The 55,590-nt window shown below is 63.8% G+C and carries 56 protein-coding genes, 1 tRNA gene and 1 other RNA gene (2 of these 58 only partly in view); 20 read left to right on the top strand and 38 right to left on the bottom strand.

What is annotated here, in order from left to right; translation table 11 throughout:
* The 13 genes from ACE3SL_RS11410 to ACE3SL_RS11350 form a co-directional block, all read right to left on the bottom strand.
* Positions 1-404 carry the beginning of a hypothetical protein gene (locus tag ACE3SL_RS11410; RefSeq protein WP_374525853.1) on the bottom strand. The gene continues 742 nt to the left of window position 1, outside the view, so the window shows 404 of its 1,146 coding nt (coding positions 1-404); it begins with the start codon at positions 402-404; the stop codon falls past the left edge of the window.
* A 230-nt stretch (positions 405-634) separates the two neighbouring features.
* A complete protein-coding gene (asnB, locus tag ACE3SL_RS11405) occupies positions 635-2,530 on the bottom strand; it encodes an asparagine synthase (glutamine-hydrolyzing) (protein ID WP_374525852.1) in 1,896 nt (631 codons plus the stop codon).
* Between the two features lies 1 nt (position 2,531).
* Positions 2,532-3,890 carry a lipopolysaccharide biosynthesis protein gene (locus ACE3SL_RS11400; protein WP_374525851.1) on the bottom strand — a complete coding sequence of 453 codons (1,359 nt, stop codon included), beginning with the start codon at positions 3,888-3,890 and terminating at the stop codon, positions 2,532-2,534.
* Between the two features lie 101 nt (positions 3,891-3,991).
* Complete coding sequence (locus tag ACE3SL_RS11395) at positions 3,992-5,110, bottom strand: DegT/DnrJ/EryC1/StrS family aminotransferase (protein ID WP_374525850.1); 1,119 nt, start codon at positions 5,108-5,110, stop codon at positions 3,992-3,994.
* A gap of 6 nt (positions 5,111-5,116) precedes the next feature.
* Positions 5,117-5,692: an acyltransferase gene (locus ACE3SL_RS11390; protein ID WP_374525849.1), complete on the bottom strand. Its 576-nt coding sequence runs from the start codon at positions 5,690-5,692 to the stop codon at positions 5,117-5,119.
* 12 nt (positions 5,693-5,704) lie between these two features.
* Positions 5,705-6,676, bottom strand: coding sequence for a Gfo/Idh/MocA family protein (locus tag ACE3SL_RS11385; RefSeq protein ID WP_374525848.1), 972 nt, complete (start codon positions 6,674-6,676; stop codon positions 5,705-5,707).
* Complete coding sequence (locus ACE3SL_RS11380; protein ID WP_374525847.1) at positions 6,673-7,974, bottom strand: nucleotide sugar dehydrogenase; 1,302 nt, start codon at positions 7,972-7,974, stop codon at positions 6,673-6,675. Before ACE3SL_RS11380 ends, ACE3SL_RS11385 begins: the two co-directional genes overlap by 4 nt.
* Before the next feature lie 234 nt (positions 7,975-8,208).
* Positions 8,209-9,276 carry a GDP-mannose 4,6-dehydratase gene (locus ACE3SL_RS11375; protein WP_374525911.1) on the bottom strand — a complete coding sequence of 356 codons (1,068 nt, stop codon included), beginning with the start codon at positions 9,274-9,276 and terminating at the stop codon, positions 8,209-8,211.
* A 101-nt stretch (positions 9,277-9,377) separates the two neighbouring features.
* On the bottom strand, positions 9,378-10,646 hold the full coding sequence (locus ACE3SL_RS11370) for a hypothetical protein (protein ID WP_374525846.1): 1,269 nt from the start codon (positions 10,644-10,646) through the stop codon (positions 9,378-9,380).
* Entirely contained in the window at positions 10,612-12,789 is a 2,178-nt protein-coding gene (locus ACE3SL_RS11365) for a GumC family protein (protein WP_374525845.1), read from the bottom strand. The genes ACE3SL_RS11370 and ACE3SL_RS11365 overlap by 35 nt, the downstream gene beginning before the upstream one ends.
* A gap of 37 nt (positions 12,790-12,826) precedes the next feature.
* Positions 12,827-13,573 carry a polysaccharide biosynthesis/export family protein gene (locus ACE3SL_RS11360; RefSeq protein WP_374525844.1) on the bottom strand — a complete coding sequence of 249 codons (747 nt, stop codon included), beginning with the start codon at positions 13,571-13,573 and terminating at the stop codon, positions 12,827-12,829.
* A 51-nt stretch (positions 13,574-13,624) separates the two neighbouring features.
* Complete coding sequence (locus ACE3SL_RS11355) at positions 13,625-14,998, bottom strand: O-antigen ligase family protein (protein ID WP_374525843.1); 1,374 nt, start codon at positions 14,996-14,998, stop codon at positions 13,625-13,627.
* Positions 14,999-15,207: 209 nt separating this feature from the next.
* Complete coding sequence (locus tag ACE3SL_RS11350) at positions 15,208-15,999, bottom strand: metallophosphoesterase family protein (protein ID WP_374525910.1); 792 nt, start codon at positions 15,997-15,999, stop codon at positions 15,208-15,210.
* 245 nt (positions 16,000-16,244) lie between these two features.
* Here ACE3SL_RS11350 and wecB point away from each other — a divergent pair, with 245 nt between their 5' ends.
* The 6 genes from wecB to hslU are packed head-to-tail and all read left to right on the top strand — an operon-like array spanning position 16,245 to position 22,475.
* Positions 16,245-17,363 (top strand): non-hydrolyzing UDP-N-acetylglucosamine 2-epimerase, encoded by a 1,119-nt coding sequence (wecB, locus tag ACE3SL_RS11345; protein ID WP_374525842.1) that lies wholly within the window; start codon positions 16,245-16,247, stop codon positions 17,361-17,363.
* Entirely contained in the window at positions 17,350-18,648 is a 1,299-nt protein-coding gene (gene wecC / locus ACE3SL_RS11340; protein WP_374525841.1) for a UDP-N-acetyl-D-mannosamine dehydrogenase, read from the top strand. Before wecB ends, wecC begins: the two co-directional genes overlap by 14 nt.
* Before the next feature lie 46 nt (positions 18,649-18,694).
* Entirely contained in the window at positions 18,695-19,501 is an 807-nt protein-coding gene (locus ACE3SL_RS11335) for a class I mannose-6-phosphate isomerase (protein ID WP_374525840.1), read from the top strand.
* A complete protein-coding gene (locus tag ACE3SL_RS11330; RefSeq protein WP_374525839.1) occupies positions 19,498-20,550 on the top strand; it encodes a mannose-1-phosphate guanylyltransferase in 1,053 nt (350 codons plus the stop codon). The genes ACE3SL_RS11335 and ACE3SL_RS11330 overlap by 4 nt, the downstream gene beginning before the upstream one ends.
* A gap of 54 nt (positions 20,551-20,604) precedes the next feature.
* The gene (gene hslV / locus ACE3SL_RS11325; protein ID WP_374525838.1) at positions 20,605-21,171 is read left to right on the top strand and encodes an ATP-dependent protease subunit HslV; all 567 of its coding nucleotides are present in this window, start codon (positions 20,605-20,607) and stop codon (positions 21,169-21,171) included.
* A gap of 2 nt (positions 21,172-21,173) precedes the next feature.
* The gene (gene hslU / locus ACE3SL_RS11320) at positions 21,174-22,475 is read left to right on the top strand and encodes an ATP-dependent protease ATPase subunit HslU (protein ID WP_374525837.1); all 1,302 of its coding nucleotides are present in this window, start codon (positions 21,174-21,176) and stop codon (positions 22,473-22,475) included.
* Between the two features lie 119 nt (positions 22,476-22,594).
* Here the strand turns inward: hslU and ACE3SL_RS11315 are convergent, their stop codons facing one another.
* Positions 22,595-23,968: an OprO/OprP family phosphate-selective porin gene (locus tag ACE3SL_RS11315; RefSeq protein WP_374525836.1), complete on the bottom strand. Its 1,374-nt coding sequence runs from the start codon at positions 23,966-23,968 to the stop codon at positions 22,595-22,597.
* 220 nt (positions 23,969-24,188) lie between these two features.
* Between ACE3SL_RS11315 and ACE3SL_RS11310 the strand changes: the two genes are divergently transcribed.
* Entirely contained in the window at positions 24,189-25,091 is a 903-nt protein-coding gene (locus tag ACE3SL_RS11310) for an SDR family oxidoreductase (protein WP_374525835.1), read from the top strand.
* Positions 25,092-25,320: 229 nt separating this feature from the next.
* Positions 25,321-26,394, top strand: coding sequence for a hypothetical protein (locus tag ACE3SL_RS11305; RefSeq protein WP_374525834.1), 1,074 nt, complete (start codon positions 25,321-25,323; stop codon positions 26,392-26,394).
* Here the strand turns inward: ACE3SL_RS11305 and ACE3SL_RS11300 are convergent.
* The 6 genes from ACE3SL_RS11300 to ACE3SL_RS11275 all read right to left on the bottom strand — a co-directional run bounded on the left by ACE3SL_RS11300 (position 26,372) and on the right by ACE3SL_RS11275 (position 31,176).
* Positions 26,372-26,719, bottom strand: a complete 348-nt coding sequence (locus tag ACE3SL_RS11300; RefSeq protein ID WP_374525833.1) for a DUF2794 domain-containing protein — start codon at positions 26,717-26,719, stop codon at positions 26,372-26,374. The genes ACE3SL_RS11305 and ACE3SL_RS11300 overlap by 23 nt on opposite strands.
* Positions 26,719-27,426 (bottom strand): serine O-acetyltransferase, encoded by a 708-nt coding sequence (gene cysE, locus ACE3SL_RS11295; RefSeq protein ID WP_374525832.1) that lies wholly within the window; start codon positions 27,424-27,426, stop codon positions 26,719-26,721. The genes ACE3SL_RS11300 and cysE overlap by 1 nt, the downstream gene beginning before the upstream one ends.
* Before the next feature lie 86 nt (positions 27,427-27,512).
* A complete protein-coding gene (locus tag ACE3SL_RS11290; protein ID WP_374525831.1) occupies positions 27,513-28,148 on the bottom strand; it encodes a hypothetical protein in 636 nt (211 codons plus the stop codon).
* Positions 28,149-28,273: 125 nt separating this feature from the next.
* Positions 28,274-29,677 (bottom strand): pyruvate dehydrogenase complex E1 component subunit beta, encoded by a 1,404-nt coding sequence (locus ACE3SL_RS11285; protein WP_374525830.1) that lies wholly within the window; start codon positions 29,675-29,677, stop codon positions 28,274-28,276.
* 1 nt (position 29,678) lies between these two features.
* Positions 29,679-30,749, bottom strand: coding sequence for a pyruvate dehydrogenase (acetyl-transferring) E1 component subunit alpha (gene pdhA, locus ACE3SL_RS11280; RefSeq protein ID WP_374525829.1), 1,071 nt, complete (start codon positions 30,747-30,749; stop codon positions 29,679-29,681).
* Positions 30,750-30,879: 130 nt separating this feature from the next.
* The gene (locus tag ACE3SL_RS11275) at positions 30,880-31,176 is read right to left on the bottom strand and encodes a septum formation initiator family protein (protein ID WP_374525828.1); all 297 of its coding nucleotides are present in this window, start codon (positions 31,174-31,176) and stop codon (positions 30,880-30,882) included.
* Between the two features lie 201 nt (positions 31,177-31,377).
* Between ACE3SL_RS11275 and ACE3SL_RS11270 the strand changes: the two genes are divergently transcribed.
* A complete protein-coding gene (locus tag ACE3SL_RS11270) occupies positions 31,378-33,309 on the top strand; it encodes a prolyl oligopeptidase family serine peptidase (protein ID WP_374525827.1) in 1,932 nt (643 codons plus the stop codon).
* Between the two features lie 54 nt (positions 33,310-33,363).
* Here the strand turns inward: ACE3SL_RS11270 and eno are convergent, their stop codons facing one another.
* Positions 33,364-34,638, bottom strand: a complete 1,275-nt coding sequence (gene eno / locus ACE3SL_RS11265; RefSeq protein WP_374525826.1) for a phosphopyruvate hydratase — start codon at positions 34,636-34,638, stop codon at positions 33,364-33,366.
* 225 nt (positions 34,639-34,863) lie between these two features.
* On the opposite strand from eno, the gene ACE3SL_RS11260 reads away from it, so the two are divergent.
* From ACE3SL_RS11260 to ACE3SL_RS11240, 5 genes are all read left to right on the top strand, one after another.
* Complete coding sequence (locus ACE3SL_RS11260; RefSeq protein ID WP_374525825.1) at positions 34,864-35,403, top strand: hypothetical protein; 540 nt, start codon at positions 34,864-34,866, stop codon at positions 35,401-35,403.
* 7 nt (positions 35,404-35,410) lie between these two features.
* On the top strand, positions 35,411-35,863 hold the full coding sequence (locus tag ACE3SL_RS11255; RefSeq protein ID WP_374525824.1) for a phage holin family protein: 453 nt from the start codon (positions 35,411-35,413) through the stop codon (positions 35,861-35,863).
* A complete protein-coding gene (locus ACE3SL_RS11250) occupies positions 35,863-36,234 on the top strand; it encodes a hypothetical protein (RefSeq protein WP_374525823.1) in 372 nt (123 codons plus the stop codon). Before ACE3SL_RS11255 ends, ACE3SL_RS11250 begins: the two co-directional genes overlap by 1 nt.
* Entirely contained in the window at positions 36,215-36,586 is a 372-nt protein-coding gene (locus tag ACE3SL_RS11245; RefSeq protein WP_374525822.1) for a hypothetical protein, read from the top strand. Before ACE3SL_RS11250 ends, ACE3SL_RS11245 begins: the two co-directional genes overlap by 20 nt.
* Positions 36,587-36,665: 79 nt before the next feature.
* Positions 36,666-36,881, top strand: a complete 216-nt coding sequence (locus ACE3SL_RS11240) for a DUF4170 domain-containing protein (protein WP_374525821.1) — start codon at positions 36,666-36,668, stop codon at positions 36,879-36,881.
* Positions 36,882-36,994: 113 nt separating this feature from the next.
* On the opposite strand, the gene ACE3SL_RS11235 is transcribed toward ACE3SL_RS11240, so the two are convergent.
* The 4 genes from ACE3SL_RS11235 to ACE3SL_RS11220 all read right to left on the bottom strand — a co-directional run bounded on the left by ACE3SL_RS11235 (position 36,995) and on the right by ACE3SL_RS11220 (position 41,277).
* The gene (locus ACE3SL_RS11235; protein WP_374525820.1) at positions 36,995-37,273 is read right to left on the bottom strand and encodes an ETC complex I subunit; all 279 of its coding nucleotides are present in this window, start codon (positions 37,271-37,273) and stop codon (positions 36,995-36,997) included.
* A gap of 131 nt (positions 37,274-37,404) precedes the next feature.
* Positions 37,405-39,870, bottom strand: a complete 2,466-nt coding sequence (gene hrpB / locus ACE3SL_RS11230) for an ATP-dependent helicase HrpB (RefSeq protein WP_374525819.1) — start codon at positions 39,868-39,870, stop codon at positions 37,405-37,407.
* Positions 39,867-40,253: a DUF1801 domain-containing protein gene (locus ACE3SL_RS11225; protein WP_374525818.1), complete on the bottom strand. Its 387-nt coding sequence runs from the start codon at positions 40,251-40,253 to the stop codon at positions 39,867-39,869. The genes hrpB and ACE3SL_RS11225 overlap by 4 nt, the downstream gene beginning before the upstream one ends.
* A gap of 10 nt (positions 40,254-40,263) precedes the next feature.
* A complete protein-coding gene (locus ACE3SL_RS11220; protein WP_374525817.1) occupies positions 40,264-41,277 on the bottom strand; it encodes a polyprenyl synthetase family protein in 1,014 nt (337 codons plus the stop codon).
* Between the two features lie 104 nt (positions 41,278-41,381).
* Between ACE3SL_RS11220 and ACE3SL_RS11215 the strand changes: the two genes are divergently transcribed.
* The 3 genes from ACE3SL_RS11215 to ACE3SL_RS11205 are packed head-to-tail and all read left to right on the top strand — an operon-like array spanning position 41,382 to position 43,441.
* Entirely contained in the window at positions 41,382-41,669 is a 288-nt protein-coding gene (locus ACE3SL_RS11215; RefSeq protein ID WP_374525816.1) for a chorismate mutase, read from the top strand.
* The gene (locus ACE3SL_RS11210) at positions 41,666-42,355 is read left to right on the top strand and encodes a glutathione S-transferase N-terminal domain-containing protein (protein WP_374525815.1); all 690 of its coding nucleotides are present in this window, start codon (positions 41,666-41,668) and stop codon (positions 42,353-42,355) included. Before ACE3SL_RS11215 ends, ACE3SL_RS11210 begins: the two co-directional genes overlap by 4 nt.
* 42 nt (positions 42,356-42,397) lie before the next feature.
* Positions 42,398-43,441, top strand: coding sequence for an alpha/beta hydrolase (locus ACE3SL_RS11205; RefSeq protein ID WP_374525814.1), 1,044 nt, complete (start codon positions 42,398-42,400; stop codon positions 43,439-43,441).
* Between the two features lie 30 nt (positions 43,442-43,471).
* Here ACE3SL_RS11205 and ACE3SL_RS11200 read toward each other — a convergent pair whose 3' ends face one another.
* The 12 genes from ACE3SL_RS11200 to ACE3SL_RS11145 form a co-directional block, all read right to left on the bottom strand.
* Positions 43,472-44,776, bottom strand: a complete 1,305-nt coding sequence (locus ACE3SL_RS11200) for a sensor histidine kinase (protein ID WP_374525909.1) — start codon at positions 44,774-44,776, stop codon at positions 43,472-43,474.
* 96 nt (positions 44,777-44,872) lie between these two features.
* Positions 44,873-45,535, bottom strand: coding sequence for a response regulator transcription factor (locus tag ACE3SL_RS11195; RefSeq protein WP_374525813.1), 663 nt, complete (start codon positions 45,533-45,535; stop codon positions 44,873-44,875).
* Positions 45,536-45,653: 118 nt separating this feature from the next.
* Positions 45,654-45,962 (bottom strand): hypothetical protein, encoded by a 309-nt coding sequence (locus tag ACE3SL_RS11190; RefSeq protein ID WP_374525812.1) that lies wholly within the window; start codon positions 45,960-45,962, stop codon positions 45,654-45,656.
* A 100-nt stretch (positions 45,963-46,062) separates the two neighbouring features.
* A tRNA-Val gene (locus ACE3SL_RS11185) sits at positions 46,063-46,137 on the bottom strand.
* Positions 46,138-46,303: 166 nt separating this feature from the next.
* On the bottom strand, positions 46,304-46,576 hold the full coding sequence (locus tag ACE3SL_RS11180; RefSeq protein ID WP_003044445.1) for an HU family DNA-binding protein: 273 nt from the start codon (positions 46,574-46,576) through the stop codon (positions 46,304-46,306).
* A 162-nt stretch (positions 46,577-46,738) separates the two neighbouring features.
* Positions 46,739-49,135: an endopeptidase La gene (lon, locus tag ACE3SL_RS11175; RefSeq protein WP_374525908.1), complete on the bottom strand. Its 2,397-nt coding sequence runs from the start codon at positions 49,133-49,135 to the stop codon at positions 46,739-46,741.
* A 202-nt stretch (positions 49,136-49,337) separates the two neighbouring features.
* On the bottom strand, positions 49,338-49,673 hold the full coding sequence (locus tag ACE3SL_RS11170) for a YbaB/EbfC family nucleoid-associated protein (protein WP_374525811.1): 336 nt from the start codon (positions 49,671-49,673) through the stop codon (positions 49,338-49,340).
* On the bottom strand, positions 49,670-51,382 hold the full coding sequence (locus ACE3SL_RS11165; RefSeq protein ID WP_374525810.1) for a DNA polymerase III subunit gamma/tau: 1,713 nt from the start codon (positions 51,380-51,382) through the stop codon (positions 49,670-49,672). Before ACE3SL_RS11165 ends, ACE3SL_RS11170 begins: the two co-directional genes overlap by 4 nt.
* Positions 51,383-51,573: 191 nt before the next feature.
* Positions 51,574-51,671: signal recognition particle sRNA small type (ffs, locus tag ACE3SL_RS11160), an RNA gene on the bottom strand.
* 37 nt (positions 51,672-51,708) lie between these two features.
* Complete coding sequence (gene bla, locus ACE3SL_RS11155; protein WP_374525809.1) at positions 51,709-52,593, bottom strand: class A beta-lactamase; 885 nt, start codon at positions 52,591-52,593, stop codon at positions 51,709-51,711.
* Positions 52,593-52,928, bottom strand: a complete 336-nt coding sequence (locus ACE3SL_RS11150; protein WP_374525808.1) for a 2Fe-2S iron-sulfur cluster-binding protein — start codon at positions 52,926-52,928, stop codon at positions 52,593-52,595. The genes bla and ACE3SL_RS11150 overlap by 1 nt, the downstream gene beginning before the upstream one ends.
* Positions 52,929-54,020, bottom strand: coding sequence for a cysteine desulfurase family protein (locus tag ACE3SL_RS11145; RefSeq protein WP_374525807.1), 1,092 nt, complete (start codon positions 54,018-54,020; stop codon positions 52,929-52,931).
* A 139-nt stretch (positions 54,021-54,159) separates the two neighbouring features.
* On the opposite strand from ACE3SL_RS11145, the gene ACE3SL_RS11140 reads away from it, so the two are divergent.
* Positions 54,160-54,816, top strand: a complete 657-nt coding sequence (locus ACE3SL_RS11140; protein WP_297661633.1) for an alpha/beta hydrolase — start codon at positions 54,160-54,162, stop codon at positions 54,814-54,816.
* Between the two features lie 6 nt (positions 54,817-54,822).
* On the opposite strand, the gene ACE3SL_RS11135 is transcribed toward ACE3SL_RS11140, so the two are convergent.
* Complete coding sequence (locus ACE3SL_RS11135) at positions 54,823-54,987, bottom strand: hypothetical protein (protein WP_374525806.1); 165 nt, start codon at positions 54,985-54,987, stop codon at positions 54,823-54,825.
* 147 nt (positions 54,988-55,134) lie between these two features.
* On the opposite strand from ACE3SL_RS11135, the gene rpiB reads away from it, so the two are divergent.
* Both rpiB and glyA read left to right on the top strand, forming a co-directional pair.
* Positions 55,135-55,587 carry a ribose 5-phosphate isomerase B gene (rpiB, locus tag ACE3SL_RS11130; protein ID WP_374525805.1) on the top strand — a complete coding sequence of 151 codons (453 nt, stop codon included), beginning with the start codon at positions 55,135-55,137 and terminating at the stop codon, positions 55,585-55,587.
* Positions 55,584-55,590, top strand: partial view of a serine hydroxymethyltransferase gene (gene glyA, locus ACE3SL_RS11125; RefSeq protein WP_374525804.1) — the 5' portion only. Its footprint extends 1,301 nt past the window's final position; 7 of the gene's 1,308 nt are visible here — the first part of the coding sequence; its start codon is at positions 55,584-55,586; its stop codon lies beyond the right edge, outside the window. Before rpiB ends, glyA begins: the two co-directional genes overlap by 4 nt.

Below are 55,590 nucleotides of genomic sequence, written 5' to 3'. Positions count from 1 at the left end.
AGCGCAGAAACCACGCCAAGAGGTATCAGCGCCTTTGAAAATATGGACGACAGATAGGAAAATAGTGATGGAAGATTCTCCGCCGCATCCTCTCTGAAGTTATAGACCTCTCTGAAGTCTATGTTAAAATACTTAAAGCCCAAAAAAAAGTAAAGCATCATTATAAGAATAACTGACAAGAATGCGATAGCTCCCAGAAAAAATTCTGGACTAACCTTGACAAACTCCACTGAAGGAAGCCGAATCCTACTAATCTGGAACATTACCAATGAACATGCGGCCACAATGAACAATGAGCTTAGAGGACGCCCGCCCAACGCCAACAGAACCAGCAGCGGCACCAGATAGATGGATAGAAAGATGTTCAGTAAAATCGATCGCGCGTCGCGATCGACGGGAGCCATGAACGCAAATAGGATTAGTGCACCTACCGAAAATATGACATTCAAAGGCTCAATATATAGGTCAAACCCCATATATGACCAGTCAATCGATAGATAATTAATGTACAAATAGCAAAGGAGACTATAGTATATAAAATATAAAAATGGAATTTTGAAACGGCTTACCTTATTATCTTTGACATATGCAGGCGCATGGCCCTTCCTTATTGGCTTTAATGTACGATCAATCATTAGAAAGACTCAAATCCTTGGCGGATATACCAACGCGCATAATTGATCCACCGCCACAATTGCCAGTTGAATCGCTTGCGACCGCTCATCACATCGTCGAACACCGACGTCAAGTTATGCTGGCGGATGAAAGGAATATCCGCGGCATCAGCCAACCACCCCCGCGCGATCGGCGCGATCGCCGTCAACCATTCCTGTTCCGGGGTCGCGAAGCCGATCTTGTCGCGTCGATCGAGAATCGCGTCCGGAACGATCCCGCGCATCGCAGCCCGAAAAACGCGCTTCGATTCCCCCTGATCGGAAATAAGATAGTCCTCGGGAAGACCAAGCAGCAGTTCAGCCATCGGGACGGTCAGGAAAGGCACGCGGCTTTCGATCGAGAAGGCCATCGCATTGCGATCACCGTGCCGCAGGAGATGAGGGAGCCCCCGATTCTGCAAGCTGTAGCCGAGCTGTTCGATCACCCGGCGACCGCGATGAGTCTTCCTTAACGGAGTCCGCGCTTCACCGAAGTGGACGCCGGCTCGCTCGAGCATGTCGATGTCGAGCCAGTCCGGACGGAAGTCCCGTCCCATGGCCTTGCGGCTGCGCGCATAGACCCAATCCGGCAGGATGGCGCGCCCCAGTTCCATCCAGGTGCGCCGATAGGAGCGCCCCTGCCAGTCCGCAGAGGCACGTGCGAACCGATGCATGCCCACAAACCGCCCGTCTTCGAACAGGCTGAGCATCCGTTGCCCGGGATAGCCGTCATAGCCCGCGAGCAGTTCGTCGGCACCCTGACCATCCAGAGTGACCGTGATTCCCGCCGCCTTGGCGCGCTGGAAGACGAGGTATTGGGCATAGATGCTGGTGCTGCCGAACGGCTCGCCCTGCACCTGGATCAGCCGGTCGAGATCGCGGGCCAGGTCGCTTGCACTGGCGCGCACCTTATAAGGTTTAGCGCCGACCGTCTCGTTGACGAGATCGATCCATTTTTCTTCCGAAAGCGCGTCATTGTCGGCGATGTAGCTAAACGTGTGGATGTCGATTTGCGGCTCGACGTGGCGTATCGCACAGACCACCGCGGAGGAATCGACTCCGCCGGACAGCGCGGCGCCCAACGGCACGTCGCTCCGCAGATGCAGCCGGATATTTTGCAGGAATTGCTCGCGCGTCGCCTCCACTGCCTGATCGAACGACAGTACGGATGTCTGGGTGACCGGGACGCGCCACCAGAAATCCGGATCGGATAACCGTCCCGTGCGCAGATCGACTTCCAGCAGCGATCCGGGGGGCAGATGGTGCACGCCTTCGACGAACGTGCGGTGCGCGCTATCATAGTCGCCATGGACAAGATAGTCATAGGCCCGCTGCAAATCGGGGCGTGGCGTACGCAAACGAAGCGCCGCGAGCGCCGGCTGCTCCGACGCGAACAGAAACTCGTCGCCGTCGGCGTGGATGAAGAGCGGCTTAATCCCGAATGCGTCGCGGACGCAGGTCATCACGTCACGCCGACGGTCATAGACGACGAAAGCGAACATTCCTTCCAGCCGAGTCAGGCAGGCACGCCCCCATTCGGCCCACGCGGCAAGCAGGACTTCCGTATCCGACTGGGTCGTGAATATCCGCCCGCGGGCGCGCAATTCATCCCGCAACTCGCGATAATTGTAGATTTCGCCGTTATAGACGATGGACAGCGCCCCGTCCGCAGTATGCGTCGGCTGATGCCCGCCGCTGCTAAGATCTATGATGGACAGCCGCCGCTGGCCGAGCAAGACGGTCCCGTGCGCGCACGACAGCGCTTCGAGACCCCGGTCATCCGGTCCACGATGGCTGAGAAGATCGAGCGCCGCGGCAGCCCGCTCCTCGATTCCGGCGCGCGTGTGTCGCCAGAAGCCGCCGATGATGCCGCACATGTTAAACTCTTCCGTTGCTGGAGAGCGCCTGCGCTGCTGTAGAGCATTTCCGCAGGTGAAGGAGGATGATGGCGATCGCCATAACATTGCCGATGAAAGTCGCCAATGCGAAGGCGACAATCGCCGTGAGAGCGCTGCTTTGCATATATCCATAAAGCAAAGCCAGGGATTTCCCGACCAACAATATGACGTGAATCACGAGATTCAGATGCTGCCCGTCGGTCGCTGGCAAAGTCAACGATATCGAGGAGTAGACGAACTGCGCGGCAAATCCGAAAAACAGGATTGCCGAATAAAGACCGGCGCTTTCCCACTGTGATCCAAAGATATAATCGAACAGCATCGGCGCGAGTGGAACGAATATCAAACCTGCGGCTGTAACTCCCAGCCCGAGAAGGCCAGCGATTTTCGCGGTCGATGTCAGCAGACTGTCCTGCATGACATGGTCCCTGCTCTTCGCATAGACCACTTGCCCGACAGCCTGACTGATCAACGACAGCGGTGTGAGAATCATTCGATCCGCGAGCATGTACCAGCCTGCCACAGCGGGGCTGAACAACAGCGCCAGCAAAAGATTGGGCAGTTGCACGCTGAGCGTATCGACCAGCGCCGCCGGCACGTCATATTTGGGAAAGCGCGCATATTGCCGCGCGGCGCTCCTGATCCGGTGCCATTCGGCCCAATCGAGCCGCGCCCGAACGCGGGCACCTCGGGACAGGCTCTTGCCGCCCACGGCTAGGCCGACGACCTGACCCGTGATCAATCCCAAGGGTCCGGAACCCAAAATACCGATGGAAAGCTGAGTGGCGGCATTCGCCAATGACTGCCAAATTCGCGTTCGAGCGATCTGGCCGAAGGCTTCTTTTCGGACCGCCCAGAAATTGAATATGCGATAAGCGCCTGCCCCGACCAGCGCGAGCGGCAGCGCCCACAACAGCCCTTCCATATCCGGCACACGCAATATCCTTGCGATGGGTGTACGCCAGATGGCGACAATAATGAGAACGACGGCGGCGGAAGACACGGTCAAAATCAGCGCCAGTCGCATGAGAACTTCGGCCTGTCGGTCAGAACGCGGCAGAACGATCGCCATCTCGTAGCGGAGGCTGGACGCCATCAGCAACGTGGACATCAGTGCGCCGAACACTGCCGCTACGCCAAAATCTGCCGGCGTATAGAGCCGAGTAATCAGCGGCATGATTGCCAGTAGAATAGCCTGTCCAGCGACCCCCGCCGACACCAGCGTGGAAACCGACCGCAGAAAACCACTTCCTGCGAGTCTCTTGATCGCGCCAACCCATCGATTCGTCATCGGCATTCCTGGTGACAGGCCATTTTCATAGCTTAACCAGCGGCTCATGCACCCGCCGATATCTGTCGCGCGTGTCGTACTCTACTTCGAGCCGGGCTCCATTGGTCCAGAAACATCCCCGCATGAAACCTGCTTGCTATGCCGACACCTTATCCTAGCATCGCGCCGAGGACCCGGTTCTGATCCTCCTCCGTAAGATAGGGATGCATCGGCAGGCTGAAAACGGTTTTCGCAAGATCGGCGCACGTCGACAATCCGGCGGGATCGGCCGGATAATTTTTGTAGGCGCCCTGCTGGTGAAGCGGCATCGGATAATAGACGACGCTGGGAATATTCTCCGCCTTCAGTGCCGCCATCGCGGCATCGCGTTCCTCGGTCGAGGCGGCGCGCAGCGTATATTGCGCCCAGACCGAGCGCATCTCGTTCGGGATATAAGGGGTCTGGAACCGCTCCCCCAGCGCCGCCGAATAGCGGCCCGCCACCACCTGCCGCGCGTCCAGTTCGTCGGCGTAAATCGCGAGCTTTTCGAGAAGGATCGCCGCTTGCAGCGTATCCAGCCGGCTGTTCACGCCGATGCGGACGTTGTCATATTTGTCGCTGCCCTTGCCGTGGACGCGCAGCGAGCCGATCAGCGCCGCCAGCTCGTCGTTGCTGGTGAACACCGCGCCGCCGTCGCCGTAACAGCCGAGCGGCTTTGCCGGGAAGAAGGATGTCGTGGCAATGTCGCCGATGCTGCCCGTGGTGCGATCCTTGTAAGTCGCGCCAAAACCCTGCGCGCTGTCGGCGATGATCCACATGCCGTTTTCACGGGCAATCGCCTCGATCGGCTCATAATCCGCGGGAAGGCCGAAAAGGTCGACCGGAATGATCCCGGCCGGACGCAGACCCAGTTCCTTCGCGTGGACGATGGCGCGTTTCAGGCTTTCGACACACAGGTTGAACGTCCGCCCGTCAACATCGACGAAGACCGGCGTCGCGCCGACGTGGGGGACGATTTCAGCGGTCGCGGCAAAGGTGAAGGACGGACAGAAAACCGCGTCGCCTGCCTTCGCGCCGAGCGCCATCAGCGCCAAGTGCAGCGCGTCGGTGCCGTTGGCGCAGGTCAGTGCATGCTTCGCACCGCAAAATTCCGCCAGCTTGCCTTCCAGTTCGCGCACTTCGGGACCCATGATATAGGCGCCGCCCGCGAGCACCGCCTGGATACGCGCGTCGAGCTTGTCCTTGATCCGTGCCTGCTGCGCCTTGAGGTCGATAAATTCGATCGTCATGATGGTTCAACCTTCAACCAGGCGCAGCGCGCCGTCGATTTCTTCATAGACTTCGCCCGTGCGCGGGCAGACAAGCGTTTCGTCGAGGCGTTCGCCCGTGCGCGAGACCCAGCCGATACGCCGCGCGGGGACGCCCGCGACGAGCGCAAAGGGCGGCACGTCGTGCGTAACGACTGCGCCTGCCGCGACCATGCAATATTCGCCGAGGCTGTTTCCGCAGACGATCGTGGCGTTGGCGCCGATCGTAGCCCCCTTCCCCACCGGTGTGTCACGAAACTCGTCCTTGCGCTCGACGAACGCGCGCGGCGTCAGCACATTGGTGAACACGCAGGACGGGCCGCAAAACACGTCGTCAGCCAGGGTCACGCCCTTGTAGAGCGCGACATTGTTCTGGATCTTGCAATTGTCGCCGATCGTGACATGCGGCCCCGCCATCACATTCTGGCCGAGCGAACAGCGCGCGCCGATCGTGGTGTGCGGCAGCACATGGACGAAGTGCCAGATGCGTGTGTCCTCGCCGACCGACACATTGTCGTCCACGAACGCGCTTTCGTGGACGACGGCTTTGGGATGAATCGTCATGGTCGACCTTTTCTAGGATACAGATGCCAGCGCGTCGGAGGCTCGGCGCAATACGTTCAGCACCGCAAGCCCCTCGGCCCCGTCGGTCAGCGGCGCGCTGCCGCTCGCGATGCAGTCGAGGAAATGCTGGCACTCGTTCCGCAGCGGCTCCGATTTCTCGACGATGATCGTTTCGGCGGTGGCCGAATGCGGTACGGGCACCGGACCCTCACGGTCGATCCGGTGACGATAGAGCCGCAGCTTGTCTTCCCATGCCGGTGTCGAATCCTCGAACACCAGCATGCCTTCGCTGCCGATCGCGACGAGGCGCTGTTCCTTGAAGGGGTGGAGCCAGCTCGTCTGGATGTGGCCCTTGAGACCGTTGGCGAAACGGAGCTGGAGCAGCGCCCAATCCTCGATCCCCGGGGTCACGATTGCCGCGCCCTGTGCCGTCAGCCCGGTGCATTCGGCGTCGACGAGCGACAGGATCATCGACACGTCGTGGGGCGCGAAGGACCAGAGGACATTTTCCTCGATCCGGAATTTGCCCAGCGACATGCGGTTCGAATAGACATAGCCAAGGTCGCCGATGGCACCCGAACGCACCATCTCGCGCATTTTGCGAAAGATCGGATGATATTGCAGCAGATGCCCGACCATCAGCCGCCGGTCGTACCGCGCCGCGACCTCGATCAGTTTTTCGGCATCGCCCGGCGACAGCGCGACGGGCTTTTCGACATAGACATGCTTGCCGCTTTCCAGAGCGCAGAGCGCGAGCGCCGCATGGGTTTCGGCCGGGGTCGCGAAGGAAACACCATCGATCGCCGGATCGGCGAGCACCTCGTCAAGCGTCGCGATCCGCGCACCGGTCGCCTCTGCGATACGCTCGGCGGTCTCGCGATGATCATCGACGATCGCATCCAGCGCGCCAAGCTCGGCGAAATTGCGCGCCAGATTCTTGCCCCAATAGCCACAACCGACATGGGCGATACGAGGCTGGCTCATGCTCGCATCACATTCGGCAAGGAAAAGTCGAGCTTGCCGCGCGTGTCGATCACCAGACGCGCTTCGCGCGCGATGAAATCATAGTCGACATCGCTGTGGTCGGTCAGCAGTAGCACCGCATCCTGCGCGCGGATATTCTCCGCCGTCAGCGGCATCGACGAGAGGTTGAAATCATGTTCCCGCATCTCCGGGAAATCCGGGAGGTTCGAATCGCTGTAAGCGACATCCGCACCCAGATCGCGCAGCAGTTCCATGACGAACACCGACGGGCTTTCGCGCATGTCATCGACGTCGCGCTTGTAGGCGATACCGAGCACGAGGACTTTCGCGCCCTTGACCGCCTTCCCGTGCGTGTTGAGCGCACCGATGGTTTTGTCCACGACATATTGCGGCATGGACGCATTCACTTCGCCGGCCAGTTCGATGAAGCGCGTGTGCAGCCCGAACTCGCGCGCTTTCCACGTCAGATAGAAGGGATCGATCGGAATGCAGTGTCCGCCGATCCCCGGTCCCGGATAATAGGCGGTGAAGCCGAAGGGTTTAGTCGCCGCGGCATCGATGACCTCGAAGATGTTGAGACCCATCTTGTCGGCAACAATCTTCAACTCGTTGACGAGGCCGATATTTACCGAACGATGGATATTCTCGAGCAGCTTGACCATCTCGGCCGCCTTGGTCGAACTCACCGGAACCACGCGGTCGATGAACGCGGCGTAGAGCGCCGTGCCAAGCTCGAGGCAGGTCGGGGTATGACCGCCGATCACCTTCGGGATCGTCTGCGTGTCGAAGGAAGCGTTGCCCGGATCCTCGCGCTCGGGCGAATAGACGAGGAAGAAGTCTTCCCCCACCGTCAGCCCGGCCTTTTCGACGTAAGGCAGCAGGACTTCTTCGGTCGTGCCGGGCCAGGTCGTGCTTTCGAGCGACAGCATCTGGCCCTTGCGCAGATACGGCAGCAGATTGTCCATCGTCGAGGTAACGAAACTGAGGTCGGGCTCGCGATAGAGATTGAGCGGCGTCGGCACGCAGATGATCAGCGCGTCGCACTCGGCCGAGCGGCTGAAGTCCGTCGTCGCCTCGAAACCCGAAGCGCACATCCGGGCAATCTCGTCATTGCCGATATGCTTGATCGGGCTTGTACCGGCGTTCAGTTCATCGACCCGCTCCTGAACGATGTCGAAGCCGAGGACCGGCAGGCCCACCGACGATATCCGCTTGGCCAGCGGGATACCGACATAGCCAAGACCCAAAATGCCGACGCGCAAGGTTTTTGCCGCGAGGCCATCGATAAAATTTTGCATGGGGGAGTCACCAAGACCTTTCGATTGCACACGCCCCCTATGGAAAGAAGTCGTGATTCGCAATCTTTTACCGGCGCAACGGCATATGTGCAGGCAGACTTGGCGATTGATTCCCTGCGAAATTAAGGGAGGATTTGGGAGCGCGATACTCGCCGCTTTTCCCGACACCGCATCAACGATCGCGGAGCCATACCCTGTCGCTCGACGACAACGGCCTCGAACAATTTCCCCGGTTCAGTGCGACCCGTCGCGATTATACTCGCGAAACCATTCGACAAAGCGTGCAACACCATCTTCAAAGCGCGTATCGGGTCGATATCCCGTCAACCGGTTCAACAGCGAACAGTCGGCCCAGGTCGCCGTCACGTCGCCCATCTGCATCGGCATATAGTTTCGCGTCGCCTTGATACCCAGTTCGGCTTCGATCGCATCGATGAAGTCGAGAAGGCGAACCTTGTCGGAATTGCCGATGTTCACGACGCGGAACGGGCCGACGGGCGAAAGGCTGTCGCCTGGCACCGTGCCCGTCTGCTCGCCGGGGCAGACCGGAGCGACATCCATCAACATCCTGATGCCGCGAACGAGATCGCCGACATAAGTAAAGTCGCGGTACATATCGCCATTGTTGTAGATATCGATCGGTCGCCCCTCGACCATCGCCTGGACGAATTTATAGGGCACCATATCGGGGCGCCCCCAGGGACCATAGACGGTAAAGAAGCGAAACATGGTCGTCGGCAGATTCCATAGATGGGCATAGGCATGCCCCATGGCTTCCGCTGCCTTCTTAGTCGCGGCATAGATGGTAAGCGGCAGATCGGCCTTGTCCGTCTCGGCGAAGGGCATCGCCTCGTTGCCGCCGTAGACCGAGGAGGTGGACGCCATCAGCAGGTGCGCGACGTTCAGCTTCCGTGCCGCTTCCATCACGTTGAAGGTTCCCACGACATTGCTGTCGATATAGGCGCGCGGGTTTTCGAGGCTGTAGCGGACCCCCGCCTGCGCGGCGAGATGAACGATCGCGTCCGGTGCGAAGGCTTCAGCCGCCTCCCACAGGCGCTCGTTATCTTCGAGCATCGCCGTGGATGCATCGAAGTTCGGGTGCCGCAACAATATTTCATGACGTCGGCGCTTCAACTCAAGGTCGTAATAGTCCGTGAATCCGTCGTACCCGTAGACATGGAAACCCTCGGAGAGGAGCAGGTCTGCAAGGTGAAAACCGATGAAACCGGCCGTCCCGGTAATCAGAACGCGACGCGGCCGGGAACCGACATTCCCGCCAGCAGGCGATGTCTTTTTCTCGATCGCCAATTGGGCCTCCCTCGCGATACAATTCTGCCAACCGAGCGGCAATCGAAACCGGACCTAACCGGAACTTCTTGCTAAATCGGCAACATCAAGGTCGATCAGGAAACAGCAGCCAGCGAAAGGCTCGACAGCATGGCATCGACGCCCATCGCGTCGTCGGGCAAGGCGACATCGATCGAGGCCCAATGCCAGCGACACGCGCCGTCCGCCACCTTGACGTCAACATAGCGTTTGCCTGCAACGAGCGGGATCGAAACCTCGGTCGCCGAAGGCACATTTGCCTCCGCACAACGAATCTGGAACGATAGCGCGCCATCGGTAACCGGCGCGTTGCTGGCCATCGACCAAGCGAACCGATAGGTTCCGGGCATCAGACGAACCAACTGGCGCGCGGCCGGACCGCTGGCACCACCGACGGCGGAAATGACGAGCTGCTTCTGGCGCCTGTCGATCAAAGCACCCAGATTGCCGAGCGTCGAGAGTTGCCAGTCGAAAGGAGCAAGCAACGGCGCCCCGGTAAAGCTGCCATCGGCGAGGACATTGCCCTTCGACGCCATACGAGGACGCAGCGCGTCGGCGAGTTCCCATGCCTCGTCGAACTTGCCCGCACCTGCAAGCCCCTGCACAAGGTCGCCATCATTCTGCTTGATAGCCGTCTGGTTCCATGGCTTTTTGGTCAGTGCGATCCGTAACTTCGCAGCGTTGGTGAAACTGGCGGGACGTCCATTAATCAGCTGCCAATAGAGATCTGACCAACGCGGGTTCGGACCCAGCACATCGATGAGCGCCTTGACAGCCCCGTCACGCGCGGTTGCGTCCGCCATCGCCGTGGCATACGCCTGTCCGGCCGAACTGCCAGTCAGCATTGTCCGGGATATCCAGGTAAAAAAGCTGCGCTGGTCGTTTCGGCGAGCTGCGGTCTCGATCAACATAATGTTCGTCAGAGAGTTACGACGCGTTAGCTTGCCTGCAGCCTCGAGCAGTGCCCAACGTCGTTCCGAATCAGCCTTCCCGGTCAATTGCAGTGCCTGAAGCGCAACGGCAGAGGCCGCCAGTGGCTCGGATTGATAAGCCTCTCGCGCCCAACGCAACTCACGGGCGCTCACCGATACCCTCGGATCGCGTGCGCGCCGCGCCGCGAAGGAATCCAATGCAAGGTTCGCTTTCGCTGTCCCGACCGGCAGCACCCCGAGTGCCAGCGTCCGCCTGGGAGCACGGGTTTCGTTAGAAATGGCGTAGCTCGACAAGCCGACGCCGATTCCCGCCGTCGCCGCAATCACCCAAGCTACTATTCTTGCGACAGTCACTGCCCCGTCCCGATCTACGAAGGCACTATTGCGCTTCGGGCTTTTTTTCAGTCGATCCATAGCTATAGCCGTAACCATAGCCATAGCCATAGCCATAGGCATTATTCTTCACGCCGACTTTGGTCACGATCGCGCCGAACAATTTGGCGCCCACCATCTTCAATCGCATCAGCGCCGTGGCGATAACCCGGCTCTTCGTCGAATTGGCCTCGATCGTGAACAGCACGCCTTCGACACGACGAGCGATAAGCGGCGCATCAGCGAGCCCCAGCAAAGGCGCAGAGTCGATAAGAACATGATCATACCGTGCCAGCAGCAGATCGATGAGAGTCGAGAGACGATCGCTGCCCAGCAACTCCGCAGCGTTCGGCGGCGTTTTGCCGGCGGTCATCAGCGAAAAGCCGAACTGCGGCAACGTAGTGATCATCTCGTCCAGATTATCGTCGCCAGAGAGATAATGGCTAAGGCCCCGCTTGTTCGGCATGTCGAGGTAGCGGTTTAGGGACGGGTTTCGGATATCTGCATCAACGAGAATTACCGATTTGCCTGTCGCGACAAGCACCGAAGCGAGCGACAAAGATGAACTGCTCTTCCCTTCTTGCGGGCGCGACGAAGTCAGCATGATCGAACGTGGTGCACCATGTTCTGTCAGGAAGCTGAGGTTGGTCATTACCGAGAAATACGCTTCGTAAATCATCGATTTCTTGTCGAGGATGTCACCCGCGACCGTCTGGGCTGTTTCGGGAATGACCCCCAGCAGCGGCAGGTCAAAGCGTTTCGTGACATCCTGCGGATCACGGATCGAGCTATCCATCTTCTCGAGGAAGAAGATCATACCGGCGCATAGCGCCATACCGGTCACCAACGACAGCGCCAGATTCAGCAACAACCGGGGGCTCGACGGCTTCTCCGGTACTTGCGCGCTATCGACCACCGAAATATTATTGGTTCCGACGCCAGCTACCCCGATCTCCTTATAACGCTGAAGTAATCCGTCATAGAGTTGTCGGTTCGAATCCACCTCACGCTGCAAAATCGCCATTTCAATCGATTCACGCTGCTGAGAATTATATTTCTGCGTCAGTCGATCCAACTCGCCTTTCATGTCGCGCTCGCGTTTGACCGCCGCGTTATAGGCTTCCCGATTACCATGGGTGGAACGCGAAACTTCGGTTGCAATATTTCGCTCGAGATTGGCGATTTGTGCGCGAAGCGAAACCACGCTCGGATAATCCTCGGCGAACGTGGTCCGCAGTTTCGCCAAATCGGCCTCCATTTCCGCGCGACGCTGACGCAGAACGCCAATCGTCGGCGCCGCGATCGCGGCGCTTCCGGTCATGGTATTGTTGATTTCGGCTTCGGCGGCGATTCGATCTTCACGCGCCTTCGCCAGGGCCTTGCTGACCTCCGCAATATCGGAACTGACGAGCGTTTCCGTCTGTGTCCGGCCATTGGCATCGCGTTGCGACGAGATCGTCACGATACCCTTGTTATTGCCATAGTTGATAAGTGCGCGCTCGGAAGTTTCCAGATTCTCGCGCAGCCGCTCCAGCCTCGTTTCCAGATATTTACGCGCGTCAGAGGTCGCGGCAAAGCGACGATCGATGCTGGCCTGAAGATATTGCTGTGCCCAAAGATTCGCCAATTTGGCGGAAAGCCGGGGGGACGGCGTGGTGAAACTCACATCGATCAAGCTCGAGTTGCGCAAAGGTGATACGGCAAGCCGGTCGATCAGAATGTCTGCCGCCTTCTTGGCGCGATTCTGCCGTTCCGCACTAGTCATCGAGGCATCGGCATCATCGAGATCGAAAGCGGTAAGAAAATCCTTGTCGGCTGTCAGGTTTCCGGCGCGCACCACGCGATCGGATAGCGATTCAGACCGCAACAGTGAATATTGCGTATTGTAGAAGGAAATTTCGTTGATCAGCGCCTTGTCACGCTGGCCTTCGACCGAGGTTGCCACAGGAGCATCCGGCAGAACCTCGATCCGCGTCGTCGCGGTATATTTCGGCGTTGCCAAAAGAGTTAGCAGAAGACCTATAAGAAATACGCCTCCTAACAGACCAATCGCAAGATTGCGGTGATTCACTATGGCGGCCCACACCTGCTCGCCCACCGAAATGCTGCTACCCGAACCAGCGGCCGACGCCTCCAAATATGGCGTCGATGCGGGGTCACCCTTGCTATTAGTCAATTCGATCATTGCGCAATTAATTCCTGTCTGAGGTCCGTACCGGGCATCAGTTGTTATTGAAGCTGTCCGTCAGGAGAATAAGCGGCGACAGCAGCGCGGGCACAACCTGCAGGATGTCCTTGAAACGACGGCGGGCGGGCGAATCGCCGACGATGACGATATCATTGGGGAAAATTTCCGGATCGGCATAATTGCCGCGCCGGATGGCCCCCAGATTATAGATGCCGACATAGTTTTTCGCGCCGACGTCGCGGAAAACTATCACATCATCTAGCTTGGCAAATTCGTTGAGGCCTCCTGCAAGGGCAACGGCCCGCATCAGCGTAACGCGACCGACAACAGGATAGGCACCAGCCTTGTTCACCTGACCATCGACAGTGACGACTCTCGACTGAGCCGCCAGCGGATTATCCGTTGACAGAAAGTTCACCGTCACATGAGGATCGCGAATATAACGCCCTGCAAGACGGGCCTGCACCTCTTCAGCTATCTTGTCGGGTGTCTTTCCCGCCGCGGCGACGGTCCCGATCAGAGGGAATGCAAAATTCCCCTCACCGTCCGTCAGAATGTCGCGCTGCAATTCAGGAACGCCGAATACCTCGACGCGCAACTCACTGAAAGGTCCGATGAACGCCAATCGTGTCGATCGGATGACGTCGGACGATTCTGGCACCGGCAGTTCGGCCAACAATGTTGTGGGTGCATTCGGAGCACTCGCTACGGGTGGCGCTTTGCCGGCACATCCCGCGAGCAGCGCCGCCGCGAGAATGTTACAGACGAAATATCGGTTCATGGGGGATAGATCCGGTCAAAAATGGAAATCGCGCTATAGACATTATGGTTTCTACTGCAAACCATCTCTGCGCGTCCCGGCGAGCTTCGGACAGCAAAGAAACAAAACCAGGATAATGGCCAGACTCTGGAGGGAAGGCACTCGCAAAGGATAGTCGGCAAGGCTGGTCGTCGCCAGAATCAGAACGATCGTCAGGATCGGCAGCCGGAAGTCTCCGCGATGCCCCTTGATCAAGTTGCGCGTACCTCGCCGGGAAACCGTCACGCCAAACCAGACAAGCGCGCATCCAACAATCAGCGCGAACGGCAAGCCGCCGGTCATGATCGCTTCGGCCCAGTCATTGTGCGCATGGTTGAAATAGGCCCCTTGCAGCAGCCTGTCGGGTTCGAACATCTTGTACACGCCCGGAAAGGAGCCGAAACCGCTGCCCGCCACCCAATAGGTTTCAATCATGGACCGGACCGTAGGCCATGCCGAAACGCGCAGATCATCACCGACGCTCTGGTCCATGAAACGCGTCAGAGCCGTCGTGCGGCTCGACAGAAACAGGCTTAAACCCACGAAAAGCACCATCAATGCGGGAGGCGCATACAAGAACCAGCGGCGGTATCGCGATAACCCGCGACCCGAAGACAGATCGGCTGTCCCCCAGGAACCGGCGACAATCGCATAGCCGATTACGAAGGAAATGACGCCCGCCAACAACCCGCCGCGCGAACCAATCATGATTGTCATCACGGTCAGCATGATCCCTGCAAGAGCCAACCCGATACCGACCATAGGGCGCTTGCGTTTACGCATCAGTTCGTCGCGCAAGGCAAACGCAACGAGTGGAATCACGCAGGCGAGGAAGATGGCATGATGATTGCGGTTGGAAAAAAGTCCGATCATCGAATCTGTGTTGGCGATCCGGTAAAGATAGGCCGGGCTGGCGGGGCCCGACAATATCTGGAGAAGCCCCAACAGCATGCTGGCGCAGGCAAGGGCAACCACCGTCATCAATAGTCGAGGATATTCTTCCGATGTCATTTGCGCTGCGACTAGCAAAGCGGCAATCGGCACGGTCATCGCCAGCAGCGCGTTGAGCGTTTGCGATGGCGTAAGCGAGAGCGGACGCCAAAGCTCGGCCTGCCCCGTCAGACGGTCGATTGCCACGATCGTGTCACGCCCCGGAAGCCCATGCCAGATGCTGGCTGGAAGCGGAACGAGTTGGAGCGCCATCCAAAGCGCGAGAAGAAGCAAGAGGGTCAGAGGAACACGAATCCGCTTCCAATCTTCACCGCGCAGTCGCAGCGCGGCCCAGAAGGCAAATAGAACGGACATTCCGCGCAAAATCGGCAGCGATGCGATATCGCTGCGCGCGCCGCCGCCGAGCAGGAAAACAAATGCCAAAAATAGCACCGGTACCCATTCGGACAGTTTCATGTCGGTAAGCGGTGGGCTTGACCGTGAAACACGCGCAGGCTTTCTCCGTTGGCTCATTCGTTCCCGCAATCCATAAAATGATAAGAAATCGGCGCTTGGCGATTGCCGGCGACGATTAGACGCTGCCGCTCCGGGTGGCAAGAACAAGACCTTGGAAAGCCGGTGTCGAAACCATTCAGCTATCGATACCGAAGGAGGTTTAAAGCTGGTCAGGCGGCGCGATCGGCTCTCGCAGCTTCCTCGCGTGAGAAGAGGAACCAGCGCTTTTCCCCTTCAAGCCCCAGAGCCGCGAGCGCCCCGCTGCGAAAGGCGCCGATATCTATCCCAATCCGGTTGGCCTGCTCGTCGGGTTCGTTGGTGATGCTATGACCATGAACGATCATCTTTCCGTGATCGCCCATATCGTCGAGGAATTCGTCGCGAATCCAGCGCAGGTCGGCCAGGGCCTGCTTCTCCAGCGGGACGCCCGGCCGAATGCCCGCGTGAACGAAGGCATAATCGCCGATTTCGATGACGTCCTCTCCATCGCCCAGGAATTTCACATGTTCGGCGGGGACCATCTGCGGAAGTCGCTCAGCAACTTCCTCGAAACTCGCGCCAGCGAGGTCGGCATCGTCTTTCCAATAGCTTCGGACCGTCGCATCGCCGCCGATCCGCATGAAATAGCGGAGGCGGCGCACGTCGCCTGCCAAAGCGGCCAGAAAACATTCTTCATGGTTGCCGATGAGCAGGCGCGTGTCCGGAAATTCCGTGTGCAACGACATGGCCCGTTCGATCACTTCGGCCGAGCTCGGTCCGCGATCGATCAGATCGCCGAGAAGAATCAAACTGATCTTCGCCGGGCCCCGCGCCGCATGATCGGCTCGGATCATATCGACAAGCTGCGCGAAAAGATCGTCGCGGCCGTGAATGTCCCCGATCGCGTATACGCGCTGCCCCTCGGGGATCGAAAAACCGCTACGCACCGCTTCCGCCGGCTTGCTTTTCCGCTTCCAGAACATCGAAACTAAAATCATCCCACTGTAAATATGTCTATTTTTATCGAAATCTTCGTGCCACACTCAAGGCTCCCGCTCCTAGCTCCGCTGTGCGCCAGTTGCAAGTTACGCCCGACGGGACGGAAAGTTCATCATGGCGCCAATATTTCGCCGTTCGCACACCACGTCAGGGCTTTAAGAGTGTCGCAAGCTCTTTTGGCTAAGCGGTCGGCAGCTGTCCGCCGGTCGGGCCGACAAGGAGATATCGGATGAAGACAATGATGGTTTTCGGCACGCGTCCGGAAGCGATCAAGATGTTTCCGGTGGTGCACGCGCTGCAGTCGCAACCGGGCATCGACGCGCGCGTCTGCGTCACCGCGCAGCATCGCGAAATGCTCGACCAAGTACTCGAAATCGCCCGCATCACGCCCGACATCGATCTTGACGTCATGACGCCGAACCAGTCGCTCGATACGCTCCTCGCACGGCTCGTCACCGGGCTCGGCGAGACGTTCGACGCCGAAAAGCCCGACCGCATCCTCGTCCATGGCGACACGCTGACGACGATGGCGGCGACGCTTGCCGCCTATTTCCGCAAGATCCCTGTTGGCCATGTCGAGGCGGGCCTTCGCAGCGGCAACATCTACCATCCCTGGCCCGAAGAGGTGAACCGCAAGGTCGCCGGCGCGGTCGCCGACCTGCATTTCGCGCCGACCGAAACCGCCGCCGCGGCGCTGCGCGCCGAGAATGTGCCCGCCGACCGGATTCACGTCACCGGCAATACGGTGATCGACGCGCTGCGTGCGACCAAGGCGCGGATCGACGAACAACCCTCGCTCGCCGCCGGGCTCGACGACCTGCTCGCGCGCTTTGCCGGCAAGCGCATCATCGCGGTCACCTCGCACCGGCGCGAGAATTTCGGCGACGGGATGAAGGCGATCGCCGACGCCATCGCCGGCATCGGCGCGCGCACCGACGTCGCGGTCGTCTTCCCGGTCCACCCCAATCCGCACGTCCGCAGCTGCATGGAGCCGATCCTCGGCGATCTCGACAACGTCGCGCTGATGGACCCGCTCGACTATCCGCACTTCGTCCGCCTGCTCGGTGCCTCAACCCTCGTCCTGACCGATAGTGGCGGCGTGCAGGAAGAAGCGCCTTCGCTTGGCAAGCCCGTCCTAGTGATGCGCGAGACGACCGAGCGCCCCGAAGGCATCGAAGCCGGCACCGCGCGGCTCGTCGGCACCGACAAAAATCGCATCGTTTCGGAAATTTTCAGCCTTTTGGACGATGAAGCCGCCTATAATGCCATGGCCCGCGCGCATAATCCTTTCGGGGACGGCCGCGCGGCGGAACGAATATCGGAGATTGTTGCGCGTGCCCATCGATAACGACCAGAAGGTTACCGTCCTCGGCCTCGGCTATATCGGCCTGCCGACCGCAGCATTGATCGCGCGCTCGGGCAGCAAGGTGACCGGCGTCGATGTCAGCCAGCATGTCGTCGATACCGTCAACAACGGCAAGGTGCATATCGAAGAGGTCGATCTCGACGGCCTTGTCCAGGGTGTCGTCTCACGCGGCGCGCTTGTCGCCTCGACCGAAGTCGCCGCCGCCGACGTCTTCGTCATCGCGGTCCCAACCCCGCACGATGACGAGCATCGCCCCGACATCACCCACGTCCTCTCGGCCGCACGCGCGATCGCGCCGAAACTCGAAACCGGCAATCTCGTCATCCTCGAGTCCACCTCGCCCGTCGGCACGACCGAAAAGGTCGCCGCGCTGCTCGCCGAGCTGCGCCCCGACCTCAAAGTACCCGGCGCCTGCACCGGCGCCGCCGACATCTTCGTTGCCTATTGCCCGGAGCGCGTGCTGCCCGGCCGCATCCTCGTCGAGCTGGTCGACAACGACCGTTGCATAGGTGGCATCACCCCGCGCTGCGCGCGGCGCGCGATGATCTTCTACCGCCAGTTCGTCCGCGGCGCCTGCGTCACCACCTCGGCGCGCGCCGCCGAAATGGTGAAGCTGGTCGAGAACAGCTACCGCGACGTCAACATCGCCTTTGCCAACGAGCTGTCGATGATGGCCGAGCATATGGGCGTCGATGTGTGGGAGGTGATCCGCCTCGCGAACCGCCACCCGCGCGTCAACATCCTGCAGCCCGGCCCCGGCGTCGGCGGCCATTGCATCGCGGTCGATCCCTGGTTCCTCGTCCACGGCGCGCCCAACCACAGCCGCCTGATCCGCACCGCGCGCGAGGTCAATCTTGCCAAGACCGCGCATGTCATCGGCGCCGCCGAGATGCTCGTGTCGCAGCATCCCGAGGCTCGCGTCGCCTGCCTCGGCCTCGCCTTCAAGCCGAACATCGACGATTTTCGTGAAAGCCCCGCGGTCGAGGTCGCCGCCGCGCTGGCGCGCCGCTTCGGTCGCCAGGTTCAGATCGTCGAACCCTATGCGCGCGGACTTCCGGCCGAATTCGCTGGCACCAGCGCCGAACTGATCGACCTCGACAGCGCGCTTTCCTCCTGCGACCTGCTGATCGTCCTCGTCGATCACGATCTGTTCAAGTCGATCCCGCTCGAGGAACGCGGCGACAAGATCGTCTACGACACGCGCGGCTTGTGGCTCGACCAGCCGGGAGGCGGCGCAAACGGCAACCGCCTTCACCGGGCTGCCTGAGGCGGCGCGCTTGACCTATCATTCCCGCTGGCCGCATTCTCGCGCGATGACCCGGCTCGAACCGATCATCGTCGAAAAGCCGTGGGGGCGCACCGACATCCCCGCGGATTTCGGCGACTTCGGCGGGCGCCGCATCGGCGAGATATGGTTCGCGCACCCGCGCGGTGACAGCGCGGAGATTCTGGTCAAATTCCTCTTCACCTCCGAACGGCTATCGATCCAGGTCCACCCCGACGACACGACCGCCCGCGCCGCCGGTTATCCGCGCGGCAAAGAAGAATGCTGGCTGGTGCTCGATGCCGAACCGGGCGCCGAGCTGGGGGTCGGCCTCAGGGCCCCGACGACGCCCGCCGCGCTGCGCAGCGCGGCGCTCGACGGGTCGATCACCGGCATGATCGACTGGCGACCCGGCCGGACCGACGATTTTATCTATAATCGTGCCGGGACGATCCATGCGATCGGCGGCGGGCTGACCATCGTCGAGGTGCAGCAGAATATCGACTGCACCTACCGCCTCTATGACTATGGCCGCCCGCGCGCGCTTCATCTCGATGCGGCGCTGGCGGTGGCCGGGCTCGGCCCACGGCCCGATCCACGTGACACCCACATCGATGGCGCGCAGACCCGCCTGCTCGTCGATGGCCCGGCGTTCCGTCTCCTCCACCTTGCCGGAACCGGCGCCGACACGGCGTTGCCGCGCGAAACGGGCGAGTTCACCTTCATCCCCCTGTCGGCCGGTTGCCGCGTCGGCACCGAGATCATCGCATTCGGCCAAGCCGTCGCGATCGATCGCGCCGACGGCATCTCGCTCCGGCCGGACGCCCGCGCCCTGCTCTGCTGGCCCAGGGAATGATCGTCCCCGTTATCCTCTCGGGTGGCACCGGCACCCGCCTTTGGCCCGTTTCGACGAGCGAGGCGCCGAAGCAGTTCCAGCCGCTGATCGGTGACGGCGACATGTTCCGCCAAACGCTGGCGCGCGTCACCGATCGCACCCGCTTCGCACCGCCGCTGATCGTCTGTGGTCCCGCGCATGTCGCGTATGTCGAGGCCGACCTCGCCGCCGCAGACATCGCCGATGCTACAATCATCGTCGAGCCCGCCGCGCGCAACACTGCCCCGGCCATCGCCCTCGCCGCGCTGGCAAGCGATCCGCAAGCGACGCTCCTCGTGATGCCCGCCGATCATCTGATGACCGACGTCGCCGCCTTTCATCGCGCGATCGACGCCGCGCTTCCGGCGGTCGAGGCGGGTGCGCTCGCGACCTTCGGAATCGCGCCATCGCACCCCGAAACGGGCTATGGCTATATCGCTGCAGGCGAGATCGCTGCTCCCGGCGTCCATCTGGTCCGCCGCTTCGTCGAGAAGCCCCCGCGCGCGAAGGCCGAGGCGATGCTCGCCGAGGGCGGCCATTACTGGAACGCCGGCATCTTCCTGATGCGCGCCGACCAGTTCCTTGCCGAACTCGAACGGCAGCAGCCTTCGATCGGGCGCGCCTGCGCCGACGCGATGGCGCAGGCGCGCCGCGAGGGATCGCTGATCCATCCGCACGGGGGGTCATTCCTCCCCAGCCCTTCGCAATCGGTCGATTATGCAGTCATGGAAGGCGCCGAACGGCTCGTCGTCGTTCCCGTCGATCCGGGCTGGTCGGACGTCGGCGGCTGGGCGGCGCTCTACGACCTCGCCGTGAAGGACGAGCATGGCAATGTCCGCATGGGCGAGGTCGTCGCGCTCGACGCACACGGCAACTATCTGCGCGCCGACGGCGGCAAGCGCCTCGCGGTCGTCGGTGTCTCCGGCCTGATCGTCGTCACGCTGGGCGACGATGTCCTCATCATCCCGCGCGACCGCGCGCAAGAGGTCAAGTCGATCGTCGAATATCTGGCGGGAAATCCACGCCGCTGATCTCGGGGGGCCGCTCCCCTTGCGACGCGTGAAACCATCTCCCATATCCCCCGCATGACCACTCCCCATGCGCAAAGTGCCGCGCCCTGGCACGGAACCACCATCCTTTCCGCCCGCAATGCAGACAAGGTCGTCGTCATCGGCGACGGCCAGGTATCGATGGGCCAGACGGTGATGAAGCCCAACGCAAAGAAGGTGCGCCGCCTCCACGACGGCAGCGTCATCGGCGGTTTCGCGGGCGCGACCGCCGACGCCTTCACCCTGTTCGAGCGCCTCGAAGCCAAGCTCGAACGCCACAACGGCCAACTCCTCCGGGCCGCGGTCGAACTCGCCAAGGACTGGCGCACCGACAAATATCTCCGCAATCTCGAGGCGATGATGATCGTCGCCGACAAGGAGGTGACGCTCGTCATCACCGGCAACGGCGACGTGCTCGAACCCAAGGGCGGCATCGCTGCGATCGGCTCGGGCGGCAATTACGCGCTCTCTGCCGCGCGCGCCCTCGCAGACTATGAGAAAGACCCCGAGGTGCTGGCGCGAAAGGCGATGGAAGTCGCCGCCGACATCTGCGTCTACACCAACGACCAGTTCACCTCCGAAACCATCGAAATCCGGAAATAAAGATGAACAAGGACCTGACTCCGAAGGCGATCGTCGCTGCCCTCGACACGCATATCATCGGCCAGAACGCCGCGAAGCGCGCGGTCGCCGTCGCGCTCCGCAACCGGTGGCGCCGCCAGCAGCTCGCCCCTGACCTCCGCGACGAGGTGAGCCCCAAGAATATCCTGATGATCGGTCCCACCGGCTGCGGCAAGACCGAGATTTCGCGCCGCCTCGCCAAGCTCGCCGACGCGCCCTTCATCAAGGTCGAGGCGACGAAGTTCACCGAGGTCGGCTATGTCGGCCGCGACGTCGAACAGATCGCGCGCGACCTCGTCGAGGAAGCGGTGCGCCTCGAAAAGGACCGCCGCCGCGAAGCGGTGCGCGGCGCCGCCGAGGAGGCCGCGATGGAGCGGCTCCTCGACGCGCTCACCGGCAAGGGCGCCAGCGAGGCAACGCGCGAGAGCTTCCGCCAGCGCTTCCGCGACGGCCATCTCGAGGAGAGCGAGGTCGAGATCGATGTCGCCGACGCCCCGTCGATGCCCTTCGAGCTGCCCGGCCAGCCTGGTCAGGTCGGGATGATCAACCTCTCCGACATGCTCGGCAAGGCGCTCGGCGGCGGGCCGAAGAAGCGCCGCCGCATGAAGGCGATGGAGGCGTGGAAGCGCCTGCTCGAAGAGGAACAGGACAAGCGCCTCGATCAGGACGATGTCGCGCGCGTCGCGCTCGCTGACGCCGAGGCGAACGGCATCGTCTTCCTCGACGAGATCGACAAGATCGCGGTCAGCGACGTTCGCGGCGGCTCGGTCAGCCGCGAGGGCGTCCAGCGCGACCTGCTGCCGCTGATCGAGGGTACGACCGTCGCGACCAAATATGGCCCGATGAAGACCGACCATATCCTGTTCATCGCGTCGGGCGCCTTCCACGTCGCAAAGCCCAGCGATCTGCTCCCCGAACTGCAGGGCCGCCTGCCGATCCGCGTCGAACTGGGTGCGCTGACCGAGGCGGATTTCGTCCGCATCCTCAGCGAAACCAAAGCGGGCCTTCCCGAACAATATGCCGCGCTACTTGGCACCGAGGGGGTGACGTTGAACTTCGCCCCCGACGCGATCGCCCGTGTTGCGAAGCTCGCGGCGGAGGTCAACGAAAAGGTCGAGAACATTGGTGCGCGCCGCCTCCAGACGATCATGGAACGGCTGGTCGAGGAAATCAGCTTCACCGCCGAGGACGCCCCCGGCACGACGCTCGACATCGATGCCGCCTATGTCGACAAGCAGCTTGCCGATGTCGTGGGCGATACCGATCTCAGCAAATATGTGCTCTAGCGATTGACGCCTTCGGACCGATAAGCGGCATTCTGCGTCTCTCTGCCTCGTCATTCCCGCGCGAGCGGGAATGACGAAAGCAGGAATGGCTACCCTCCGCCCCAATGCCGCCCCGTCGATCAGAAGTCGAATTGCGTCCGCAGCCCGAACGCATCCGCCGAATAATCCCGGTCGCCGTTGGCAGCCCCGAGCGCGGCATTGTCATACATCAGATGGCCGTAATTGGCGGTGACGCGAATATAGGAGATCGGCGCCCAGACGAGCGAGACGCCGACCGTCCGCTGCCGGCCGCCGACGATGCCGGCGTCGGTCAGGTCGATATGGTCGTAGCGCGCGTTGACCTCGATCGCGCCCGGCCCGCCGTCGGTGATCGGCCGCTTCGGCGACAGGCGATCGAAGGCGCCGTCCTTGTACCCGCGGCTGTCGCCCCTGGTCAGCACATAGCCGACCTCGGCATAGCCGCCGAAGAAGGTGGGATTGGCGAGGCCGGGACGGCTCGCCTTCTGCCAATAGGCTTCGCTCGCGACGTGGAATGGCCCGTTGATGACGGCGCCTTCCAGCCCCAGTCCGCGTTCGCTGGTGACGGTGAAAATGCCCGTATCGACGATCCGCGCGTCGGTCGTGTGGACGAACGGCCGCGGCGCATAGCGCACCCCGCTCGGCCCGTCGTTGAGCTTGCGCCAGTGCGCAGACCCGGCGAGATGGACCTGCGTGTCGCCGAATGTCGGCATCCACACCGCGCGCCCGTCGAGGCTGAAGCTGTTGTCCGTGTCGCTGAGCAGGTCGTTGGCATTGCCGCCGAACACGCCGCCCTGCAGCAGAAAGTCCTTGCCCTTATACTGACCCGACAGGCCGACACGGCGCTTGAAATTGAATGCCTGGGTGAAGGACGCGCGTTCGGCGAAGCTGGTGAACAGGTCGCTGGTCAGTTCGTCGAGCGACCAGAAAGGCTTGACCTGACCCACGGTCACCGAGAAGGGCCCCGGCCCGTAAGTCAGATAGACGTCGCTGAGTTCGACCCCGCTGTTCGCGACATCCGCCTCGATGCGGTAGCTCACGCCGCCCGGAATCTTGCCATCGAAGCCAAGGTAGATGCGGCGGAACTCGGTCCCGACCCCGCCGCGCGCCTTGGTGACGCCCTCGGGCGCGTCGATGCTCGCGACATCGACCTGCATCCGCCCGCGCGGCTTGAAGCTCCAGCCGTCGGCGGTCTTGATCTCGGGCGCGCCCTTCCAGACGATTTCGGTCGCGGGCTTCGCGGTCACCGCCGGCGGAGCGGCAGGAGCCGGCGCGGGCGCGACGACGGGCGCCGATGCCGGTTGCCCCGTCGCGGCATCGAGCCGCGCCTCGAGCGTCTGCACCTGCCTCTTCAGCGCCTCGATCTGCGCGCGGAGATCGGCGGCTTCCCCGGCGCTCATCGCCTGCGCGTGTGCAGTCTGCGGCAGGGTGAACATCGTCGTCGCCAGGAAAGCGGCGGTCAGAAAGGGTCGCATGAGGGAATTGCTCCGCTGTATTAGGTGACAATCTCGCGGCGCTCCTATGACCGTCAGATGACAGTTGCACGTCATTTTCATGACATTTCTGTTTCAATGCGCGTTTTCGTTCATCGCCATTCGCCCCCTTGCCTGCCCGCCGCGAACGGCTAAGGACGGGCCAGCTTTCTTGGCCAGTTTTTGCGGGCAACCTTTTCGGCGGCCCTTTCGGGAGATCATCATGACGATCAAATTTGACGGGCGTGTTGCTATCGTGACCGGCGCGGGTGGCGGGCTCGGCCGCGCCTATGCGCTCGAACTCGCCCGCCGCGGCGCGAAGGTCGTGGTCAACGACCTCGGCGGTTCGCGCGACGGCACCGGCCATTCGGACGCGGCGCTCGCCGTCGTCGAGGAAATTCGCGCTGCGGGCGGCACCGCCATGTCGAACGGCGGCAGCGTCACCGAATATGATCATATGGCCGAAATGGTCGCCAGGGCGAAGGCCGAGTGGGGCAGCGTCGATATCCTGATCAACAACGCCGGCATCCTGCGCGACAAGAGCTTCGCGAAGATGGAGCCCGCCGATTTCGACCTGGTCGTACAGGTCCATCTGCTCGGCAGCGCGAACGTCACCAAGGCGGCGTGGGACATCATGCGCGAGCAGGCCTATGGCCGCATCCTGATGACCGCCTCGTCGACCGGCCTCTACGGCAATTTCGGGCAGGCCAATTATGGCGCGGCGAAGCTGGGCCTCGCGGGCCTCACCAAGACGCTGCATCTCGAAGGCGCGAAGTACAACATCCGCTGCAACACGATCGCACCGGTCGCGGGCACGCGCATGACCGAGGACATCTTCCCGCCCGAACTGTTCGAAAAGTTCACGCCCGAGAATGTCGTTCCGGCCGCGCTCTATCTCGTCAGCGAGGATGCGCCGACGAACATGATCGTCGGTGCCGGTGCCGGCGCCTTCCACGCCGCCTATGTCACCATGACCCCCGGCGTCGCGCTCCCTGAAGGCGAGCGCACCCCCGAGGGTGTGGCCGCAGCATGGGACAAGATCATCGACCGCAATGGCGAGACGGTGCCCCAGTCGGGCGCCGAACAGTCGATGGCGGTGATGAAGGCGTTGCAGGCGCTGGGCTGAACAGACAATCCTCCCCGTGGCGAAGCCATCGGGAGGTGGCAGCGGTGCAGCCGCTGACGGAGGGGCGTTGGCGCAAACGTGGCGGCCCCTCCACAACCTTCGGTGCCCCCCTCCCCACCGCTCCGCGGCAGGGAGGATCTGCAGCAGCGCATCACTGTATTGACACAGCAATACGCATATGCCACAAAGCTGGCGGGGCAAGGGGATCGGACCTGGAAGGACGACCCCGATGTATAGTGAAAGCGACCTGCAAGCCGCGGTCGATGCGAGGATATTGACGCCGGAGGCCGCGCAGGCTTTTCGGGCACATATTGCGTCGGTACGCGAAGCCCCCGGAGCGGACGAGGAATCCTTCCGCCTGATCACCGGTTTCAACGATATTTTCGTCAGCATCGCGGCAGTGATCCTGCTCGTAGCGGTCGCGTGGATCGGCCAGTCGATCCATACCGCGCTGGCCGGCGCCTTCGTCGCCACCTCGGCATGGGGCCTCGCCGAATATTTCACCCGCCGCCGCCGCATGGCGCTGCCCAGCATCGTTCTCGTCCTCGCCTTTTCGGGCGGGGTCTTCGCGACGATGGTCGGCTTTCTCGTCCGTCACGGCGAGAATATCTTCGGCAACGACATCAGCGAAACGACCGGCGCGATACTGGTCGGCGCGATGGCGCTGGTGACTGCGGGCGCGACCTGGTTCCACTGGAAGCGCTTCATGGTGCCGATCACCGTCGCCGCCGGAACCGCCGCGCTCGCCGCGACCGCGGTCGCGCTCGTCCTCGCCGCGACGGGCGTGCCCAGCCCCGACGGGACGTTGCCGATGGTGCTCGTGCTGATCGCCGGGCTCGGCGTCTTCGCGCTCGCCATGTGGTGGGACAAGAGCGACCGCGCGCGCCAGACGCGGCGCAGCGACGTCGCCTTCTGGCTTCACCTGCTCGCCGCGCCGATGATCGTCCATCCGATCTTCCATCTGATCGGCGTGACGCGCGGCGACAATATCGGCAGCGGCGCCGCGCTGCTCGTCGTCGCCATCTATGTCGCCTTCGGACTGATCGCGCTCGCGATCGACCGCCGCGCGCTGCTCGTCTCGGCGCTCGCCTATGTGCTGTTCGCGATGACGCAGCTGTTCCGCACCTTCGGCGCGGTCGAGCTCAATGTCGCGCTGACCGCCTTCGTGATCGGATCGGCGCTGCTGCTGCTCTCGGCCTTCTGGCAGAATGCACGGGCGGCGGTGGTCGGGCTCCTCCCTGCCAACCTCGCCGATCAGCTACCGGCGACGGTGCGGGCCGTCAGTCCCCAACCAGCTTCATAAGCTTGCGTTCGACGGGGGCGAGCACGTTCGCGAGTTCGTCCCCGCGTTTCAATATCGCCCCGGCTTCGGAGACAAGGGCCCACATGCCCTGCCGGCTCCGCAAGGCGGGGCGTTTTTCTATGCGATATTCGGGTCGCTCGGCGGCGCGGCGAAAGGCCGAGAAGATCGCGGCATCGCGGTGGAAATCCATCGCATAGTCGCGCCAGTGCCCCGCCGCGACCATCCGGCCGTAAAGATCAAGGATGCGCATCAATTCGGTGCGCTCGAAGCCGGTCTGCTGCGGTGCCGCCCTGTTCGCGAACGGCAGAGGCGTCACGGTTCCCATCAGGCGCTTTTCCGGCCTCCCTTGCGCGGCGCCGCGTCAGCCGCATCGCGCTCCGCCATCAACGCCGCAAGCTGCTTCTGCATCTGTTCGAGCTGGCATTGCAGCAGTTCGATCTTCTGTGTCGCAGGGTCGAAGGTTTCGCTGCACGGGGTGCCATAAGGCACGAACTCGCGCGCATATTCGGTCGCGTCGAGCAGCGTCGAGCGCGCGGGAATGCCGACCATCACCGCGCCCTCGGGCACGTCCTTGGTCACCACTGCATTGGCGCCGACGCGCGCGCGCGGATTGACGGTGACGGGGCCGAGAATCTGCGCGCCCGAGCCGACGATCACATCGTCGCAGAGCGTCGGATGGCGCTTGCCGCCGATGCCGTTCGCGGGATCGGTGCCGCCGAGCGTCACATCCTGATAGATCGAGACATTGTCGCCGATCTCCGCGGTCTCGCCGATCACGACGCCGAAGCCGTGATCGATGAACAGATGGCGGCCGATCTTCGCGCCGGGGTGGATGTCGATGCCGGTCAGCCAGCGCGACAGATGATTGACGAAGCGCGCGAGGAAGAACAGGTCAGCCTCGAACAGCCAGTGCGCGATGCGGTGCATCCCGACCGCGAGCAGCCCCGGATAGAGAAGAATTTCCCAGCGCGACCGCGGCGCCGGATCGCGCGCCTTGATCGAATCCAGATAGGCGACAAGCCCGTTGAACATCCGAATGTCCCCTGCGACCCTATTTCTGTACCGCGCAAGATAGATGTTCGGCGGCGGTATTTCCACCCCCGGCGCACTTTATTCCGTCAGCGGCCGATCAGACCGATGCGGAACAGCAGCAAGCCCTCGCCGCGCCACTGGCGATCGCCGTCGTTCGCGGCGACAAGCGCGGCCCAGCGGTCGAGCATCAGCAGCGCCTTGTTTCCCGCGAAAATGGCGCGCGGGGGTTTCGGCCGGTCGCGCGCATCGGCAAGCATTTGCCGCGCCTCGCTTTCGCCCTCTTGCAGGCTGGCGCCCCAGAGCAATCCCCAGCGCGCGCCGCCTCCACCACCCGACAGGCGGAACAGCGCCTCGCCAAAGCCGGCCGCAGCATCGCGTCGCGGCGCGCCATCCTCGGCGAGCAGCATCGCCTCGGCCGCATCGACGAGTGCGCCTAGGCCGCTCTGCCCCGCCCATGTCGCCTGCAGCTCGGCAAGCAGCGGCTCGCCCTTCGGCAGCGCCGCGGGGTCGGCCGCGAGCATCGCCATCATATCGCGCCACCAGGCCAGCTTGATCTGCCCGATCAGCGGCTCGCGCGCGTCCTGCAACAATTTCGCTAGTCGCTCGGCAAGCGCCCATAGTGCCGCGAGTGCCGCGCGCCGCTCACGAGGCACCGCCACCATAACGCGCGGATCGCGGATGTCGGGGTAATGAGGCCTGTCAGAGCTGACGTCGGTTTCCATGCCCGCGCGCTATCATTTCAGCTTCGTCATTGCGACCCCGGCGAAAGCCGGGGGAAGCAATCCAGAGCTGCCTTGCGCCGTACTGGATTGCTTCGTCGCTTCGCTCCTCGCAATGACGAGGGAAATTATCCGCGATTGGTGATCGCCTTCACCGCCGCGATCACCCGCGGCGTGTCGACCAGCGCCGCCTTTTCGAGATTATGCGCATAGGGCAGCGGCACATCCTCGTTGCAGACGCGAACGACGGGAGCATCGAGATCGTCGAAGCCCCGCTCCATCGCGACCATCGCGAGTTCGCTCGCGATCGAGCAGGTCGGCCAGCCTTCCTCGACGACGACGAGGCGGTTGGTCTTCTTCAGGCTTTCGAGCACCGTCTCGGTATCGAGCGGACGCAGGGTGCGCAGATCGATGACCTCGGCCTCGACCCCCTCGCCCGCCAGCGCATCGGCGGCTTCGAGCGCGAGCCCGACGCCGATCGAGTAGGAGACGATGGTGACGTCCTTGCCCTCGCGCATGATCCGCGCCTTGCCGATCGGCAGGACATAGTCGGCGACGTCGGGTACGTCGAAGCTGCGGCCGTAGAGCAGTTCGTTCTCGAGGAAGACCACCGGGTCCTCGCTGCGGATCGCGGCCTTGAGCAGACCCTTGGCATCGGCGGCGTCATAAGGCGAGATCACGATCAGGCCGGGAACGCTGGCGTACCAGGGGGCATAGTTCTGGCTATGCTGCGCGGCAACGCGGCTGGCGGCACCGTTGGGGCCGCGGAACACGATCGGGCAGCGCATCTGGCCCCCCGACATGTAGTTGGTCTTCGCGGCCGAGTTGATGATGTGGTCGATCGCCTGCATCGCGAAGTTGAAAGTCATGAACTCGATGATCGGACGCAGGCCTCCCATCGCGGCGCCCGTGCCCAGACCGGCGAAGCCATATTCGGTGATCGGGGTATCGATGACGCGGCGCGCCCCGAATTCCTCGAGCAGCCCCTGCGTCACCTTGTACGCCCCCTGATATTCGGCGACTTCCTCGCCCATCACGAAGATGCGGTCGTCGGCCCGCATTTCCTCGGCCATCGCGTCGCGCAGCGCCTCGCGGACAGTCAGGCGGACCGTCGCGGTTCCCGCGGGGATCGACGGATCGGCGGCGCGAACGGCAGGAGCGGGCTTCGCGACCTTTTCTTCCTTTTGCCCTGAGCTTGTCGAAGGGCCGCTCTTCTCTTCTTGCGACGCCGAAGAGGAGGACGGTGCTTCGACGGGCTCAGCACGAACGGGCTTTGAGGACGCCTCTTCGCCCTCGCCCGCGATCGTTGCGATCACGGTGCCGACCTTCACATTGTCGGTGCCCTCGGGAATCAGGATCGACGCGATCGTGCCTTCATCGATGGCCTCGAACTCCATCGTCGCCTTGTCGGTTTCGATCTCGGCGAGGATGTCGCCCGACTTGACCGTATCGCCTTCCTTGACGAGCCACTTGGCGAGCGTGCCCTCTTCCATCGTCGGCGACAGCGCCGGCATCTTCAGTTCGATCGCCATCTCAATATTGCTCCACCAGCACGTCGGTATAAAGGTCTGCAAGGTCGGGTTCGGGGGCGCTTTCGGCGAAGTCGGCCGCGTCGCTCACGATCTGGCGGATTTCCTTGTCGATCTCCTTGAACTTGTCTTCACCGATCCCGGCATCGGTCATCAGCTTTTTCAGATGTTCGATCGCGTCCGACTTGTCGCGCACCGCCTGCACTTCCTCGCGGCTGCGATACTTGGCGGGGTCGGACATCGAGTGGCCGCGATAGCGATAGGTCTTGAGCTCCATCAGCACCGGGCCCTTGCCGGCGCGCACCCATTCGAGCGCCGCTTCGGCCGCGCCGCGCACCGCGAGCACGTCCATGCCGTCGACCTGCATGCCGGGGATGCGGAAGCTTTCGCCGCGGCGATAGAGCTGATCCTCGGCCGACGACCGGTTGACCGAGGTGCCCATCGCGTACTGGTTGTTCTCGATCACGAAGATGATCGGCAGCTTCCAGAGCTCGGCCATGTTGAAGCTCTCGTACACCTGGCCCTGGTTCGCGGCGCCGTCGCCGAAATAGGCCATGGCGACGCCGCCGTCACCGCGGTACTTGTGCGCGAAGGCGAGCCCGGTGCCGAGCGACACCTGCGCGCCGACGATGCCGTGGCCGCCATAGAATTTATGTTCGACGCTGAACATGTGCATCGAGCCGCCCTTGCCGTGCGAGATGCCCGCGGCGCGGCCGGTCAGTTCGGCCATGATGACCTTGGGGTCGATACCATAAGCAAGCATGTGGCCGTGATCGCGGTAGCCGGTGATCACGCTGTCCTTGTCGCCGTCGAGCGCCGATTGCAGCCCCACCGCGACCGCTTCCTGACCGATGTAGAGGTGGCAGAAACCGCCAATCAGGCCGAGGCCGTAGAGCTGCCCCGCCTTTTCCTCGAAGCGCCGGATCAGCAGCATCTCGCGATAGAATTTTTCGAGCTCCGCAGGAGTCGCGTCATAGGGGGCGGGATCGCGCGGGGATTCGCGATTGGTCGCGGGAGCGGGGGTGGAGGCGGTCTTCTTCGGCGCAGCAGTCTTGCGCACAGGGGCTTTGGCCAAGGCGGGTTTCCTTTACGGTTAGCCGTTACGGCAAGGCTTCCCTATAGGAGCGCCCCACCCCGTTTGGCAACGCCCGCTTGGGCATAGCTGTGATGCTGTTTTCGTATGCAGCCAATACGGGCGAAAGCCCTCAAGGCTTCGCGCCGGGCTCCACCGGAATCGCGATCTCGTCGGGATGCATGACCCCCAGCTTCTCGCGCACATATTCGTCGGCGAGGTCGGGATCGACGCGGCGCCGGTCGAGCAAGTTGACGCGGTTCTGAAGCTCGCCCTGCTTCTTCGCGAGCTCGGTCAGGATCACGCGCTTCTTCTCGACCGACTGGCTGTAGTCGCCCCAGGCATAGAGGCCGGTCGGCCCGAAGATGATATAGCCGATCATCGCGAGCACCGCGATCAGCGCCACCGCGGGGCCGATCGCCCGGTTCATCGATTTCCGTAATTTGTGGCGCTGCTGCATTTCCGCCCTTGAATCAGAGTTGATTCGCGGCGTCAAGGCGGAGAAGCTGCCTTTTCCACGGGAATCGCCGATTTGCGAGGCGATCCTCCCCGAGTAAGCCGGAATGCGTTTTACCCTAGTAATACAGTCGGTGGTCTGGCACCATGCGCGCCATACAAGAGAGGAACGATCATGCGCCCGATCCTGACTGCCGCCCTGCTCGCCACTGCCTCGCCGCTCGCCGCGCAGGTCGCGACCCCCGAACGCCCGATCACCGATCCCGGAACGATCGGCTCGCCCGCAAATCCTGACGCGCACCCCGTGCCGCTCGACGACATCGGCGTCACGCGCGCGCTGTACGACGCCGTGTGGAGCGCCGACGGCAAGCAGCTCTTCATCGCCACCGACCTGACCGGCCGCGTCAACATCTGGCGCATGGCGGCCGATGGCAGCTGGCCGGTGCAGATGACCCAGTCCGACGATGCCCAGTCGGGCCTCGCCGTCTCGCGCGACGGCCAATGGCTCTATTTCACGCAGGATCTCGGCGGGAACGAATATTCTGACATCTACCGCGTCCCCTCAGGTGGCGGCGCGGTCGAAAATCTGACGAACACGCCCGAACGCAGCGAAACGGGATTGCTCGTCGCACCGACCGGCGGGCTGGTCGCGCTTTCGACGAAGCTCAAATCCGAAGGGCAGACCAATCTGGCGGTGATGGACGCCAGCGGAAAGATTCGCGGACTGACCGCCGAAAAGGACCCGCAATATAATTGGAGCGCGGCCGCGTGGGTCGATGGCGGCAAAGCGGTCATCGCCAATCGCGCCAGCGTCGATGGGACGGTCGGCGAAATCTGGCGGATCGACGCCGCAAGCGGCGCGGCGACCAAGCTGCTCGCGAAGCCGAAAACGATCTATTTCGCGAGCGGTGCAAGCGCCGACGGCAACACGATCGCGGTCACGACCGACGAAGGCACCGGGCAGTCGCATGCCGGCATCTATAGCGTCGCGACGAAGAAATGGCGCGGACTCGCCCCGACGCCGTGGGAAGAAACGAGCGACGTCATGACCCCCGACGGCCGGTCGATGATCGTGCGCACCAACAACGACGGGCGCTCCACACTGTCACGCGTCGATCTGGCTACGATGACGAAGACCGACCTCGCGCTCGATCCGGGCCGTGCCACGGTGCCGGGCCTCGCCGCGTTCGCGCCCGACGGCCGGCATATGCTCGTCACGCGCAGCGGCGCGGATTCGCCGACGATGCTCTATTCCTATGACCTTGCCGCGAACAAGGCGGTGCCGGTGGTGCCGCTCGCGATGGCGAGCCTCGCGCCGGCAATGCTCCCCAAATCGCAGATCGTGACCTACAAGAGCTTCGACGGCACGCCGATCAGCGCGATCGTGACGATGCCGTTCAACCTGAAACGCGACGGCAGCAACCCGGCGATCGTCATGCCGCACGGCGGCCCGACCGGGCAGGCGCAGGACGGCTTCTCGCGCTACGCCACCGCCTTCGCGACGCGCGGCTATGTCGTCATCCAGCCGAATTTTCGCGGCTCGACCGGATATGGCAAGCCGTTTCAGGAAGCGAATATCAAGGACCTCGGCGGCGGCGATTTGAAGGATACCGTCGCGGCCAAGACCTTCCTTGTCGCCTCGGGCTATGTTGACCCGAAGAAGGTCGGTATCTTCGGCGGCTCCTATGGCGGGTTCATGACGCTGATGGCGATCGGGCGCACTCCCGACGAGTTCGCGGCCGCCGTGCAATGGTACGGGATCATCAACTGGCGGACGATGTACCGCGACCAAGACGAATTGCTGCGCGCCTATCAGCGCGCGCTGCTCGGCACGCCCGACGAGAATCCCGACGTCTATGACGCCTCGTCGCCGCTCACCTATATCAAGGCCGCCAAGGCGCCGCTGCTCAGCCTGCAGGGTGAGAACGACATTCGTGTGCCCAAGGGGCAGGCCAAGGAGGTCGAGGACATATTGAAGGCCAAGGGCAACACCGTCGAGACGATCTTCTACCCCGCCGAAGGCCATGGCTTCCAGAAGCGCGAAAACCAGCTCGACGCGCTGCGCCGCACGATCGGCTGGTTCGACAAATATCTGAAGGGGAAGTGAGCCTTTCCTTCGTCACCCCGGATCATATCCGGGTGACGAAATCTGCAGCAAAGCTTACCCGAAGATCGCCATCCCCGGATAGCGCGCCATGTCGCCCAGTTCTTCCTCGATGCGGATGAGCTGGTTGTACTTGGCGAGCCGGTCGGAACGCGCGAGGCTGCCGGTCTTGATCTGGCCGCAGTTGGTCGCGACCGCGAGGTCGGCAATCGTCGAGTCTTCGGTCTCGCCCGAACGGTGCGACATCACCGCCGTGTAGCGCGCGCGGTGCGCCATATCGACCGCGTCGAGGGTTTCGGACAGCGTACCGATCTGGTTGACCTTGACGAGCAGCGAGTTGGCGAGGCCGGTCCTGATGCCTTCCTCCAGACGCGCCGGGTTGGTCACGAACAGGTCGTCGCCGACGAGCTGGCACTTGTCGCCGATCAGGTCGGTCAGTGCCTTCCAGCCGGTGAAGTCGTCTTCGCTCATCCCGTCCTCGATCGACTTGATTGGATAGTCGTTCACGAGCGCGGCGAGATAGTCGGCCATTTCTTCTGGGCTGAGCGAAAGGCCTTCACCACTGATCTCGTACTTGCCGTTCTTGAAGAATTCGGTCGCGGCGCAATCGAGCGCGAGCACGACGTCGCTGCCGAGCTTGAAGCCCGCCTGCTCGACCGAGGCGGCGATGAAGTCGAGCGCGGCGCGGGTCGAAGCGAGGTTCGGAGCGAAGCCGCCCTCGTCGCCGACGGCCGTCGCAAGGCCCTTCGCCGACAGGCCCTTCTTCAGCGTGTGGAAAATCTCGCTGCCCCAGCGCACGGCTTCGGCGATGCTGCCGGCGCCGACGGGCATGATCATGAATTCCTGCACATCGATCGGATTGTCGGCATGCTCGCCGCCGTTGATGATGTTCATCATCGGAACGGGAAGCGTGCGCGCCGACACGCCGCCGACATAGCGGTAGAGCGGCAGGCCGCGCGCGTCGGCGGCGGCCTTTGCGGCAGCAAGGCTGACGCCGAGGATCGCATTGGCGCCGAGGCGGCTCTTGTTCGCAGTGCCGTCGAGGTCGATCATCGCCATGTCGAGTTCGCGCTGGTCCTCGGCATCGAGGCCGATCAGCGCATCGGCAATCTCGGTGTTCACGGCGGCGACCGCCTTGGTCACGCCCTTGCCGAGGTAGCGCGCCTTGTCACCGTCGCGCAGCTCGACCGCCTCATGCGCGCCGGTCGAGGCGCCCGAGGGCACCGCGGCGCGGCCGAAGCTGCCATCCTCCAGCAGCACATCGACTTCGACGGTGGGATTGCCTCGGCTGTCGAGAATTTCGCGGCCGTGGATGTCGATGATGGCGGTCATGGAGGTCGTCCTGCTGAAGCCCGTGCGGCGGGGCATTGGAGAAAGCGCCCGCCTGTTATCGGCGGGTTGCCCTTAGTGCAACCACCGCATGGGTGTCGGGCGGTAATTTTGCGAACCTATGGAACCATTCGGCGCGCCTTGCTATATATCTGGACAGAACCGAAAAGGGTTTGCGACCGTCATCCCCCGGCGGCACGAAACCCGATAAAGAAGAGGACAGTGCCCATGGCCAAAGCCGCTACTCCCGCCGCCAAGAAAGCCGCGCCGAAAGCGCCCGCGAAAGCCGCTGCCACCAAGGCCGCGCCCGCGCGCAAACCCGCCGCGGCGAAAGCGCCCGCCAAGGATCATCCCATCCGCGACCAGCTTGCGGCGACGCGCGCCACGATCAAGTCGGAAGCTTCCAAGAAGGCCGCCTCGCTGAAGGAAGAAGCGACGACGCTCGCGAACCAGGCGTCGGCCAAGGCACGCGATGCCGCGACCAAGGGCAAGGACAAGGCCGCCGAAGCCGTCGGCAGCCTCGCCAAGATGCTTGAGGACAGCGCCGGCACCGTCGATACGAAATTCGGCAAGCAGTACGGCGACTATGCCCGTTCGGCCGCCTCGACGGTCGCCGGTCTCGCCTCGACGCTCGACAAGAAGGATTTAGACGAACTCGCCGCATCGACCAAGGATATGGTCAAGAAGAACCCGGCGGTCGCGGTCGGCGCCGCGGCGGTGATCGGCTTCGTGCTCGCGCGGATGCTCAAGGGCGGCTCGAACGACTGACAGCAGCTTGCCGCACGTTAATCCCGATACACCGCCCCCGTCCGAGCCGCGCGGCTTCGACGGCGTGAGCCACGGCTATGCGCCGGATGGCCGGCCGGCCCAGCCGCCGCCGGTCCCGCTCGACAAGATCGTCGGCGATGTCGTCGATAATCTGTCGGCGACCGCGAAAGCCGAACTCGCGCTGCTCGAAGCGCGCAGCGAACTGGCGCTGCACGGCGCCAGTTGGACGGCGGGCTGGGGTGCCGTCGCGGCATCCGCCGCCGGGATCGCGATGCTGGCGCTGGCGTTCGGCGCGATCCTGGTGCTGATGCCGCACGTCGGGCCGCTGCTCGCGACGCTGATCGTCGTCGCGGTTCTGCTTGCCGTGGCCGCTTTCGCGGGCTGGCGCGCGCAGATCGCCTATAACGACATTCGCACCGCGCTTCGCCGCGATCTGACCAACGAAGGGATCGACGACTGATGCCGGGAACGCGCAATCGCCTGATCAACGCCGCCCGGCGCTCGATGCTCCAGCGCGCCGAACTGCATCGCAAGCTCGATGCGGCCCAGGCGGCGCTTCGGCCGAAAGCACTCGTCGCGCGCGGCAAATATCGCCTCGGCGAAACGATCGACGACGCCGCGCATGTCGTGCGGCAGGAGTTTCGCGACAATCGCTTGCCGATCGCGCTCGCCGCGGTTGCTGGCACCCTTTGGATTTTCCGCGAGCCGATCAAGGAACATGCGCCGAAGCTGGCGCAAAAGGCGCAGGATCTGGCCGAAGCGGCCATTGAGAAATTCCGGCCCGATACGGCCGAACAGGATGGGAAGGAAGATGATGAAGCCGCTGAGTGAAACCGCGAACGAAGCGCGGGCAAAAGCGAGTGAACTTGCCGAGAAAACCGCCGAAAATGCGCGCGCCACCGCCGAGGCCGCGAAGGCGCGCATCCAGGACGGCTATGGCCGCGCCCGCGCCGCGACGAGCGACCTCGCCGCGAGGGCAAGCGAGCAGGCCGACGCCGCGCGCGAGGTAGCGGGCGAAGCCTATGCCAAGGGCAAGGCCCAGGCGAAGCGCGCGAACAGCAAGCTCAAGGACGTGGCCGAGAAGCAACCTCTGGCGCTCGTTGCCGGGGCGGTCGCGGTCGGCGCGCTACTTGGCTCGCTGCTGCCGAAATCCCTTCGCCGCAGCGACGACGACGAAGCCTGAGCCGACTTGCCGCAGCGGCAAAGCGCTGGTAGGGGCGCGCATCCTCCCCTTCCAGTGCTACCCGCAAGGAAAGCTAGCCATGAGCAAATTGCACCTCGTGTTCGGCGGACGCGTCAGCGATCCGCAGGGCCTCGATTTCGTCGATCTGAACGCCCTCGACGTCGTCGGCCTGTTCCCCGACTATAAATCGGCCGAAAAGGCCTGGCGCGCCGCCGCCCAGCGCACCGTCGACGATGCCGAGATGAAATATGTCGTCGTCCATCTGCACAAATTGCTGCAGCCGGAAGCGGAGTAACATCAGGACGAAGTATCAATCTCCGTCATTGCGAGCGAAGCGAAGCAATCCAGAGCAGGCGTAAACCGCTCTGGATTGCTTCGCTTCGCTCGCAATGACGTATTTATTTGAACTCAGCGGAAATTGTCGGCGTAGGCCTGAATCTTCAGCGTCCGGACCGGCGTTTCCGTAACCTCGACCTCGATGCCCTTTTTCGCGGCATAGGCGAGCGCCTCGTCGCGCGTCGCAAAGCCCAGGCGAAGCTGGCGCTGGGTGTCGCCGCTGCCCGCCCAGCCCATCAGCGGATCAGCCTTGCGCGCTTCGGCGGGCGCATATTCCAGCATCCAGCGCTGCGTACCGGCACGGCCCGACTGCATCGCATTCTTGGGCTTCTGGAAAATACGCGCTTTCATCGAAGATCGTCCTGACAGGGTGACTCTGCCGCCGCCTTAGCGCCAAGCGAAGTGCGCGGAAAGGGGGAAAGCCGTGTTCCCCCTCTCGTCACTCCGAACTTGATCCGGGTGACGATTACAAAAAGCAGGGTCTATCCCGCATCGCGCCGCGTCTGCGCCGCCTTGGTGAGCAGCGTCGGCCGCGCGGTCGCCGGATCGTCGGGCCAGCTATGCTTCGGATAGCGCCCGCGCATCTCCTTCGCGACCTCGGACCAGCTTCCGCTCCAGAAGGAGGCGATGTCGCGGCTCGTCTGGATCGGGCGATGCGCGGGCGAGGTCAGCGCCAGCACCAGCGGCACCGGCGGCTCGCCGATCGCCGGATGGCGCGCGAGGCCGAACATCTCCTGCACGCGCACACTGACCGTAGGGCCGCCGTCGGCGCCATAGTCGATCGCGTGGCGGCTGCCCGCGGGGGTCACATAATCGGCGGGGGCGAGCTTTTCGAGCAATTGCCGCGCGGGCCAATCGAGCAGGCCCAACAGGGCGTCCGAGAGACGCTGGTCGCCGATATCGCGCAGCCCGCGCGATTTTTCGAGCAACGGTGCGAGCCAGATATCGAGGCTGTCGGCGAGCGCAGGCGCCGACAGCGTGTCGAGCCCCGCAAACGATGCACGCTGGCGCAATGCCTGCGAAACCGGCCCCCAGCCGATCAGGCCAAGCCCCTTTTCACGCACGGCGGCGAGACGGACCGCGACGTCATCCTCGGCGCCCTCCTTGCGCCCGGCCTGCCCGCTCGACAGCGCAATCGCACCAAGCCGCCGCTCGCGGCGGTGGTCGACGCGGTCGCCGTCCGCATCGTAGCGGCTCGCCGAGCGGCTTTCGATCCGGCCGGCAAAGATCGCCTCGACCTCGGCCAGCGTGAGCGGCGCCGCGCCGAGAATGCGGACGCCCGCGGCATGGCCCTGCGCATCGGCGATGGCGAGCCATTCGCTATTCGCCAGCGGATCGAGCGGGTCGAGCCTGTAGGCACGGCCTCCCACACTCAGATATTCGCCGCGTTGCCCTGCCCGCTGGCGCGCGACGCGGTCGGGCCAGGCGGTCGCGATCCAGCCGCCGACCGAGCGCTCTTCCAGTCCGCCCGCACCCACGGTGAGCTTCTCGCCGACCCCCGCCAGCCGGCGTGCCAGCCGCCATGCCCCCTCGGCACGGTCGCCCTTCATGCCCCGCCAGCGCGAAAGCCGCGCCTCGACATCGACCCCGCGCCCGCCGAGCCCCGGCTCGGTGAGCAGCACCGCCAGCCTGGCCGCCCTATCGGCCTCGCCCGCCCGCGCCGCGTCGAGCAGCATATGCGCAAGCGGCACCGGTAGCGGGATCGCGGCGAGCGCCTTGCCGTGCGCGGTGATCCGCCCGTCGTCGCCGAGCGCGCCGATGGCCTGCAAGCGCGCCTTCGCTTCTAAGATCGCCGCGGGCGACGGCGGATCGAGCCAGCCGAGCTGACGCGGATCGACGATTCCCCAGCTTGCGCAGTCGAGCACGACAGGCATCAGGTCGTTCTCGTGGATTTCGGGCGGATCGAAGGGCGGCATCCCCGCCGTCGCCGCAGCTTCCCACAAGCGATAGGCGACCCCCGGCCCCTGCCGCGCCGCCCGGCCCGCGCGCTGGGTCGCCGACGCCTGACTCGCGCGTTCGGTGACGAGCCGTGCGATCCCCGCTGCCTTGTCGAAGCGCGGGCGCCGCGACAGGCCCGCGTCGATCACGATCCGCACGCCCTCGATGGTCAGGCTGGTCTCGGCGATGCTCGTCGCGAGGATCAGCTTGCGCCCGCCGTCGGGATCGCGAACGAGCGCCCGCCGTTGCATCGCCGGGTCGATCTGGCCGTGCAGCCGGTGGACGACGAGCGGCAACCCCGCATCCTCGACGGCTGCCGCAGCGCGCTCGATGTCGGCGGCGCCGGGGAGAAAAGCGAGCATGTCGCCCTCAGCCTCATCGGCCATCGCCTGCCGCACCGCCCCCAGCACGCTTGCCTCCAGCCGGTCTTCGGCGCGGCGACCCACATGTCGCAGCTCGAGCGGCCAGCTCTTACCCTCGCTCTTCACCACCGGCGCATCGCCAAGCAACGCCCCGAAACGCGCGCCGTCGAGCGTCGCCGACATGGCGACGAGGCGGAGGTCGTCGCGCAGTCCCTGCTGCGCATCGATCGCGAGCGCGAGCGCGAAGTCGCCGTCGAGGCTGCGTTCGTGCACCTCGTCGAACAGCACTGCCGACACGCCCTGCAGTTCGGGATCGGCGAGGATGCGGTTGCGGAACAGCCCCGGCGTCATCACCAGCAGCCGCGTCGCCGCCGACTGCTTGCTGTCGAGCCGCGTCGCATAACCGACCCGGCCGCCCACAGCCTCGCCCATCTCCTCGGCGATGCGCTCGGCCGCCGCGCGCGCCGCGAGCCTGCGCGGCGAGAGCAGCCAGACATGGCCCTTGCACCATGGCTGATCGAGGAGCGCGGGCGCGACGCGCGTCGTCTTCCCGGCACCCGGCGGCGCGACAACCACCGCATTGGGCTTCAGCAGCAGCGCCGCCATGATATCGGGCAGCACCGCGTCGATCGGGAGCAACTGCCTCATCTTCGCGCCGCGGGATTGCCCAGTTCGATATTGAGCCGATAGGCTTCGGCCGCCAGCCGCGCGACCTCCTCCGCTGTCACCTCGGTCGCTTCGGTCATCACCAGATTGCCGAGTTCATATTTGCCGCTCGCCTTGATCCGCGGATCGACCTCACGCAGCCTCTTGCCGCGCCAGAAGCCGAGCAGCACGCGATGTTCCTCGGCGCGGATCAGAATGCACGGACCGTTCGCCACGAAAACGAGGTTGGTCCATTTGATCGTCTCGTCGAACGGCGCGGCCGCCATGATCGCGGCGCGCATCATCGTGCAATGCTTGAGCTGCCAGCCCGAAAGCGCGGCGATATAGGCATCGGGACTTTCCGCCGCTGGGCCCATCATCGCCATCGAAGCGCCCTCAATAAGCGCGCGCGACCGCGAAAGCGACCGCTTCAGTCAGCGCCGATTTCGCCTGGCTCGCACGGAAGCCGCCGATCGCATCGACCGCGCGCTGGCCGTAATGCCGCGCCCGCGCCAGCGTATCGGCGATCGTGTCGTGCTTCAGCAGCAAGGATTTCGCATGGGCGAGGTCTTCGTCCGATGTCTTGTGTCCGACGATCGCCTGCTTCCAGAACTCGCGCTCCCCGGCGTTGCCGCGCGCATAGGCGAGGATGACGGGCAGCGTCACCTTGCCGTCGCGGAAATCGTCGCCGACGCCCTTCCCCATCGTCTCCGCATCGGAGACATAATCGATCGCATCATCGACAAGTTGAAACGCGATACCCAGGTTGCGGCCATAGGCGTCGAGCGCGGCTTCGGTCGCGTCGTCGCGCTCGGCGACCACCGCGGCGATCTTGCATGCCGCGGCGAACAGTTCGGCGGTCTTGGCATTGATGATCGCGAGATACTGATCCTCGCTCGTCTCGATCCGCCGCTGCGCCGAAAGCTGGTTGACCTCGCCTTCCGCGATCACCGCCGAGGCTCGAGAAAGGATTTTCAGCACTTTCAGCGACCCATCCTCGACCATCACCTCGAACGCGCGGCTGAACAGGAAGTCGCCGACGAGCACCGAGGCGCTGTTGCCCCAGATGATGTTCGCGGTCTTGCGGCCGCGGCGGAGGTCCGATTTGTCGACGACATCATCGTGGAGCAGGGTCGCGGTGTGGATGAACTCGACCGCGGCGGCGAGCTTACAGTGCCGGCGCCCCGGATAATCGAGCAGCTTGCCGCAGGCGAGCGTCAGCATCGGGCGCATCCGCTTGCCGCCGCCCGCGATCAGGTGGCCGGCAAGTTCCGGAATCAAGGGCACTTCGGACTGCATCCGGTCGAGAATGACCGAATTCACCTCGTTCATGTCGGCGGCGACGAGCGCCATCATCGGGTCGAGCGAGGGCGGCCGGTCGCCATGGAGCAGGTGGATTTCCGCAGTCATATCGCCGCGAGCCTTGGCCGCGAGCCCGCAAATTTGCAACGACTTTCGGCTTGCCTTGCTCCCCTGCCCGGTGCCAAGCCTGCCGGACACAAGAGGAGCCGTGCATGGACGATCAACTCAGCCGTTACCGCCAGAGCATCGACAATATCGACGCGGCGCTCGTCTATATGCTGGCCGAGCGGTTCAAGGTGACCAAGGCGGTCGGCGAGCTCAAGGCGCGGATCGACCTGCCCCCTGCCGACCCCGGCCGCGAGGCGCGACAGGTCGAGCGGCTCCGCAACCTTGCCCGCGACGCCGATCTCGACCCCGATTTCACCGAGAAATTCCTGCGCTTCATCATCGACGAAGTGATCCGTCACCATGAACAGGCCAAGCGGGAGAGCGAGGCATGACCCATCCAATCTTCGCCAAATGGCCCGCCGAACATCCCGACCGGCTCCAGCTTTTCGGCGCGCCGACCCCCAACGGCGTCAAGGTCAGCATCATGCTCGAGGAATGCGGCCTGCCCTATGAGGCGCACCGCATCGACATCATGGCGAACGAAAGCCACGACCCCGCCTTCCTCGCACTCAACCCCAACGGCAAGATTCCCGCAATCTACGACCCCGACGGCCCTGGCGGAAAGCCGCTTGCCCTGTTCGAATCGGGCGCGATCCTCATCTATCTCGCCGACAAGACCGGGCAGTTCCTGCCGAAGGACGGCGGCGCGCGCTACGAGACGATCCAGTGGCTGATGTGGCAGATGGGCGGCGCGGGGCCGATGTTCGGTCAGCTCGGTTTCTTCCACAAATTTGCAGGTCGCGACTATGAGGACAAGCGCCCGCGCGATCGCTACGCGGCGGAGTCGGCGCGGCTGCTCGGCGTCCTCGACGGCCGGCTCGACGGGCGCAGCTGGATCATGGACGAGGATTACAGCATCGCCGATATCTCGCTGCTCGGCTGGGTGCGCAACCTGATCGGCTTTTACGACGCCGCCGAGATCGTGGGCTTCGAGCGGTTCAAGCATGTCCAGGCATGGCTCGAGCGCGGGCTGGCGCGGCCGGCGGTACAGCGCGGACTGGTGGTCTGCGCGGCCTGAGGCCGCACAGTGGATAAATAGTCGCCGGTTCCGCCGGGGCGCTTGCCCGCCGCAGATAGATCGGTCACCGTGAGCGCGCGATGGGATTGCCTGCCGTGCCCGGGGGACGATATGCCGCGACGGTCCAAACTCATAATAGCCTGCAGCCTCGTCTTCGTCGCCGGGATCGCTTCAGTGAGTGGAGACGTCGAGGCGAAGGCCGTTCCGACCGCTCCGGCATCGCAGGGCGTCTGGCAACCCCCGTCCGGGCTCCAGCAGATACCGATCTGGCCCGACGCCGCACCCGATATGCCGGGGACCCCGCAGCCACCGGAAAGTGCCGTCACCGTGGACCGTCCGGTCGCCGGACGTTTCATCGCCAATGTGTCGGTTCCGACAATGACCGTGTTTCCCGCCCAGGGTCCGAACAGCGGCGTATCGATGATTGTCTTCCCCGGCGGCGGCTTTCAGGGGCTCGCGATCGATCTGGAAGGGACCGAGATATGCGACTGGATGACCGCCAGGGGCATTACCTGCGTACTCCTGAAATATCGCGTTCCAAAGAGCGCCCATTATTGGGACAAGGATTGCCATTGCCACATCACGCCCGACGTTCCCCGCGCGCTTCAGGACGCGCAACGGACGATCCGGCTGGTCCGCAAACAGGCGAAGAACTTGCAGATCGATCCCGCCAAGGTCGGCGTGATTGGCATGTCTGCTGGCGGATATCTCGTGGCGCAAACCAGCAACCTGTTCGATCCCGTCTATAAGCCGGTCGACGATGCCGACACGCTGAGCAGCCGCCCCGATTTCGCGGTCGCGCTCTATCCCGGTCATCTTTGCCGCGAAAGCGCGAAGCTCGACCCCGGCCTGCCTGTTACGAAGCGAACCTCCCCGACTTTTCTGTTGCAGGCCTGGGACGATCCGGTCGACGATATATGCAACACCACCGTCTATGCGCGCGCGCTCGACGATGCCGGCGTATCCGCCGAGGTCCATCTGTTCGCCAAGGGCGGGCATGCATTCGGGTTGAGGCCGACAGAACATGCCATTACCGGTTGGCCGTCGCTGGTCGAAAACTGGCTGAAAGAAATGGCATTTCTCTAGGGGGCCGACCCTGACGCCATCCGCGATGCCTTACCCTGCTGGTAGCCGCAGCCGGACGAGCAACCCACCGAGATCCTCGCTTTCCTCCAGCGCGATGCTGCCGCCGTAGATCTCCGCGACGTCGCGGACGATCGCGAGCCCGAGCCCCGTCCCCGGCTTGCCGCTGTCGAGCCGCACGCCGCGGTCGATGACGCGCTCGCGGTCGGCGGGCGAGATGCCCGCGCCATCATCCTCAACAAGGATTTCGGCCATGTCGCCGTCGCGCTGAATCGTGACAAAGACGCTGCCGCCGCCGTATTTGGCGGCATTCTCCAGGAGATTGCCGATCAACTCGTCGAGATCCTGCCGCTCGAGCCGCGCGACCAATGCCCGGTCGCCCGCCGCATCGAGGCGGACGCTGGGATAAAGCAGCCCGACCGCGCGCGAAACGCTATCCACGCTGTCGCGGATATTGGCGCGCGCCTGCGCCGCGCCGCGCCGCCCGACCGCGCGGGCACGCGCGAGATGGTGCTCGACCTGGCGCTGCATCGTCGCCGCTTCGCGCCGGACGGTGTTCGCAAGCTCGCTGTCCGATCCCGTCGCGCTGTTGACGAGCACGGTGAGCGGGGTCTTCAGCGCGTGCGCGAGATTGCCCGCGTGCAGCCGCGCTTCCTCGGCCTGCTTCTCGTTATGCGCGAGCAGCGCGTTGAGCTCATCGACCATGGGTTGCACCTCGAGCGGCAACGGCGCTGTGACGCGGCGGTTCTGCCCGCCGCGCATCGCCGCGATCGCTCGGCGGATATGACGCAGCGGCAGCAGGCCATAGAAGGTCTGGAGCGCGGCGAGGATGATCAATCCGAGCCCGAGCAGCGCGAGACTGGGAATCAGGGTCGCGCGCACGGCGCGAATCTGAAGATCGAGCGCGTCACGCGACTGCGCGATCTGGAAGCGCCAGTTGGTCTTGCTGCCCGGCAGGATGACGTTGCGTTCGAGCACGCGCAGTTCCTCATCGGGGAACTGGTTGCTGTTATAGGTATGGAGCGCATTGTCGATATGCTCGCGCGGCGGACGCAGCGTGCGTTCCCACAAGGATCGCGACCGATAGGGTTCCTGCCCGCCACCGCTGATCTGCCAGTAAAGGCCGCTATAGGGCTCGAGGAAGCGCTGGTCGCCGAGCGGTTCGATCAGCCGCACCTCGCCGTCGGGGCCGATTTCCGAAGAGCGGATCATCGCGATCAGCACATATTCCAGGCTCGAATCGAAATTGCGGGTGATCGCGCCGGTCAGCACGCGGTCGAGCGCGAAGCCGCCGCCGATCAGCAGCAGCGAAATCCAGATCGTCGCGATCGCGATCATGCGCCGCGCGAGCGAGCCGGTGATGCGGCTCGTCAGGGCGACGGGCTTGGCCGGGTCGGTCGCTACCGCCGAGGCGACATCGGCTTCGGCCATGCCTTACGAAGGATCATCGAGTTGGTAGCCGAGACCGCGGATCGTGGTGATGATGTCGGCGCCCAGCTTCTTACGGATGCGGGTTACGAACACTTCGATCGTGTTCGAATCGCGGTCGAAATCCTGATCGTAGATATGCTCGATCAGCTCGGTGCGCGACACGACCTTGCCCTTGTGGTGGAGCAGATAGGAGAGGAGCTTATATTCCTGCGCGGTCAGCTTGACCGGCTCACCGTCGAGCGTGACGCGGCCCGAGCGGGTGTCGAGGCGGACCTTGCCGGCGATGAGTTCGCTCGACGCGTTGCCCGCGGCGCGGCGGATCAGTGCGCGCAGACGCGCAATCAGTTCCTCGGTCTGGAACGGCTTGGCGAGATAATCGTCGGCGCCCGCGTCGAGCCCCGCGACCTTGTCCGACCAGCTGTCGCGCGCGGTCAGGACGAGCACCGGGAAATTGCGCTTCTCCTTCCGCCAGCGGTCGAGCACCGTGAGCCCGTCGATCTCGGGCAGGCCGAGGTCGAGGATCGCGGCGTCGTAATTTTCGGTCGAGCCCAGAAAATGGCCGTCCTCGCCGTCGGTCGCGAGATCGACGGCATAGCCCGCCCCTTCCAGCGTCGCCTTGAGCTGCGGTCCCAGCGTGGGTTCGTCCTCGACAATCAAAATCCGCATTCGGGCGCCTTTCCTTTGCGTGCCGGACAGCGCCGGCCGCTCTTCATGCGTTCCTGTATCAAGTCCGAACGCCCATCGCAAAATCTCGTTGCGGCAGCCGTCCGAACGCTTGGGAATGTCAGGGTTTGCGGCCGACGATCCGGCCGCTGCGGGCATCGACATAGACGATAACGACCTGCGAGCCGTCCATGAACTTCAGGGCATAGATCATCCGGCCGGCGTCGAACTGCGGCCCGCCAAGATAGGTCATGCCGCTATAGGGTGGGCGCGACTTCACCTCGGCGATCAGGCGGTTGAGCGGAATCACCTGTCCCTGCGCCGCCGCGTCGCGCAAATTGTCCTGGTCGCGGTCGCCCCGCGCGGCTGCGGGCACGCCAGCGGCGAGCAGCGAGACGGAAGCGAGGGTGATGGTCAGAATGCGGAACATGTCCACGGCCCTAGTGCGGATGCATTGAATAGGCGATGAATGAGGCCGACAGCCGATATCCGGCTTGCTCTGCGCCCTATCGGGGAACGCTTCGGAGGAATGGTGGGCGCGACAGGGATTGAACCTGTGACCCCACCCGTGTGAAGGGTGTGCTCTACCGCTGAGCTACGCGCCCATTCCGATGCCGGCCACAAAGGGACGGCGTTTCCGAAAGCCGGACGGCCATAGCCGCTCGCGCCGGTAATGCAACGGCCATTTGCCGAATTTCGGCTTGGCGATGCAAATCGGGCCGCAGCTTGCGCCACGGCCCGAGATGGTTTCATCAAAAGATGCCGCCAAACTTAGTTGACGGCGTCCTTGAGGGCCTTGCCGGCCTTGAACTTGGGCTGGTTCGACGCCGCGATGGTCATCGTTTCGCCGGTGCGCGGATTGCGGCCGGTCGAGGCCTTGCGCTTGCTGACCGCGAAGGTGCCGAAGCCGACGAGACGGACTTCGCCGCCCTTCTTGAGCGCGCCGGTGATCGAATCGAACACGGCTTCCACCGCCTTGCTGGCATCGCCCTTGGTCAGGCCGCTCGAGTCAGCGACGGCGGCGATCAGGTCTTGTTTGTTCATGCCTAAGGAACCCCTGTGTGTGGTTGGTTGATTGAATGATTCATGGCCCGAAGCCATGGCGCGCCACTAACGATGTTTCGGACCGGCTTGTCAAAGCAAAAAACGCCAAAAACCGCCCCAAAATGCGGTTTTTGCGATGAAAAGCCGTCCCGGCGATCCCGATCAGTGCCGAATCGCGCTTTCGGGATCGCCGCCGGACGCGATCGGCGGCGAAGCGGCGAGTTCGTCGGCTTCGGTCCACTCGATCGGTTCGACCGGGCTGACCAGCGCCTCGGCCAGCACCTGATCGACATGGGTCACCGGAATGATCTTCAGCGATCGGGTAATGTTCGCTGGAATCTCGACCAGGTCCTTTTCATTTTCCTCAGGAATGAGGACCGTCGTGATCCCGCCGCGCAGCGCCGCGAGCAGCTTTTCCTTGAGGCCGCCGATCGCGAGCACGCGGCCGCGGAGCGTCACCTCGCCGGTCATCGCGACATCCTTGCGCACCGCAATGCCGGTGAGGGTCGAGACCATCGCCGTCACCATGCCGACGCCCGCCGACGGGCCATCCTTGGGCACCGCGCCTTCGGGCAGGTGGATATGGATGTCCTTGCGCGCGAACAGGCTGGGCTTGATGCCATAGGCCGGCGCGCGTGCCTTCACGAAGGAAAGCGCCGCCTGCACCGATTCGGTCATCACTTCGCCGAGCTTGCCGGTGGTGCGCACCTGCCCCTTGCCCGCGACGGTGACCGCCTCGATCGTCAGCAATTCGCCGCCGACCTCGGTCCAGGCAAGGCCGGTGACCGCGCCGACCTGATCCTCGCGATCCGACACGCCGTGGCGGAATTTCCGCACGCCCGCGAATTCCGACAGGTTCTCGGGCGTGACGATGACACTCTCCGCTTTCCCTTCGAGAATCTTGCGCAGCGCCTTCCGTGCCAGCCGTGCGATCTCGCGCTCGAGCGTGCGGACGCCCGCCTCGCGGGTGTAATAGCGGATGAGGTCGCGCAGGCCCTCTTCGGTCAGCTCGAACTCATGCGCCTTCAGCCCGTGCGCCTCGACCTGCTTCGCGATCAGGTGACGCTTGGCGATCTCGACCTTCTCGTCCTCGGTATAGCCTTCGAGGCGGATGATCTCCATGCGGTCGAGCAAGGGCTGCGGCAGGTTCAGCGAATTTGCGGTCGTCACGAACATGATGTCCGAAAGATCGACGTCGATTTCCAGATAATGGTCCTGGAACTTCGCATTCTGTTCGGGATCGAGCACCTCGAGCAGCGCCGACGCCGGATCGCCACGGAAATCCTGGCCGAGCTTGTCGATCTCGTCGAGCAGGAACAACGGGTTCATCGTGCCGGCCTTTTTCAGGTTCGTCACGATCTTGCCCGGCAGCGAGCCGATATAGGTGCGGCGGTGGCCGCGGATTTCGGCTTCGTCGCGCACGCCGCCGAGCGACTGCCGCACGAACTCGCGGCCCGTCGCCTTGGCGATGCTGCGGCCGAGCGAGGTCTTGCCGACGCCCGGAGGACCGACGAGGCAGAGGATCGGGCCTTTGAGCTTGTTGGTGCGCGCCTGCACCGCCAGATATTCGACGATCCGGTCCTTGACCTTTTCGAGCGCATAATGATCGTCGTCGAGAACGGCTTGCGCCTTGGCGATATCTTTCTTGAGCTTCGACTTCTTGCCCCACGGCAGACCGATCAGCGTGTCGAGATAGTTGCGCACGACCGTCGCTTCAGCCGACATCGGCGCCATGGCGCGCAGCTTCTTCAATTCGGCGTTCGCCTTGGCCTTGGCCTCCTTCGACATTTTGAGGCCGTCGATCTTGAGCTGCAACTCGCCAAGGTCGTCGCCGCCCTCGCCGCCGTCGTTACCGAGCTCGCGCTGGATCGCCTTCAACTGCTCATTGAGATAATATTCGCGCTGGCTCTTTTCCATCTGGCGCTTCACGCGGCCGCGAATCTTCTTCTCGACCTGCAGCACGCCGAGTTCGCCTTCCATGAAGGCGAAGACCATTTCGAGCCGCTTCGCGGGCGCATCCTCGACGAGAAGCGCCTGCTTGTCGGACACCTTGATGTTGAGATTGCCCGCGACCGAGTCGGCGAGTCGCGATGCGTCGTCGATCTGCGAGAGCTGCACCGCGGTCTCGGCGGGCATCTTCTTGTTGAGCTTGGCATAGCTTTCGAACTGGTCGACGACCGAACGCATCAGCGCCGCGGTATCGACGCTGTCGTCAACCGTGTCGGCGAGCGGCTTGACGCTCGCCATCACCGCCTTGCCGTCATCTTCGAGGTTCAGCAGCTTCGCGCGCTCCTTGCCCTCAACGAGCACGCGAACGGTGCCGTCGGGCAGCTTGAGCAATTGCAGGACGGTGGCGATCACGCCGGTATCATAGAGGTCGTCGCGCTGCGGATCGTCCTCGCCCGGATCGAGCTGGGCGACGAGGAAGATTTCCTTGTCGCTCTCCATCGCGGCTTCGAGCGCGGCGACCGAGCGGTCGCGGCCGACGAACAGCGGAACGATCATATGCGGGAAAACGACAATGTCGCGCAGCGGCAACAGGGGAAAAGATTGCGTCATCATGGCTCCTGGAGGCGCGCCGGAACCGGCCGCGCGTCCTTCCTTATAGGCACTTCGTCGCTAATATGGCGTAACTTGCCGCGCATTCAATGACGCAGGGCTGAATGAGAAAAAGCGCGTCGCCCCCGCGAAGGCGGGGGCCGTTGTCGTTTTAGCAGCCAAGCCGGTCAAGACCGATAGCGCGCGGGGGCGACGGTTTCGATCAGAACGGCAGTTTGAACCCCGGTGGCAGCGGCAGGCCGCTGGTCATCTTGCCCATTTCCTCGTTGCTCGCGGCGTCCGCCTTTTCGCGCGCGTCGTTGAACGCGGCGGCGAGCAGGTCCTCGAGCATCTGTTTGTCCGACGGCACGATCAGGCTGTCGTCGATGTGGATCGCCTTGATCCGGCCCTTCGCGGTCGCGCGAATCTTCACGAGCCCGCCGCCCGAGACGCCCTCGACCTCGACGCTGTCGAGCTTCGCCTGCGCCTCCTGCATCTGCGCCTGAACCGTGGCTGCGGCTTCCTGCGCCGCCTTCATCATTTCTTCGATCGATTTCATGGATTGGACCTCTGGTGATTATTGTCGTCTTCGACAAGCCTGGCATCGGGGAAAGCGGCCAGAGCAGCCTTCACGACGGGCAGTTCGCGGATGCGCGCGTCATTGTCGGCAAGCTTCGCAGCCTTCATCTGCCCCAGGCTCGGCCGTCCCTCGCCTTCGCCGACGCGGACCTGCCAGCGGCTGCCGGTCTGGTTCAGCAGCGCCTCGCCCAGTCTGCGCGCGAAATCGCCTTCGAGCGCCGGTGCAGCCGCATAGACGATCAAGCCGGGTTCGAGCTCGATAAGCTGGAGATGATCATAAACTTGCAGTGCAAGCTGATGATTACCGGTGCTTTCGAGCAGATGGTGAATTTGCGCGATGGTCAGCGCCGCAGCCGGCGCCTCGACGCTTGCCGCAACGGGCGCTTCCGCGACCGGCACCGCCGCCGCGCTTTCCTGTCCGGCGGGCGCCGCCGGGGCCGCGAGCGGCATCGTCGGCACGCCGCCCGATTCGAGCAGTTTCGCAAGCTCTCCCGGATCGGGCAGCGACGCGGCATAGATCACGCGGAGCAGCAGCATTTCGAGATGCTCGAGCGGATTGTTCGCGCGCAGCACCTCGTCATGCCCCTTGAGAAGTAGCTGCCAGAGGCGGTTCAAGGGCGCAAAACCCAGCTTTTTCGCCCAGTCGCCGATCCGCTCGCGGTCGCCCGCGGCGAGCGCGGGATCGTCGTGGCGCGAAACCTTGGCGAGCGTGATCGCGTGGGTCAGGTTCATCAGCCCGCGCACCATCGCGACCGGCTCGATCCCCAGCGCATATTGCGCGCGGGCAAGGTCGATCGCCCCGCCGCTGTCGCCTTCGAGGATCGCCGCCATCAATTGGGTGATCGCGGTACGGTCCGACAGGCCGAGCATGATGCGTACCTGATCGGCGCCGATGCTGCCGCCGCCATCGAGGTCGGCGTGGGCGATCGCCTGGTCGAGGATCGACAGCCCGTCGCGCACCGATCCCTCGGCGGCGTTGGCGATCAGCCAGATCGCCGGCGCCTCGGCCTCGACGCCTTCCTTCTGCAGGATGGCGCTGAAATGGGCGAACAGCATGTCGGGCGTGATGCGGCGGAGGTCGAAGCGCTGGCAGCGCGACAGCACGGTCACCGGCACCTTGTTCACTTCGGTGGTCGCGAACAGGAATTTGACGTGCGGCGGCGGCTCTTCGAGCGTTTTCAGCAGCGCATTGAAGGCGTTACGCGACAACATATGCACTTCGTCGATGATGTAGATTTTGTAACGTGCCGACACGGCGGCATAGCGCACAGCCTCGATGATCTCGCGCACATCGTCGACGCCGGTGTTCGACGCGGCGTCCATCTCGATCACGTCGATATGGCGACCCTCGGTGATCGCGCGGCATGGCTCGCAGACGCCGCACGGGTCGATCGTCGGCCCGCCCTGCCCGTCGGGGCCGATACAGTTCAGCGCCTTGGCAATCAGCCGCGCGGTCGAGGTCTTGCCGACCCCGCGCACCCCGGTCATCAGAAAGGCATGCGCCAGCCGGTCGCGCGCGATCGCGTTGCCGAGCGTCTTCACCATCGCATCCTGACCGATCAGTTCGGCAAAGGTCTGCGGGCGATATTTGCGCGCAAGGACGCGGTATGGGCCGCTCGAAGCCGGCGGCGCGGTCTCGGGCATGTCCATCCCCAGCATCGGGATATCGTCGTCAGCGGAATCGCTCATGGGGTCCGTCTTAGGGGGCGGCGACGGTCTTGTCGAAGGGGAAAGGCGACCGTCTGCTTCCCATTTTTTCGTCATGCTGAACTCGTTTCAGCATCCATGGCCCGCCTTGGCCATCTAGCACCACATCAAACGAGAACACAGGCCATGGACCCTGAAACAAGTTCAGGGTGACGACGCAACGAAAGGTGGTTTGGGGTGGGAGCCGGAACGACCCGCAGCGAATTCGTTGCGGCTGCTTCCTTCCGGACCTGACCGGGTTGGCGAAGACTGCGTCCGCCCGACTCCCGCGGCGCATATGGCGGCGGCGGCGCGGAAATGCAAGCTGGTCAGTCGATCGGATTCTCGGCGACCGCACGCCCGACTTCGGCAAGCAAGCCATTGGCGGCATCATCGGAAACGCTCGGGCGATCGAGATAGGCCGCGACCATATATCTGCCGCCATCGGGCGCCTCGATGAAGGCAACATCATTATAGGCGGTGCCGCACGTCCCCGTCTTGTCGCCGGCGATCCACGCCGGCGGCAATCCGGCGCGAAGCCGCGCCCAGCCGGTTTCGCTGTCGATCAGCCAGCTTCGTAGCATCCGCCGGTAGTCGGAGGCCAGATGATCGCCATAGACGAGCCGCGCCGCGCTTTTCGCCATCGCCGCGGGACTGGTCGTGTCGCGCGGATCGCCGGGCGCATTTTCGTTGAGGCCGGGCTCGGCACGGTCGAGCCGCGTCACCGTGTCGCCCATCGCGCGAAGCTGCCGGGTGAAGCTCGCCGGACCGCCGGTCGCCTTCAGGATCAGATTGGCGGCGGCATTGTCGCTGACCTTGACGATCTGTTCGGCGGCGAAGCCGAGACGGAGTTCGCCGGCCGCGAGTTGCGTCTCGCTATAGGGCGAGTGCGGCAGCAAATCGGCCCCGGCGAACGGCAGCGGCGTGCGGAGCGACAGCCCGCCATGGGCTGCGCCGCGCAGCACCTGTCCCGCGAGCAGCAGCTTGAAGGTCGAGCACATCGCAAAGCGCTCGTCGGCGCGCTGCCCGAAGAGCAGCCGCCCGGTGGTGTCGGTCACCGCAATTCCAAGACGCCCGCCCGAACGGCGTTCGATGTCGGCAAGCCGCTTGGCGAGGATCACCGAATCGCCCGTCGGCTCGCGCACCGGCGTCGATGACGAGGACGCGCACCCCGCCGACATCAGCAGCACCGCGGCGGCAAAGACCGACCGCATCAGCGCGGCGCCTGCATGTTGCGGCTTTCGGCAGGAATATGGACGGTGAGCCCGTCGAGCTCCTCGGTCAGGACGATCTGGCACGACAGGCGGCTCGTCCGGCGCACCCCGGCGGCAAGGTCGAGCATATCCTCCTCCATGTCGCTCGCGGGCGGCAGGCGACCGAAATCCTCCTTCGCGACGATGACATGGCAGGTCGAGCAGGCCATCTGCCCCTCGCACGTCCCCTCAAGCGGCATCAGATGCGCCTGCGCGACGTCGAGGAGACTCTCGCCGGGATTGGCCTCGGCCTCGGTGCGCCCCTTGCCGTCGGCGTGGATGAAGGTGACGCGCACTCAATTCACTCCCTGAAGCCGCGCCGCATCCTTGATCGCGTTCAGGCCGTCGCGCAACGCGGCTTCGGTCGTATAGCGTCCCCATCCGAGACGGATCGAAGAGCGCGCATTGGCCTCGCTGACGCCCATCGCACGGAGGACATGGCTGACCTTGCCCGACCCGCTGCCGCACGCGCTGCCGAGCGAGAAAGCGACACTGCGGGCGTCGGACATCAGGCGAAGGCCGTTCACCCCTTCGCGGCGGATGTTGAGGTTGCCGTGATAGCGCGGGCTCGCCGCACCATTGAGCGTCCATTCGGGAAGCATCTCCATCGCAAGCGACCAGAGCCGCTCGACATGTTCCGCATCCCCGTCGAAGCGCTCGGCCGCGAGCGCCGCCGCAGCGCCGAAGCCGGCGCAAAGCGCGGGCGACACGGTGCCCGAACGCATCCCCTGCTCTTGCGCACCGCCGAACATCAGGGGCTCCAGGTCGATCCCGTCGCGCACCCATAAGGCGCCGATGCCCTTGGGCCCGTGGACCTTGTGCGCGGACAGCGCGATCAGATCGGCCTGCTCTGGGATGGCGACGCGGCCATAGCCCTGCACCGCATCGCAGAGCAGCAGGCTGTTCTTCGCATGGGCGGCGGCGGCGAAATCGGCGACCGGCTGGATCGTTCCGACCTCGTTATTGACGAGCATCGCCGCGACAATGCCATTTTCGGGGATCAGCGCCTCGTCGGGCGGCAGCGCCAGTCCGGCGCCATCGACCGGCAGGATAGTCGCGTTCAGCCGCTCGAGGCATTGCAGCGACGCGGCATGTTCGATGCTGAGCCCCGCAACGCCGCCGGGCTTGGCCTGAGCTCCACGAAACAAGGCCCAGTTGAGCGCCTCGGTCGCACCCGAGGTGAAGAAGACGCGCCCACCCTTCGGCAGCAGCGCCGCGACCTGATCGCGCGCGACCTCGACCGCGGCCGCGGCGGCGCGGCCGGCCTTGTGGGTGCTCGAGGGGTTGGCGAAGCCATCCCCCTCGCCCGGGCCTTCCAGCCAGCGCAGCATCGCCGCGCGCGCCTCGGGAGCCAGCGGCGTCGTGGCCTGATAGTCGAGGTAAATCATTCTGCGAAACGATCCTTGTTGCGAACGATTCGCAAAAGTTGCAAGTCGAGACCTGTTTTCTATATAGGCGCGCATCTCGCTCCGCCACCCCGCCCTCCGGCGAATCGGTGGCAAGCCCCTGAACCATGAAGGTGCGCCCATGCCCGACGTCATTTTCCCCGGCCCCGAGGGCCGCATCGAAGGCCGTTTCTCGCCGCCGCCGCGCCCGCGCGCGCCGGTCGCGCTGATCCTGCACCCGCATCCGCAGGGCGGCGGCACGATGAACGACCGCATAACCCAGGCGATGTACAAGAGCTTCGTCGCGCGCGGTTTCGCGGTGCTCCGCTTCAACTTCCGCGGCGTCGGCCGCAGCCAGGGCACGTTCGACAATGGCATCGGCGAACTGAGCGATGCTGCCTCGGCGCTCGACTGGGTGCAGTCGATCCATCCCGAAGCGCAGACGACCTGGGTCGCGGGATTCAGCTTCGGCGCGTGGATCGGCATGCAGCTGCTGATGCGCCGCCCCGAGATTCGCGGCTTCCTGTCGGTCGCTCCGCCGGCGAACATGTATGATTTCAGCTTCCTCGCGCCCTGCCCCTCGTCGGGCATCATCGTCGCGGGCGGACAGGACGAGATCGTGCCCCCGCCAGCGATCCAGAAGCTGGTCGACAAGCTGCGCACGCAGAAGGGCATCACGATCCATCACGACGAGATCCCGCGCGCCAACCACTTCTTCGAGCATGAGCTCGACCAGCTGATGAAGTCGCTCGACAATTATCTGGATATGCGGCTCGCGCCCGATTCGCCGATCCGCTGACGTCGTTTACTGCGCCGGAATCAGCCAGATCGCCACATTGGCGAACATGACCAGCGCCGCGACGAGCATCAGGAGCGCGCGGCGCCGGTCGCCATGGCGAAAGACCATGACGGCGCCGACGAGCAGCGCGATGGCGCCGAGCATGACGATCGAAAGCAGCGTGTCACCCATGGCCGCGCTCTACGCGGGCGCCCATGGGCGGTCAAACCCGCTTTGTGACAAAATAGGGTCGAAAAAGCGCCCTGCGGCGGTGGCCAAGATCGAAAGCTTCGCCTAAAGGGCCGTCATCGATTCCCTTTGCCTTGCGGGAGCCGCGCCATGCGCATCGCCATAGCCTCTGACCACGCCGCCTGGGAGCTCAAAGCCCTGCTCGCCGACTGGCTGCGCGCCGAGGGCCATGAGGTCGCCGACCTCGGCACCAACGGCCCCGACAGCGTCGATTATCCCGACTATGGCTACCGCCTCGCCGCGGCCGTCGCCGACGGCAGCGCCGACAGGGGTGTCGCGCTCTGCGGCTCGGGGATCGGCATCTCGATCTCGGTGAACCGCAATCCCGCCTGCCGCTGCGCACTCGTTTCCGAACCGCTGTCGGCGAAGCTGGCGCGCGAGCATAACGACGCCAACGTCATCGCGCTCGGCGCGCGGCTGACCGGCATCGACATGGCGAAGGCGTGCGTCACCGCCTTCCTCGCCACCGATTTCGCCGGCGACCGCCACGCGCGCCGCGTCGACAAACTATCCAATCCGCCTCAACTGGAGACCAGCCGATGACCA

Source organism: Sphingopyxis sp. (assembly GCF_041916015.1).
Lineage (GTDB): Bacteria > Pseudomonadota > Alphaproteobacteria > Sphingomonadales > Sphingomonadaceae > Sphingopyxis.
Note: the sequence above shows the minus strand (reverse complement) of the source record. Positions and strands in the feature narration are given on the sequence as shown.

What these genes read in the sequence shown, in the direction of transcription:
- ACE3SL_RS11360 (WP_374525844.1), bottom strand. Translation starts at nt 13,573, where the DNA reads ATGAACCGATATTTCGTCTGTAACATTCTCGCGGCGGCGCTGCTCGCG.
- ACE3SL_RS11215 (WP_374525816.1), top strand. Translation starts at nt 41,382, where the DNA reads ATGGACGATCAACTCAGCCGTTACCGCCAGAGCATCGACAATATCGAC.
- ACE3SL_RS11165 (WP_374525810.1), bottom strand. Translation starts at nt 51,382, where the DNA reads ATGAGCGATTCCGCTGACGACGATATCCCGATGCTGGGGATGGACATG.
- ACE3SL_RS11400 (WP_374525851.1), bottom strand. Translation starts at nt 3,890, where the DNA reads ATGAGCCGCTGGTTAAGCTATGAAAATGGCCTGTCACCAGGAATGCCG.
- ACE3SL_RS11275 (WP_374525828.1), bottom strand. Translation starts at nt 31,176, where the DNA reads ATGAACCGGGCGATCGGCCCCGCGGTGGCGCTGATCGCGGTGCTCGCG.
- ACE3SL_RS11145 (WP_374525807.1), bottom strand. Translation starts at nt 54,020, where the DNA reads ATGATTTACCTCGACTATCAGGCCACGACGCCGCTGGCTCCCGAGGCG.
- ACE3SL_RS11285 (WP_374525830.1), bottom strand. Translation starts at nt 29,677, where the DNA reads ATGGCGATCGAACTGAAGATGCCGGCGCTGTCGCCGACGATGGAAGAG.
- lon (WP_374525908.1), bottom strand. Translation starts at nt 49,135, where the DNA reads ATGACGCAATCTTTTCCCCTGTTGCCGCTGCGCGACATTGTCGTTTTC.
- ACE3SL_RS11140 (WP_297661633.1), top strand. Translation starts at nt 54,160, where the DNA reads ATGCCCGACGTCATTTTCCCCGGCCCCGAGGGCCGCATCGAAGGCCGT.
- ACE3SL_RS11355 (WP_374525843.1), bottom strand. Translation starts at nt 14,998, where the DNA reads ATGAAACTGTCCGAATGGGTACCGGTGCTATTTTTGGCATTTGTTTTC.
- wecB (WP_374525842.1), top strand. Translation starts at nt 16,245, where the DNA reads ATGAAGACAATGATGGTTTTCGGCACGCGTCCGGAAGCGATCAAGATG.
- ACE3SL_RS11385 (WP_374525848.1), bottom strand. Translation starts at nt 6,676, where the DNA reads ATGAGCCAGCCTCGTATCGCCCATGTCGGTTGTGGCTATTGGGGCAAG.
- hrpB (WP_374525819.1), bottom strand. Translation starts at nt 39,870, where the DNA reads ATGAGGCAGTTGCTCCCGATCGACGCGGTGCTGCCCGATATCATGGCG.
- ACE3SL_RS11260 (WP_374525825.1), top strand. Translation starts at nt 34,864, where the DNA reads ATGGCCAAAGCCGCTACTCCCGCCGCCAAGAAAGCCGCGCCGAAAGCG.
- ACE3SL_RS11300 (WP_374525833.1), bottom strand. Translation starts at nt 26,719, where the DNA reads ATGGGAACCGTGACGCCTCTGCCGTTCGCGAACAGGGCGGCACCGCAG.
- ACE3SL_RS11365 (WP_374525845.1), bottom strand. Translation starts at nt 12,789, where the DNA reads ATGATCGAATTGACTAATAGCAAGGGTGACCCCGCATCGACGCCATAT.
- ACE3SL_RS11315 (WP_374525836.1), bottom strand. Translation starts at nt 23,968, where the DNA reads ATGCGACCCTTTCTGACCGCCGCTTTCCTGGCGACGACGATGTTCACC.
- hslV (WP_374525838.1), top strand. Translation starts at nt 20,605, where the DNA reads ATGACCACTCCCCATGCGCAAAGTGCCGCGCCCTGGCACGGAACCACC.
- ACE3SL_RS11170 (WP_374525811.1), bottom strand. Translation starts at nt 49,673, where the DNA reads ATGAAATCGATCGAAGAAATGATGAAGGCGGCGCAGGAAGCCGCAGCC.
- ACE3SL_RS11220 (WP_374525817.1), bottom strand. Translation starts at nt 41,277, where the DNA reads ATGACTGCGGAAATCCACCTGCTCCATGGCGACCGGCCGCCCTCGCTC.
- ACE3SL_RS11195 (WP_374525813.1), bottom strand. Translation starts at nt 45,535, where the DNA reads ATGCGGATTTTGATTGTCGAGGACGAACCCACGCTGGGACCGCAGCTC.
- bla (WP_374525809.1), bottom strand. Translation starts at nt 52,593, where the DNA reads ATGCGGTCGGTCTTTGCCGCCGCGGTGCTGCTGATGTCGGCGGGGTGC.
- ACE3SL_RS11390 (WP_374525849.1), bottom strand. Translation starts at nt 5,692, where the DNA reads ATGACGATTCATCCCAAAGCCGTCGTCCACGAAAGCGCGTTCGTGGAC.
- ACE3SL_RS11180 (WP_003044445.1), bottom strand. Translation starts at nt 46,576, where the DNA reads ATGAACAAACAAGACCTGATCGCCGCCGTCGCTGACTCGAGCGGCCTG.
- ACE3SL_RS11190 (WP_374525812.1), bottom strand. Translation starts at nt 45,962, where the DNA reads ATGTTCCGCATTCTGACCATCACCCTCGCTTCCGTCTCGCTGCTCGCC.
- rpiB (WP_374525805.1), top strand. Translation starts at nt 55,135, where the DNA reads ATGCGCATCGCCATAGCCTCTGACCACGCCGCCTGGGAGCTCAAAGCC.
- ACE3SL_RS11210 (WP_374525815.1), top strand. Translation starts at nt 41,666, where the DNA reads ATGACCCATCCAATCTTCGCCAAATGGCCCGCCGAACATCCCGACCGG.
- ACE3SL_RS11310 (WP_374525835.1), top strand. Translation starts at nt 24,189, where the DNA reads ATGACGATCAAATTTGACGGGCGTGTTGCTATCGTGACCGGCGCGGGT.
- ACE3SL_RS11235 (WP_374525820.1), bottom strand. Translation starts at nt 37,273, where the DNA reads ATGAAAGCGCGTATTTTCCAGAAGCCCAAGAATGCGATGCAGTCGGGC.
- ACE3SL_RS11250 (WP_374525823.1), top strand. Translation starts at nt 35,863, where the DNA reads ATGCCGGGAACGCGCAATCGCCTGATCAACGCCGCCCGGCGCTCGATG.
- eno (WP_374525826.1), bottom strand. Translation starts at nt 34,638, where the DNA reads ATGACCGCCATCATCGACATCCACGGCCGCGAAATTCTCGACAGCCGA.
- ACE3SL_RS11380 (WP_374525847.1), bottom strand. Translation starts at nt 7,974, where the DNA reads ATGCAAAATTTTATCGATGGCCTCGCGGCAAAAACCTTGCGCGTCGGC.
- hslU (WP_374525837.1), top strand. Translation starts at nt 21,174, where the DNA reads ATGAACAAGGACCTGACTCCGAAGGCGATCGTCGCTGCCCTCGACACG.
- cysE (WP_374525832.1), bottom strand. Translation starts at nt 27,426, where the DNA reads ATGTTCAACGGGCTTGTCGCCTATCTGGATTCGATCAAGGCGCGCGAT.
- ACE3SL_RS11305 (WP_374525834.1), top strand. Translation starts at nt 25,321, where the DNA reads ATGTATAGTGAAAGCGACCTGCAAGCCGCGGTCGATGCGAGGATATTG.
- asnB (WP_374525852.1), bottom strand. Translation starts at nt 2,530, where the DNA reads ATGTGCGGCATCATCGGCGGCTTCTGGCGACACACGCGCGCCGGAATC.
- ACE3SL_RS11225 (WP_374525818.1), bottom strand. Translation starts at nt 40,253, where the DNA reads ATGGCGATGATGGGCCCAGCGGCGGAAAGTCCCGATGCCTATATCGCC.
- ACE3SL_RS11350 (WP_374525910.1), bottom strand. Translation starts at nt 15,999, where the DNA reads ATGTTCTGGAAGCGGAAAAGCAAGCCGGCGGAAGCGGTGCGTAGCGGT.
- ACE3SL_RS11245 (WP_374525822.1), top strand. Translation starts at nt 36,215, where the DNA reads ATGATGAAGCCGCTGAGTGAAACCGCGAACGAAGCGCGGGCAAAAGCG.
- ACE3SL_RS11330 (WP_374525839.1), top strand. Translation starts at nt 19,498, where the DNA reads ATGATCGTCCCCGTTATCCTCTCGGGTGGCACCGGCACCCGCCTTTGG.
- ACE3SL_RS11200 (WP_374525909.1), bottom strand. Translation starts at nt 44,776, where the DNA reads ATGATCGCGATCGCGACGATCTGGATTTCGCTGCTGCTGATCGGCGGC.
- ACE3SL_RS11395 (WP_374525850.1), bottom strand. Translation starts at nt 5,110, where the DNA reads ATGACGATCGAATTTATCGACCTCAAGGCGCAGCAGGCACGGATCAAG.
- ACE3SL_RS11335 (WP_374525840.1), top strand. Translation starts at nt 18,695, where the DNA reads ATGACCCGGCTCGAACCGATCATCGTCGAAAAGCCGTGGGGGCGCACC.
- ACE3SL_RS11370 (WP_374525846.1), bottom strand. Translation starts at nt 10,646, where the DNA reads ATGGATCGACTGAAAAAAAGCCCGAAGCGCAATAGTGCCTTCGTAGAT.
- ACE3SL_RS11290 (WP_374525831.1), bottom strand. Translation starts at nt 28,148, where the DNA reads ATGGAAACCGACGTCAGCTCTGACAGGCCTCATTACCCCGACATCCGC.
- ACE3SL_RS11270 (WP_374525827.1), top strand. Translation starts at nt 31,378, where the DNA reads ATGCGCCCGATCCTGACTGCCGCCCTGCTCGCCACTGCCTCGCCGCTC.
- ACE3SL_RS11240 (WP_374525821.1), top strand. Translation starts at nt 36,666, where the DNA reads ATGAGCAAATTGCACCTCGTGTTCGGCGGACGCGTCAGCGATCCGCAG.
- ACE3SL_RS11135 (WP_374525806.1), bottom strand. Translation starts at nt 54,987, where the DNA reads ATGGGTGACACGCTGCTTTCGATCGTCATGCTCGGCGCCATCGCGCTG.